At 66.7% G+C, this 57671-nt stretch carries 51 protein-coding genes (2 of these 51 running past the window's edge); 26 read left to right on the top strand and 25 right to left on the bottom strand.

Annotation, left to right across the window (positions count from 1 at the left end):
- The 3 genes from K8P10_RS01865 to K8P10_RS01855 form a co-directional block, all read right to left on the bottom strand.
- On the bottom strand, positions 1-13 hold the 5' end (the start) of the coding sequence (locus K8P10_RS01865; protein WP_224780116.1) for a glycosyltransferase family 4 protein. The gene continues 1217 nt to the left of window position 1, outside the view; 13 of the gene's 1230 nt are visible here — the first part of the coding sequence; the start codon lies at positions 11-13; the stop codon falls past the left edge of the window.
- 14 nt (positions 14-27) lie between these two features.
- Positions 28-1140 (bottom strand): DegT/DnrJ/EryC1/StrS aminotransferase family protein, encoded by a 1113-nt coding sequence (locus K8P10_RS01860; protein ID WP_224780115.1) that lies wholly within the window; start codon positions 1138-1140, stop codon positions 28-30.
- A gap of 118 nt (positions 1141-1258) precedes the next feature.
- A complete protein-coding gene (locus K8P10_RS01855; RefSeq protein WP_224780114.1) occupies positions 1259-2158 on the bottom strand; it encodes a hemagglutinin in 900 nt (299 codons plus the stop codon).
- A 104-nt stretch (positions 2159-2262) separates the two neighbouring features.
- On the opposite strand from K8P10_RS01855, the gene K8P10_RS01850 reads away from it, so the two are divergent.
- The 7 genes from K8P10_RS01850 to K8P10_RS15435 all read left to right on the top strand — a co-directional run bounded on the left by K8P10_RS01850 (position 2263) and on the right by K8P10_RS15435 (position 9218).
- Positions 2263-2967: a glycosyltransferase family 2 protein gene (locus K8P10_RS01850; protein ID WP_224780113.1), complete on the top strand. Its 705-nt coding sequence runs from the start codon at positions 2263-2265 to the stop codon at positions 2965-2967.
- Between the two features lie 8 nt (positions 2968-2975).
- Entirely contained in the window at positions 2976-3413 is a 438-nt protein-coding gene (locus K8P10_RS01845) for a DUF2304 domain-containing protein (protein WP_224780112.1), read from the top strand.
- Entirely contained in the window at positions 3413-5359 is a 1947-nt protein-coding gene (locus tag K8P10_RS01840) for a DUF6541 family protein (protein ID WP_224780111.1), read from the top strand. Before K8P10_RS01845 ends, K8P10_RS01840 begins: the two co-directional genes overlap by 1 nt.
- A gap of 106 nt (positions 5360-5465) precedes the next feature.
- A complete protein-coding gene (locus tag K8P10_RS01835; protein ID WP_224780110.1) occupies positions 5466-6449 on the top strand; it encodes a Gfo/Idh/MocA family protein in 984 nt (327 codons plus the stop codon).
- Positions 6450-6476: 27 nt separating this feature from the next.
- A complete protein-coding gene (locus K8P10_RS15420; protein WP_305069235.1) occupies positions 6477-7223 on the top strand; it encodes a DapH/DapD/GlmU-related protein in 747 nt (248 codons plus the stop codon).
- Positions 7220-8086, top strand: coding sequence for an ABC transporter permease (locus K8P10_RS01820; protein WP_224780109.1), 867 nt, complete (start codon positions 7220-7222; stop codon positions 8084-8086). Before K8P10_RS15420 ends, K8P10_RS01820 begins: the two co-directional genes overlap by 4 nt.
- A gap of 4 nt (positions 8087-8090) precedes the next feature.
- The gene (locus tag K8P10_RS15435) at positions 8091-9218 is read left to right on the top strand and encodes an ATP-binding cassette domain-containing protein (RefSeq protein ID WP_370631932.1); all 1128 of its coding nucleotides are present in this window, start codon (positions 8091-8093) and stop codon (positions 9216-9218) included.
- 3 nt (positions 9219-9221) lie between these two features.
- Here K8P10_RS15435 and K8P10_RS01810 read toward each other — a convergent pair whose 3' ends face one another.
- Positions 9222-12587, bottom strand: a complete 3366-nt coding sequence (locus tag K8P10_RS01810) for a CDP-glycerol glycerophosphotransferase family protein (RefSeq protein ID WP_224780108.1) — start codon at positions 12585-12587, stop codon at positions 9222-9224.
- 308 nt (positions 12588-12895) lie between these two features.
- Here K8P10_RS01810 and K8P10_RS01805 point away from each other — a divergent pair, with 308 nt between their 5' ends.
- The 3 genes from K8P10_RS01805 to K8P10_RS01795 are packed head-to-tail and all read left to right on the top strand — an operon-like array spanning position 12896 to position 16037.
- Positions 12896-13579, top strand: coding sequence for a 2-C-methyl-D-erythritol 4-phosphate cytidylyltransferase (locus K8P10_RS01805; protein ID WP_224780107.1), 684 nt, complete (start codon positions 12896-12898; stop codon positions 13577-13579).
- Entirely contained in the window at positions 13576-14283 is a 708-nt protein-coding gene (locus tag K8P10_RS01800) for an SDR family NAD(P)-dependent oxidoreductase (protein WP_224780106.1), read from the top strand. The genes K8P10_RS01805 and K8P10_RS01800 overlap by 4 nt, the downstream gene beginning before the upstream one ends.
- Before the next feature lie 35 nt (positions 14284-14318).
- Positions 14319-16037: a CDP-glycerol glycerophosphotransferase family protein gene (locus K8P10_RS01795; RefSeq protein WP_224780105.1), complete on the top strand. Its 1719-nt coding sequence runs from the start codon at positions 14319-14321 to the stop codon at positions 16035-16037.
- 84 nt (positions 16038-16121) lie between these two features.
- Here K8P10_RS01795 and K8P10_RS01790 read toward each other — a convergent pair whose 3' ends face one another.
- Both K8P10_RS01790 and K8P10_RS01785 read right to left on the bottom strand, forming a co-directional pair.
- A complete protein-coding gene (locus K8P10_RS01790; RefSeq protein ID WP_224780104.1) occupies positions 16122-16658 on the bottom strand; it encodes a hypothetical protein in 537 nt (178 codons plus the stop codon).
- Between the two features lie 4 nt (positions 16659-16662).
- Complete coding sequence (locus K8P10_RS01785) at positions 16663-18276, bottom strand: CDP-glycerol glycerophosphotransferase family protein (protein ID WP_224780103.1); 1614 nt, start codon at positions 18274-18276, stop codon at positions 16663-16665.
- Between the two features lie 164 nt (positions 18277-18440).
- Between K8P10_RS01785 and K8P10_RS01780 the strand changes: the two genes are divergently transcribed.
- Both K8P10_RS01780 and hemQ read left to right on the top strand, forming a co-directional pair.
- A complete protein-coding gene (locus K8P10_RS01780; RefSeq protein WP_224780102.1) occupies positions 18441-20102 on the top strand; it encodes a stealth family protein in 1662 nt (553 codons plus the stop codon).
- Positions 20103-20153: 51 nt separating this feature from the next.
- Positions 20154-20897 (top strand): hydrogen peroxide-dependent heme synthase, encoded by a 744-nt coding sequence (hemQ, locus tag K8P10_RS01775; RefSeq protein ID WP_370631931.1) that lies wholly within the window; start codon positions 20154-20156, stop codon positions 20895-20897.
- Positions 20898-20901: 4 nt separating this feature from the next.
- On the opposite strand, the gene K8P10_RS01770 is transcribed toward hemQ, so the two are convergent.
- Positions 20902-21741, bottom strand: coding sequence for a helix-turn-helix transcriptional regulator (locus K8P10_RS01770; protein ID WP_224780101.1), 840 nt, complete (start codon positions 21739-21741; stop codon positions 20902-20904).
- Positions 21742-21911: 170 nt separating this feature from the next.
- Between K8P10_RS01770 and K8P10_RS01765 the strand changes: the two genes are divergently transcribed.
- Both K8P10_RS01765 and K8P10_RS01760 read left to right on the top strand, forming a co-directional pair.
- Complete coding sequence (locus K8P10_RS01765) at positions 21912-22859, top strand: SDR family oxidoreductase (protein WP_224780100.1); 948 nt, start codon at positions 21912-21914, stop codon at positions 22857-22859.
- Positions 22860-22944: 85 nt separating this feature from the next.
- The gene (locus K8P10_RS01760; RefSeq protein ID WP_224780099.1) at positions 22945-23853 is read left to right on the top strand and encodes a cation diffusion facilitator family transporter; all 909 of its coding nucleotides are present in this window, start codon (positions 22945-22947) and stop codon (positions 23851-23853) included.
- 200 nt (positions 23854-24053) lie between these two features.
- On the opposite strand, the gene K8P10_RS01755 is transcribed toward K8P10_RS01760, so the two are convergent.
- Together K8P10_RS01755 and K8P10_RS01750 are read right to left on the bottom strand one after the other, a co-directional pair.
- On the bottom strand, positions 24054-26273 hold the full coding sequence (locus K8P10_RS01755; RefSeq protein ID WP_224780098.1) for an NADP-dependent isocitrate dehydrogenase: 2220 nt from the start codon (positions 26271-26273) through the stop codon (positions 24054-24056).
- Positions 26274-26384: 111 nt separating this feature from the next.
- Complete coding sequence (locus tag K8P10_RS01750; protein WP_224780097.1) at positions 26385-26705, bottom strand: hypothetical protein; 321 nt, start codon at positions 26703-26705, stop codon at positions 26385-26387.
- A 131-nt stretch (positions 26706-26836) separates the two neighbouring features.
- On the opposite strand from K8P10_RS01750, the gene K8P10_RS01745 reads away from it, so the two are divergent.
- Positions 26837-27319, top strand: a complete 483-nt coding sequence (locus tag K8P10_RS01745; protein ID WP_224780096.1) for a pyridoxamine 5'-phosphate oxidase family protein — start codon at positions 26837-26839, stop codon at positions 27317-27319.
- Between the two features lie 180 nt (positions 27320-27499).
- Here K8P10_RS01745 and K8P10_RS01740 read toward each other — a convergent pair whose 3' ends face one another.
- The gene (locus K8P10_RS01740; protein WP_224780095.1) at positions 27500-28342 is read right to left on the bottom strand and encodes a glycosyltransferase; all 843 of its coding nucleotides are present in this window, start codon (positions 28340-28342) and stop codon (positions 27500-27502) included.
- Complete coding sequence (locus tag K8P10_RS01735) at positions 28342-29328, bottom strand: glycosyltransferase family 2 protein (protein WP_224780094.1); 987 nt, start codon at positions 29326-29328, stop codon at positions 28342-28344. Before K8P10_RS01735 ends, K8P10_RS01740 begins: the two co-directional genes overlap by 1 nt.
- 95 nt (positions 29329-29423) lie before the next feature.
- Between K8P10_RS01735 and K8P10_RS01730 the strand changes: the two genes are divergently transcribed.
- From K8P10_RS01730 to K8P10_RS01720, 3 genes are all read left to right on the top strand, one after another.
- On the top strand, positions 29424-30716 hold the full coding sequence (locus K8P10_RS01730; RefSeq protein WP_224780093.1) for an MFS transporter: 1293 nt from the start codon (positions 29424-29426) through the stop codon (positions 30714-30716).
- 34 nt (positions 30717-30750) lie between these two features.
- On the top strand, positions 30751-31539 hold the full coding sequence (locus K8P10_RS01725) for an SDR family oxidoreductase (RefSeq protein ID WP_224780092.1): 789 nt from the start codon (positions 30751-30753) through the stop codon (positions 31537-31539).
- A 168-nt stretch (positions 31540-31707) separates the two neighbouring features.
- The gene (locus K8P10_RS01720) at positions 31708-33480 is read left to right on the top strand and encodes a thiamine pyrophosphate-binding protein (RefSeq protein ID WP_224780091.1); all 1773 of its coding nucleotides are present in this window, start codon (positions 31708-31710) and stop codon (positions 33478-33480) included.
- Between the two features lie 33 nt (positions 33481-33513).
- On the opposite strand, the gene K8P10_RS01715 is transcribed toward K8P10_RS01720, so the two are convergent.
- Both K8P10_RS01715 and K8P10_RS01710 read right to left on the bottom strand, forming a co-directional pair.
- The gene (locus tag K8P10_RS01715; RefSeq protein ID WP_224780090.1) at positions 33514-34953 is read right to left on the bottom strand and encodes a sodium:solute symporter; all 1440 of its coding nucleotides are present in this window, start codon (positions 34951-34953) and stop codon (positions 33514-33516) included.
- Between the two features lie 96 nt (positions 34954-35049).
- On the bottom strand, positions 35050-35904 hold the full coding sequence (locus K8P10_RS01710) for a MurR/RpiR family transcriptional regulator (RefSeq protein ID WP_224780089.1): 855 nt from the start codon (positions 35902-35904) through the stop codon (positions 35050-35052).
- A 90-nt stretch (positions 35905-35994) separates the two neighbouring features.
- Between K8P10_RS01710 and K8P10_RS01705 the strand changes: the two genes are divergently transcribed.
- Positions 35995-37215, top strand: a complete 1221-nt coding sequence (locus K8P10_RS01705; RefSeq protein ID WP_224780088.1) for an amidohydrolase family protein — start codon at positions 35995-35997, stop codon at positions 37213-37215.
- A gap of 6 nt (positions 37216-37221) precedes the next feature.
- Here the strand turns inward: K8P10_RS01705 and K8P10_RS01700 are convergent, their stop codons facing one another.
- From K8P10_RS01700 to K8P10_RS01680, 5 genes are all read right to left on the bottom strand, one after another.
- Positions 37222-38694, bottom strand: coding sequence for an MFS transporter (locus K8P10_RS01700; RefSeq protein WP_224780087.1), 1473 nt, complete (start codon positions 38692-38694; stop codon positions 37222-37224).
- Entirely contained in the window at positions 38694-38882 is a 189-nt protein-coding gene (locus tag K8P10_RS01695; protein ID WP_224780086.1) for a hypothetical protein, read from the bottom strand. The genes K8P10_RS01700 and K8P10_RS01695 overlap by 1 nt, the downstream gene beginning before the upstream one ends.
- Positions 38883-39054: 172 nt before the next feature.
- Positions 39055-40242: an acetyl-CoA C-acyltransferase gene (locus K8P10_RS01690; RefSeq protein ID WP_224780085.1), complete on the bottom strand. Its 1188-nt coding sequence runs from the start codon at positions 40240-40242 to the stop codon at positions 39055-39057.
- Positions 40239-40895 carry a 3-oxoacid CoA-transferase subunit B gene (locus K8P10_RS01685; RefSeq protein WP_224780084.1) on the bottom strand — a complete coding sequence of 219 codons (657 nt, stop codon included), beginning with the start codon at positions 40893-40895 and terminating at the stop codon, positions 40239-40241. The genes K8P10_RS01690 and K8P10_RS01685 overlap by 4 nt, the downstream gene beginning before the upstream one ends.
- A 2-nt stretch (positions 40896-40897) precedes the next feature.
- Positions 40898-41605 (bottom strand): CoA transferase subunit A, encoded by a 708-nt coding sequence (locus tag K8P10_RS01680; RefSeq protein ID WP_224780083.1) that lies wholly within the window; start codon positions 41603-41605, stop codon positions 40898-40900.
- 156 nt (positions 41606-41761) lie between these two features.
- Here K8P10_RS01680 and K8P10_RS01675 point away from each other — a divergent pair, with 156 nt between their 5' ends.
- Together K8P10_RS01675 and K8P10_RS01670 are read left to right on the top strand one after the other, a co-directional pair.
- A complete protein-coding gene (locus K8P10_RS01675) occupies positions 41762-42523 on the top strand; it encodes an IclR family transcriptional regulator (protein WP_224780082.1) in 762 nt (253 codons plus the stop codon).
- A gap of 299 nt (positions 42524-42822) precedes the next feature.
- A complete protein-coding gene (locus K8P10_RS01670) occupies positions 42823-43473 on the top strand; it encodes a hypothetical protein (protein WP_224780081.1) in 651 nt (216 codons plus the stop codon).
- 26 nt (positions 43474-43499) lie between these two features.
- On the opposite strand, the gene K8P10_RS01665 is transcribed toward K8P10_RS01670, so the two are convergent.
- From K8P10_RS01665 to K8P10_RS01645, 5 genes are all read right to left on the bottom strand, one after another.
- Positions 43500-44402, bottom strand: a complete 903-nt coding sequence (locus K8P10_RS01665; RefSeq protein ID WP_224780080.1) for a shikimate dehydrogenase — start codon at positions 44400-44402, stop codon at positions 43500-43502.
- The gene (locus K8P10_RS01660) at positions 44399-45256 is read right to left on the bottom strand and encodes a sugar phosphate isomerase/epimerase (protein WP_224780079.1); all 858 of its coding nucleotides are present in this window, start codon (positions 45254-45256) and stop codon (positions 44399-44401) included. Before K8P10_RS01660 ends, K8P10_RS01665 begins: the two co-directional genes overlap by 4 nt.
- Positions 45253-46341 (bottom strand): Gfo/Idh/MocA family protein, encoded by a 1089-nt coding sequence (locus K8P10_RS01655; RefSeq protein WP_224780078.1) that lies wholly within the window; start codon positions 46339-46341, stop codon positions 45253-45255. The genes K8P10_RS01660 and K8P10_RS01655 overlap by 4 nt, the downstream gene beginning before the upstream one ends.
- A gap of 47 nt (positions 46342-46388) precedes the next feature.
- A complete protein-coding gene (locus tag K8P10_RS01650) occupies positions 46389-47738 on the bottom strand; it encodes an MFS transporter (RefSeq protein ID WP_224780077.1) in 1350 nt (449 codons plus the stop codon).
- A gap of 272 nt (positions 47739-48010) precedes the next feature.
- Entirely contained in the window at positions 48011-48901 is an 891-nt protein-coding gene (locus tag K8P10_RS01645; RefSeq protein ID WP_224780076.1) for a LysR substrate-binding domain-containing protein, read from the bottom strand.
- 180 nt (positions 48902-49081) lie between these two features.
- On the opposite strand from K8P10_RS01645, the gene K8P10_RS01640 reads away from it, so the two are divergent.
- The 5 genes from K8P10_RS01640 to K8P10_RS01620 are packed head-to-tail and all read left to right on the top strand — an operon-like array spanning position 49082 to position 55782.
- A complete protein-coding gene (locus K8P10_RS01640) occupies positions 49082-50824 on the top strand; it encodes an FAD-dependent oxidoreductase (RefSeq protein ID WP_224780075.1) in 1743 nt (580 codons plus the stop codon).
- 41 nt (positions 50825-50865) lie between these two features.
- Positions 50866-51159 carry a YciI family protein gene (locus tag K8P10_RS01635; RefSeq protein WP_224780074.1) on the top strand — a complete coding sequence of 98 codons (294 nt, stop codon included), beginning with the start codon at positions 50866-50868 and terminating at the stop codon, positions 51157-51159.
- A gap of 11 nt (positions 51160-51170) precedes the next feature.
- Complete coding sequence (locus K8P10_RS01630; RefSeq protein WP_224780073.1) at positions 51171-52208, top strand: alcohol dehydrogenase catalytic domain-containing protein; 1038 nt, start codon at positions 51171-51173, stop codon at positions 52206-52208.
- Positions 52205-53914: an FAD-dependent oxidoreductase gene (locus tag K8P10_RS01625; RefSeq protein ID WP_224780072.1), complete on the top strand. Its 1710-nt coding sequence runs from the start codon at positions 52205-52207 to the stop codon at positions 53912-53914. The genes K8P10_RS01630 and K8P10_RS01625 overlap by 4 nt, the downstream gene beginning before the upstream one ends.
- Positions 53911-55782, top strand: a complete 1872-nt coding sequence (locus tag K8P10_RS01620) for an FAD-binding protein (protein WP_224780071.1) — start codon at positions 53911-53913, stop codon at positions 55780-55782. Before K8P10_RS01625 ends, K8P10_RS01620 begins: the two co-directional genes overlap by 4 nt.
- Positions 55783-55788: 6 nt before the next feature.
- Here the strand turns inward: K8P10_RS01620 and K8P10_RS01615 are convergent, their stop codons facing one another.
- Together K8P10_RS01615 and K8P10_RS01610 are read right to left on the bottom strand one after the other, a co-directional pair.
- Positions 55789-57111 (bottom strand): MFS transporter, encoded by a 1323-nt coding sequence (locus tag K8P10_RS01615; protein ID WP_224780070.1) that lies wholly within the window; start codon positions 57109-57111, stop codon positions 55789-55791.
- Positions 57108-57671 carry the 3' portion of a shikimate dehydrogenase gene (locus K8P10_RS01610; RefSeq protein WP_224780069.1) on the bottom strand. Its footprint extends 330 nt past the window's final position, so the window shows 564 of its 894 coding nt (coding positions 331-894); the start codon falls outside the window, past its right edge; its stop codon occupies positions 57108-57110. The genes K8P10_RS01615 and K8P10_RS01610 overlap by 4 nt, the downstream gene beginning before the upstream one ends.

Genomic DNA, 57671 nt, shown 5'->3' with positions numbered 1-57671 from the left:
TCGCGACGCGCACGCTCGCTGAACCCCCTACGCGCCCGCGCCGGCGACCGCGGTGACGGCGTCGACGATACGGTCGAGGTCCCCCTCGGTCAGTGAGGGGTGGACGGGCAGGGAGAGGACCTCGCTCGCCGCGCGCTCGGTCTCGGGCAGGTGGAGTTCAGGCGCGTACTTCGCGAGCGACGGAAGGCGGTGGTTCGGGATCGGGTAGTACACGCCGCTGCCGACGCCGTACTCGTCCTTGAGTGCATTGCGCATGCGCTCCCGTTCGTCGGCATCCACGCGGATCGTGTACTGGTGGTACACGTGCACGGCACCGTCTGCCACGCGCGGCACCGTCACTCCGGCTACACCGGAGAGCCCCTCAGTGATCGCTGCTGCGTTGTGCTGCCGCTGCTCCGTCCAACCGTTGACACGCGTGAGCTGAACGCGTCCGATGGCGGCGTGCACATCGGTCATGCGCGCGTTGAAGCCGACCACCTCGTTCTCGTACTGGGTCTCCATGCCCTGGTTGCGCAGGAGGCGGACGTTGCGCGCGATCTCGCCGTTCGCGCAAGAGACCATGCCTCCCTCGCCCGACGTCATGTTCTTGGTCGGGTACAGGCTGAACATCGCGAAGTCGCCGATCGTGCCGACGGGGCGACCGGCCCAGCTGGCGCCGTGCGCCTGTGCGGCATCCTCGTAGATCGCGAGACCGTGCTCCTGCGCGATGGCCTCGATCTGGTCGACGAGGAACGGGTGCCCGTAGAGGTGGACGGGCATGATGCCCTTCGTGTTCGGAGTGATCGCCGCCCGCACCGCCTCCGGATCGAGCGAGTAGTAGTCGGGCTCGATGTCCACGAATACGGGCGTCGCACCGGTCAGCGCGACCGAGTTCCCCGTCGCTGCGAACGTGAACGAGGGGACGATGACCTCGTCGCCGGGACCGACGCCGGCCGCGAGCAGCCCGAGGTGTTGTCCGCTCGTGCCGGAGTTGACCGCCACGGTCTCCCGACCCTGGACGAAGTGTGCGGCGAACTCCCGCTCGAACTCGGCGACTTCGGGGCCCTGCGCGATCATTCCGGAACGCAGCACGCGGTCGACCGCCTCGCGCTCGGCATCGCCGATGATGGGTTTCGCCGGGGGAATGAAGTCGGAGTTCATCGCGATGCGCGACCTTTCAGCTGTGCGGCACCCCTGAGGGTCTGACCCTCACAGAATACCTGCCCGGTCTCGTGACCAGGGCAAGCGCTCCCGAACCGCCCTGCGGAGCAGGGTGTCCCTACAGCTCGCGACCCACGTAGTGCTTGGGAGGATTGGGGTTCCGGTGCGGATCACCGAACCAGGTTTTGTAGAAGTTGAAGAAGTTGCGGTTGCCGTATGACGAACAGGAATTTCCGGTACCCCAACCGGCGTCGAGCGCGGCCTGGTTCGGACGATAGGGCGTGTAGATGTAGAGCGCAGCAGTCGCCCAGTTCTCGATACGGACGGTCGACGTGCCGCACGAGGTGTTCGGGTGCCACTGAATCTGGTTGTTCTGACCCTGCTTGTAGCGGTAGTTATTGGGGTGGGCTCGGTAGACCTTGAACTGCCACGCCGCACGGTACACCTGCTGGTAGAACCCGGTCTGGGACGGATCGCAGTTCGCAGTACCGCCTGGTCCGCTGTCGGGGCAGGCGTATCCCATAGCGACATCGAACTGACGAACCGTCGGCCACGTATCGGTGACGAGGCTCTGCTCCTTCTCGAGCATCACGAGGAGCACCTCCTGGCTGATCCCGCAGGCCTGTCCGACCTTTGCGATGATCTGCGAGGCGCTCTCCTTCCGGCCGTTATAGGCCTTGCAGTAGGCGTTCGCCGGACGGCTCTTCGTCGTCATCTCGAAGTTGCGCAGACACTTCGAGGCGATCGTGGTGTTGCCCCACTTCGATCCGGCTTTCCGCCCCGAGTCGCCGATGGTGCAGCGCGGCACGCGCTGCTCGAGGAACTTCTGCACCTCGGGCTGCGTCATCGCGCCACCGTTGTAGAAGTTGGCGTCAGAGATGATGTTGCCTGGCTTGAACCCCGTGACGGGGGCCGCCTCGGCAGAGTCAGCGGTCGCGGGAACGATCACGGTCGTCGCGAGCACCAAAGCCCCGACGACGAGGGCAGCGAAGCGGGTCCAGGTCTGAGGCCTCTTCACGCGTCGTCCCCCGCACATCATCGATTCGCGCCGTTCCAGAGGCTGTGGGTTCAGCACTCCGCTACCCCAGGTTACCCCACACAGCGATCTGCAAGAATAGGGGCATGACGTACGTCTCCCCCGCTTCGCTCGCAACGGGCTCGGGGCACCCCGACACCTGGGTGGTGATTCCGCTCTACAACGAGGCCACCGTCATCGGCGATGTCGTGCGTGAACTCGCCCCGGTCTTCGGCAACGTGGTGTGCATCGATGACGGGTCCCGGGACGGATCCGGCACTATCGCTCGTGCAGCCGGAGCCCACATCGTCTCGCATCCGATCAACCTCGGGCAGGGCGCTGCGCTGCAGACCGGATTCGAGTACGCACTCGAGCGGGGCGCGGAGTACGTCGTGACGTTCGATGCAGATGGGCAGCATCGCGTGGTCGACGCACTGGCGATGCTCCGGCGCGCTCGCGATGAGGATCTCGCGATCGTCTTCGGCTCCCGATTCCTCGACGACCGCACCAAACCCGGGATCCTGAAAAAGATCGTACTGAAGACCGCCGTGTGGGTCACCAACATCACCACGCGCACGAAGCTCACCGACGCGCACAACGGCCTCCGGGTGATCCGCAGAGACGCGCTGAGTCGCATCAAGCTCAAGCAGGATCGCATGGCGCACGGCACCGAGATCGTCGTCCGCCTGGGACGCACTGGACTCCCCTACGCCGAGGAACCGGTCGAGGTCATTTACACCGATTACTCCAAGGCGAAGGGCCAGTCGCTGCTCAACTCCGTGAACATTCTGATCGATCTCCTGATCCGGTAGGCGGCACCATGTTCCTGATCCAGTTCATCCTCATCGTCGGCGTCGTGATCGCAACGACCGCCGCCGTCCGCTTCCTCCCCGGCGACCGATCCCTCGCACTGAAGCGCATCATCGCGCTACTCTTCGTCGTCGCCGCGGTACTCGCCATCATCTTCCCCGATGCGCTCACGACGATCGCGAACTTCGTCGGCGTCGGTCGCGGCGCCGACCTCCTCCTCTACATCCTCGTCGTCATGGTGCTGCTCTTCGCTGTGGCAACCGTGCGGGCGAAGGCGCGGAGCGACGCGAGAGTCACCGACCTCGCGCGCGCCGTCGCCCTGCTCGAAGCCCGCCTCTCGGAGCGCGTGGAGCGCGCTGAACGCAGCAGCGCACCCGGCCGAGATTCCTCGACACCTGGTGACGTCGGCCCGGATCCCAACGGCACGGAACAGGACTCGCGCCCGTGATGAGCTGGGTCGCGCTCGCTCCGCCTCTGCTCGCGACGCTCGCCCTGCTCGCCCTGCTGGGTGCTCCCGTGTCCCTCGCACTGCGGCTGCGAGGCTACGCCTCGCTCGTCGTCGGCATCGCAGCGGCCTTCGCAGTGCTGGCTCTCTCACCGATCCTCGCGTCGATTCTCGGCATTCCGTGGAGCCCGATCCCCCCGATCGCGGTGAGCTTCGCGCTCGCGCTCATCCTGCTCCCGCTCCGACGGTGGGTGGGAACGCGCTGGCAGCGCCCGTCGCGTCCGCATCGGCTGCGGGTGCCGCTCGGCTCCGCCGCTCTCGGCGGCGCGGCGATCGCGGTCGCGCTCGTCATGAGCATGAAGTCCGCGGATGCGATCTCCCAGACGTACGACGCGAACTTCCATCTCAACGCGGTGCGCCAGATCCTCGACCTCGGCGGTGCGGCGCCGTACGACCTCGACCTCGCCGCACCCGGACAGTCCGTGTTCTACCCGGCGCTCTGGCACGGTCTCGTCGCGCTCGTCGTCCAGCTCTCCGGAGCATCGATCCCGCTGGCCACGAATGCGGTCCTCTTCGTCGTCTGCGCGGTCGTCTGGCCCATCGGGGCCGTCGCACTCGGGCGCGCCGTCGCAGGGCCGAACGCGCGCGCCACGCTCGCCTCTGGCATTGTCGCGGCTGCGTTCCCCAGCTTCCCCCTGGCGCTCGCGGGCTACGGCGTGCTCTACCCGAACCTCCTGTCGACGGCGCTGATCCCGTTCATGCTCGTCGCGGTGCTCCAGCTCCTGAACCTGGGACGAGCGAGATGGAGCGACCCGTTGCCTCCGGGCACCAGGTGGCTCCTGCTGCTCGGAACGCTGGGTGCTGCGTCACTCGCGCACCCCAACGCCCTGCACGTCTCCCTGCTCTGGTGCGCGTTCCCCGTGCTCGCCGCGGTACTGCGTGCGGTTCGGCGCCGCCCGGCACGTCCGCTCGCCATCGCCGGGGCGCTGAGTGGGGCACTGCTGTTCATCGTGGCCATCGCCGTCGCCTGGTACATCGGACGCACCGGCGACAACCCGTGGGAGGGCAGCCGTGGTCCCATTGGAGCCGCGATCGATGCGCTCGGCAGCACCCCGCGCCTCGAGGGGCACGCGTGGCCCGTCACCCTCCTGATCCTCATCGGGGCGGTGTTGGCCTGGCAGCGCCGCCGCCTGCGGTGGGCGCTGGGCAGCGCGGCGATCCTCGCGCTCTTCTTCATCGTGGCCTACGGCTTCCCGGAGAGCGCCTGGCGCACGCTCCTCTTGAACCCCTGGTACAACGACTCCTGGCGCCTCGCGTCCCTCATCTCGATCGGTGCCCTGCCGCTCGCGGTCCTCGGCGCCACAGCGCTCCTCGCGATCGGCTGGATCGGAGTGCGCCGAGTGCTCGCCGCGACAGGAACCCCGCCTCGACGCCGAAGGACCCTGATCGTCGCCGCAGCCGCTGGAGCGGCGTTCCTTCTCGCGGCGACGCAGGGCGCCGGAGCATACGCCGGGGTGCAGTACGTCAGCACCAAGTACGTGGCGGGCGAAGACTCGCAGCTCCTCAGCCCCGACGAGCGCGCGCTCATCGAACGCCTCTCCGATCATGTTCCGGAAGGCGAGACGCTCGCGAACAACCCGTGGAACGGTGGCGCGCTGGCATACGCGCTCGCCGACTATCCGGTGCTCGTGCCGCACACGGGCGGCACGTACGACCCGCGGATCACCGAGATGACGAGCACGCTCGAGACCGGCGACTCGCAGGCGTGCACCATCGCCGACGAGCTCGATGTCTCCTACGTGCTCGACTTCGGCACCCGCTACGTGTTCAAGAACACCCCGAGAGCCGAACCTTTCGAGGGCATCACCGACGTTGAGGACTCCCCCGTGCTGACCGAGGTCGACCGCGAAGGAGATGCGGTGCTCTACGAGATCACCGGCTGTCCCTGAGCCCGCGATAGGGTGCCTGAGAGCATTGCGAGACACTCTGAGACGCCGAGGAATACACTAGAACTGGTTCCCTGACCACGACTGCGCAAGCGGTGAGGATGAATACATGAGCATCAAGTACGGTCTGATCGGCCTCGGCATGATGGGGCGTCACCATGCCCGTTTACTGCGCGAGGTGGACGGTATCGACCTGATCGCCGTGGCGGATGCCATGGGTGATCCTCACGGAGTGGCCGGCGACACCCCCCTACTGGACTCGGTGCACGGCCTCATCGAAGCCGGCGTCGAAGCCGCAGTCGTCGCGGTTCCCACCAAGTTCCACGAAGAGGTCGGCCTCGCTCTCGCCGAAGCGGGCGTGCACACGCTCATCGAGAAGCCGGTCGCGCACTCGCTCGAAGCGGCGACCCGCCTGGTCGACGCGTTCGATACGGCGGACCGCGTTGCTGCGGTCGGCCACGTGGAGCGGTTCAACCCGGCGCTCATGAGCCTCCGGGGCCGTATCGAGAACGGTGACCTGGGTGATGTGTACCAGATCCAGACGCGCCGGCAGGGGCCGTTCCCGGTTCGGATCGCGGACGTCGGCGTGGTGAAGGACCTCGGCAGCCACGACATCGATCTCACCGCCTGGCTCGCGCAGTCCTCCTACACCTCCGTAGCCGCCCAGACCGCCTTCCGCAGCGGTCGCGAGCACGAAGACATGGTCGCGATCACCGGCAAGCTCGCCAACGGCACAATGGTGAACCACATCGTCAACTGGCTGACCCCGTTCAAGGAGCGGCTGACCGTCGTCACCGGCGAGCGAGGCGCATACATCGCCGACACGCTCACCGCGGACCTCTCCTTCTTCGAGAACGGCACGACCGAGGGCACGTGGGATGCGATGACCGCGTTCCGCGGCGTGAGCGAAGGGACCATCACGCGGTTCGCGCTCGACAAGCGCGAACCGCTCAGAAGTGAGCACGAAGCCTTCCGCGACGCGACCCTGGGCGTGCGGAACGAAGCGGTCACCCTCCGCGAGGGGCTGGAGACGCTGCGCGTCGCCGAGTCGGCGATCGAATCGGCCGCAACGGGTGAGACAGTCCACCTCTAACGAGCACAGGACGAAGAACGGATACGCGTGGAAGACAGTTCACACATCAGCTCGATGGCGTTCATCGGCGAAGGTGTTGAGATCGGCGAAGACGTCGCGATCGGGCCTGGTGCCGTCATTCTCGGGCCCTGCGTGATCGAGGACGGGGTCTGGATCGGCCCTGGTGCCCAGATCGGGGCCCCGCCTGAGATGTCGACTCTCCCGCAGAACCCGGCGTGGGCGGGAGACCTGCAGCACGCCGGCGTGCGGGTGCGTGCGGGAGCCGTGATCCGCGAGGGAGCGGTCATCCACCAGGGGACCTATCGCGAAACCACCGTCGGCGCTCGGAGCTGGGTACTGAATCGCGCGTACCTCGCGCACGACGTGCTTCTCGGCGACGACGCGACCGTCTCAGCGGGCGTCAGCATCGGTGGACACTGCATCATCGGCGACCGGGTGAACATCGGCATGAACGCCGTCGTCCATCAGCGGCGGTTTATCGGTGCCGGAGCCATGGTCGGCATGGGCACCCCTGTCACTCGCGACGTGCCTCCCTTCGCGAAGGTCTACGGTACTCCCCCGCGGCTCGCCGGAGTGAATCGCATCGGCGCGAGTCGGTCCGGCCACTCGGATGCCGCGATCGATGCGCTGGCATCCGCGTACGCCTCGGGTGATCTCCTCACCGGGGCCGCGCCGCGTTCCGGCGCGCTCGCGGAGCTCGAGGACGCACTCGTGCCCTGGCGCACCACCGAGGGGCTCCGCCCCGTGAGCGTGAATGAGGAGCTTCGACCGTGAGCACGCACTCCGCCCTGACCGATCCGGAGTATTCGACCCCCGGGCAGAGCAAGGGCCTCTTCAGCCTGATCCGGCAGCGCTACCTCCTGTCCCTCCTCCTCCGGAAGGGCACGGCGACCCGCTACTACGGATCCGCGCTCGGCTGGGTCTGGTCGTACGTGAAGCCCGGCGCCCAGTTCCTCATGTACTACCTCGTGATCGGGGTGATTCTCGGCGCTGACCGTGGCATCTACCTCTTCCCGATCTACCTGTTCTCAGGCATCGTGGCGGTCAACCTCTTCAGCGAAGTGCTGCGCAACACGACCAGCGCACTGATCGACAACAAGTCGCTCATCAAGAAGATCTACATGCCCCGAGAACTCTTCCCCGTCGCGGCCGTCGGGGTGGGCTTCATCCACTTCCTCCCGCAGGCGCTGCTGCTGCTCGTCGTCGCGCTCATCTTCGGCTGGACGATCGGCTGGCTGCAAGTGGTCGGTTTTCTCGTCGGCGTCGTCCTGATCCTGACCTTCGCGCTGGGCCTGGGACTGTTCTTCGGAGCGATCAACGTCGCATTCCGAGATGCCAAGAACATCGTCGACATCATCCTGATGTTCTCGACCTGGGCGTCGCCGGTGCTGTACTCCTGGAGCATGGTCGCCGAACGCGCACCCGACTGGCTGTACCACATCTACATGGTCAACCCGATGACCTCTGCGGTCGAGCTCTTTCACGATGCGTTCTGGCTCCCGCTGTCGCCGAATGCCGCGCGCCCCGAAGAACTGTTCACCAACGTGCTGATCAGCTTCGGCATCGCGATCTTCACACTCGTCATCGGTCAGCTCGTCTTCCGAAAGATGGAGGGTTCCTTTGCCCAGCGACTCTAGTGCCGTGATCGATCCGGAGGAGAAGCCCGCGATCGTATTCCACGACGTGTGCAAAAGCTTCAAGATCAACCACACCCAGTCATTCAAGGAGACGTTCATCGCCTCCCTGAAGCGCAAGGAGCTCTCGACGCATTTCAACGCTGTGGACGAGGTCTCCTTCGAGGTGCCCCGCGGTCAGTCGGTGGCGCTCATGGGCCGCAACGGTTCAGGTAAGTCGACGACGCTGAAACTCCTGTCCGGAGTTCTCCGGCCCGACTCCGGCTGGGTGCGCACCCGTGGTCGCACCGCCGGCCTCATCGAAGTCGGCGCCGGATTCCACCCTGACCTCACCGGGCGCGAGAACGTCTACCTCAATGCCGCGATTCTCGGCATGAGCAAGGAGGAGACCGAGGACCGTTTTCACCAGATCCTCGAGTTCTCCGAGATCGGCGACTTCATCGACACCGAAGTGAAACGCTACTCGTCTGGCATGTACGCGCGGCTCGGATTCTCGGTCGCCGTGCACACCGAGTTCGAGACGCTGCTCGTCGACGAGGTGCTCTCCGTCGGCGACGCGCAGTTCCGGCTGAAGTGCGAGCAGCGCATGCTCGAGCTTCGCGAGCAGGGCAAGACGATGTTCATCGTCAGTCACGCCGCCGGTCAGCTCAAGAAGCTCTGCGATCGCGGAATCGTGCTGGAGAAGGGACGCGTCGTCTTCGACGGCCCGATCGACGAAGCCGTGCTCGCTCTGAATCCGCCGAAAAGCCCTGACCTCCCGTTCGAGGTGCCTGGCGCGATCGGCGAAGTCTACTTCCAGAAGCCTGCTCGATATGGTGAGCCCACGGGCCAGCAGATCGAAATCACGGAGAATGGAGGCGGCACCTATCAAGAGTTTGAGAAGGGCGTGATCACCTCCTACACCGATGAGAGCGGCGATCCGGTCACCCTCGGTCTCACGCGCGGCATTTTTCTCGCCGCGTATCGGAAGCGCGGAGGCCCCGGCGGAGACTGGGGTTTCATCGCAGGCGCAACAGCGGGAGACATCGCCGAGGACGAGCCGAGAACCATGCCGTTCAGCAACGGTCTGGCGACGTACACGATCGACAACGGGATGAGTTTCGCTCCCGGAGCGGTCCGAGATGACGCGGCCTAATCGTCACTGACCGAGGATGAGACGCTCCACCACTCGAGCGGACGCGCTTCCGTCATCAGCGGGGTTGAAACGCCGCACGAACTCCTGCCTCGCCTGCCGATCGATCGCCCCCTCGAGGGCATCTGAGACCGATTCCCACAGCGCCTGCTCCGAGGTCACCACGGGGCCGGGCACTTCCGATTCGTAATCGAGGTAGAACCCCCTCAAACGGTCTCGATACTGCTCGAGATCGTATGCGTAGAAGACGATCGGACGCTCGAGCACCGCCGCGTCGAAGAAGACTGACGAGTAGTCGGTCACCAGAACATCCGAGATGAGGAGCAGATCCTGGATCTCGTCGTACGCCGAGACATCGCGAATACGACCCTGCAGCTCCTGCGGGATCTCGATCCCTCGAGAGATCAGGGTGTGCAAGCGGAGGAGCAGGATGGTGTCGTCGGGAGTCGACTGCACGAAGCGATCGAAGTCCATCGGAAGATCGAAGGTGAAGCGCCCGCGTGTACTGAACTGATCGTCTCGGAACGTCGGAGCGTAGAGCACGACGCGCTGCTCTTCGGAAATGAGCATCGCCCGCCGAATCTCGGCCGCCCGCGCATCTCGATCGGCGGAAACCAGCGGATCGTTCCGTGGGTACCCGAGCTCGACGACGGTTCCGTCATAGCGAAAAGCGGAGCGGAACGCCGCAGTGGCATACGCGCTCGGTGACAGCAGATGCGTCCATTGCTCAGTCGCCGCTGTCACGCGATCCAGATAGCCCTCGTCACGGCCGAAGACCTGTGCGAGATCATGCTGCATCTTTTTCAACGGGGTGCCGTGCCAGGTCTGAATGTATGTGGTCTTCGGGGGACGCTGCAGATAGTGCGGCGCGTTCTGGTTGAACACCCACGTTTCAGCGCGGGCGAGATTCCAGAAGTAGCCGGGGGACAGCCTCGTGACCGCTGACGTACCGGGATCAGAGAAGCGGTGGGGCCTGTCGAGCACCCAGACTTTAGGCGAATCGGGCGAGCGCCGAGAGAGCTCTTCGTAAATGTATCTCGGCGAGTCGCTGTACTGCTTCCCGACGTGCGACTCGAAAACGACCAGACCCCGTTTCCGCGGCAGACGGCTCACGACTCGATACATCGCTTTCATGGAGGGATAGTAGAGGCCACTTCGCCGATACCATTTGAATGCGACGGAGCGCGCTTCGACGAGCCCCGGGCGCGTGTAGTGCCGCCGGGAGACGGAGGTCGCGGAGATCGCTTCGTACACGCGGCGGCTGTGATCGGTATCGCGATGTGCGAGGAACTTGTGAGAACGATCGCGAAGCGCTTCTGGCTGGACGAAGCCCGCGGCGGCGAGTTCATCCAGACGGGCCGTGACTTGGAGTTCACCGAAACAGACGTAGCCGGGAAGCTCGGCGTCGAGATTGATATGCGACCCGTACTTGCCGATGAAGCGGGTGCGGTCGAACTGGAAGTAGATCACCGGTCGCTCTTGGAAGCTGAAGTCGAACCCGACCGACGAGTAGTCGGTGATCATGCATGCGCTGCGCATCATCAGCGACTGCACGTCCTCTTCGCCCTGGTACACAACCCGTACGTGAGCACCCTCGAACAGATGACTGTATCGCTGCATATTGGGGTGCAGGCACAACGTCACCGTGAGCCCGCGCTGCTGCAGCACACGAGTGAACGCCTCAGAGGTGAGGAGACCGTGCCAGCGCTTGAAATACTCGGTGTCGGTGAAGTCCTCTGCAGAGCGAAGCCAGTCCCGCCAGGTCGGCATCACCAGAACCGTCCCGGGCTCGGCAGAGGATCCCGGAGCAAGCAACCGGTCGAACCGTGGGAGCCCGGTGACGACGACCTCGTCTTCGTCGTAGCCGAAGTCCGAGACGATATAGCTCTTCTCGTACTCCGAAGACGTGATGAAGAGATCGGTAGCGAACCCAGGAACGTCCTTGCCGTAGTTCGGCACCATCCACTTCGTGCCCATCACGCCGTGCTGCAGGAAGACTCTCGTGCCGCGCAAGTGCTTGACGTAATCAGGGTTCTGCGTCGGATACAGATAGTCGACGTGGTGAGTGCCCACGAACTTATCGGCGGCAAGCGCGAGTTCGAAGTGTTCACGAGAGCCATGCTCGATGACGTGGTCAAAGTACCCGAGATTCTTGCGCTCGGGTGAGTCCTTCTGCAGAACATAGTAGGCATCGATCTCAGGATGGTGCTCGCGCATCCAACGGTAAAAATGCATCCCGTTGTCTTGAGCCTTATACGGGAGTTCTCCGATGATCCAAATCGGTCTGTCGCGCTGTCTGACGCGCTTCGCCCTCCGCGCCATCGCGCCTGAAGGATCGAGCAGTGGCGAGATCTCTGTGGGGAAATACTCGACTCGAGCGGAGAGCGCTTTCGCTTTGAACGTGAAGTACGGCAGGATCGTCAGCACTCCACCCGCGGACTGCGCCGTCGACTCGGTGTGGAACAGTCGTGCGAGGAACGGGACACGCGTCAGTCGTGCATCGATCTGCTCACCGGACCGCGAATCCCGGAGACGCAAGTAGGCGTCGAAGTTATCGCGAAGCACCAGCTCGTCCCACCGGGCAGGATCGAAGACGACCTCTGCCGTAAACAGGTAAGTCTTGCGGCCGGCGTCGTGCAGAGTCCACATCTCATCGAGCTGGAGAGTGGCGGGGCCGAGGAACTCGCTCCCCGTTGCATGCGCCTTCCAGACGAACTCGGCTGCGTCGATACCGCCGGTCAGCACACCGATGCGACCCGCAACGGTGATACGACTACTCTGCACATCGATTGAATCGGCGTAGGCGGCGACTCGCGTCGCCTCCGGCTCCCCCACCGCGAAAATCAAGCTGTTGAAGCGATTTCCCCGAATTTCAGCGACACCTACCTCGCTCGGAAGCCGGTGATTCTCGGAGAGGGAGAGTTCAGCAGAATTGCCCGCCCAGCAGATCCAGTCGCAGAGATCCTCAGACCCTCCGGCCGCTCTGATGATCGCGCTGGCGCGCTTCGCCGGGACGATCCACCCGTCATGGATGTAGCCGCGGAGATACGATGAGTCCGCCGCTGAGCTCGAGGGTCCGAACACCCAAGCGATCTGCAGAATGAGGGTGGGGAACTCAACGGCATCGTCCACTTCGTCGCCCGTTCGTGCGGCTTCCGCTTCAGCGTCAGCAGCGAGATGTCGTCGCGCCGTCCGATACATCTCCTCGATCTCGGTCAGCGAGACGCTCGCACATGCACGCTGTGAGCCGTTCTCCCCGATTCTCGATTCGACATCGAAGCGCCCGAGCACGCGATCCCGCCACCCCACGACGAGTCCGATCGGAAACGCTTCACTGAATTCTTGTTCGAGTTCGAACTGGTTGCCGCTCACACGCGCAGCCGCCGAAGGAGATACTCCTGCCCGCACACTCCGTCTGACCTGGTTGCGACGCTCCCGCGCGATCGAGAAGCGTCCGATGGCTCTATTGAGTCGTGGCAATGAGGAATCCGGTCGTAAATAGGGGATGAACGGTTTACGACCTTTAGGTTAGCTCCACTCCGCTGAGGAGGACGTGATTTGCCCGTACTGAGAAATAATCACCAGTCGATCACAATTGCGTATCTCGATTGATCGTTGTCCTGCACTTTGGTTACTGTTCACAGAGGTCCGATAAGCAAACCAAAGGTGTAACTTCTCGCATGTATTCCCTCCTCCTGCTCAACGGCGGCATCGGTAGCCGCGTCGGTGCTGGGCAACCCAAGCAGTTCTTGAAGGTGAAGGGGATTCCACTGTTGGTCTACCCCCTTACGGTCGCTGACCGGATCCCGGAGATCGCCGAGATCGTGATGAACTTTCCCGCTGGTCAGCTCGATGCCGTCCAGAAGCTCGTCGCCGACTACGCGATCGAGACTCCGGTGACCTACGTCGAGGCCGGAGCAACTCGGCACGAGTCCGTTGCGGCACTCGTGCCGCACGCAACGTACGAGCAGGTCCTCGTCCACGAGGCGGCTCGACCGCTGGCGAGTGCTCAGGACTTCCGGCGCCTGATCGACTCCGAGCACCGCAACGTCTCGCTGATGCACCCCATCCCATTCACGGTCGCCCCGGTCGACCCCGAGGCGCACACCGTGACGGGCTCTCTCGATCGGAGCAGACTGCGCAACGTTCAGCTTCCGCAGAAGTTCGCTAAGGATGACCTCGCCACCGCTCACGCGGCAGCGGCCGAACGACACGAGACGTTTACCGAGGACGCGACGCTCGTCGCCACGCAGGGGTATCCGGTTCACTTCGTCGACGGATCCGACATCAATCTGAAGGTGACCACCCCGGTGGACGTCCGTCTCGCGGCGTTCCTCATGCACGACGGCGAGGAGGAAGAATGAGCAAGACTGCGCTGATCACCGGGGCTTCGCGCGGCATCGGCCGCGAAACTGCGAAGCGGCTCCTGCAGAGTCCCGAGGTCTCTACCATCGTCGTAGCGGCACGGCCGTCCTCGGCGTACGAAGCGACCCTCGAAGAGTTGCGCTCAGAAGCCGAGCAGCTCGGCAAGCAGGTGGTCGACCTCACCGTCGACGTCGGAGATCGCAGTGCACTCCAGGAGGCGCTCAAGCCTCTCGGCGAGCGCGTCGGCAATATCGACATACTCGTGAACAATGCGGGCTACACGAACCCCGTTCCGGTACACCAGATCGAGTTCGAGGACTTCGAACGCACCATGTCAGTGAACCTGTACGGCCCATTCACGCTGATCCAGGACCTCCTCCATCAGGGGAACAGTTTCGACCTCATCGTGAACATCGCGTCGACCGCTGGCATCAAGGGACGTTCCGGGTGGCTCACGTACTCGGCGTCGAAGGCCGCCCTCATCAACATGAGCGACGTCCTGCGCGAAGAACTCGCGATCTTCGGCACTCGGGTCGTCAGCATTTCTCCTGGACGGACAGCGACCGACCTCCGAAAGGTCCTCGCTCCCGACGAGGATCCGGCGACGATCATGCAGCCGGACAGCGTTGCGGAAGTGATCGGCATGCTCGCGTCTCCGGTCGGCCAGTACATCGACTCGGAGAACCTCGTTGTCCGACAGTAGGCCGCTCGCGACCGTTCCATTCGGAGAGGACCAGCATGCTCCGCACTAAAGTTCCCGGAGCCGTCATCGCGCTGTCAGCGGTGCTCGGGAGCGTCGCCCTCCTGGCAGGGTTCCTGTGGACAGGGCTCGCCGTCTGGGTACTCGGGTACGGCCTCCTTCTCGTCCGTCAGATCAGGGAGATCAGGTACCGGCGTTGGCGCAATCACGCCGTAACGCAGGTGGCGACACGCATCTCGTTCACCTTCGGTATCGCAGGTCCCCTCATCTACGGCGATGCGAACGGCGCGCTCTTCGCATGGTTGGCGTTGAGCGTGACGGTGTTCCTCATCAGGTTCTCGCGTGGAATCCTCGAAATCTCACGCAGCCTCCCCTTCGACGTGATCAACCTCCCGGGCGCGGACCTCCCCCAGCCCCACCCCAGGACGCTCACGGCACTGATGCTCACGCTGCTCGCGCTTCCTGCCCTGCTGATGGCGTTTGCGGTCGCCCAACTCCACGGCGTGGCGCTGGCCGTGTGCGCCGCTGCCGTGGCGATCATCGCACTCGTCGCGCTCATTCAGGCCCTCCGCCGGCGTCGGGCCGGCGACCGCTTGTTCGCAGAGTTGCAGAGTCGTCTCGAGAGCTACGATCCCACGTTCATCCTGTACTGGGTCGCGCCGGTCAACAGCGCCTACCAGATCAAGATGTGGCTCCCGTTCCTCGAGCGTCTGGGAGAGCGCTTCATCGTGGTGGTCCGCAATGCCGGGAGTCTTCCCGAGGCGATCGCAGCAGTTCCCAACCACCCGATCGTCTTCGCGCGGACGCTCAGTTCGATCGACAATATCCTGCCTGCCACCGTCTCGACGGTGTTCTACGTGAACAATGCCGACCGCAATGCGCATATGGTGCGATACAACCATCTCACGCACATCCAGCTCCTCCACGGAGACAGCGAGAAAGCCTCGAGCTACAACCCGGTCACCGCTATGTACGACCGCATTTACGTCGCCGGGCAGGCAGGGATCGACCGCTATGCGGACAACAACGTGAGAATCCCAGAGGACAAGTTCGCCATCGTCGGCAGGCCGCAGGTCGAGGACGTCATCCGTGATGACTCTCCCATCGGCGAGAAAGACCGTCCGACGGTGCTTTACGCGCCGACCTGGCGCGGGTACTTCAACGATTCGACCTACAGCTCGCTGCTCATGATCGAGCCCCTCCTCGACAGGCTGATCGAGCGCGGATCTCGAATCGTTTTCCGTCCGCACCCGTACAGCCGCCAGGATGGGGCGCTCTCGGCCGCCATCGATCGCATCCACGACCGGCTCCGCGCGGATAATGAGAGTAGCGATACCGGTCACCTGTTCGGGTTCGCCGCGGAGACAGAGATGACGGTGAACGACTGCTTCAACATCAGCGATGCGATGCTTGCCGACGTCTCGAGTGTGGTGTCGGACTACCTGTACTCGGGGAAGCCGTTGGGACTGATGACGGGCGCCTCTTCACCTGAGGAGCTGATTCGGGAGCTTCCGCTCGCACGGTCCGCATACATCTTCCCCGGTACCGACGAGACGGTCTGGGATGAGCAGCTGGCCGCGATGCTCGGCAACGATCCTCTCGCTGATATGCGTCGAGAAATGCGCCGCCACTATCTCGGGGATCTTCCCGCCGACGGCTACGCGGACGTCTTCGTGCGCACCGCGAAAGAGGATCTCGCACGCGCCGAGGAGCGGCATCGCGCACAGGGCTTCACCTTCGCGGCAGGACAGGACTAACCGCTGACCGACCCGCCCCAGCCCGACGGCTCGACGACCATCCGGCAGTTGAGCGCCGTGGCGACGTCACGCATCCACCCCAAGTCAGGTCTCCGTTGACGCGTCACGGTCTCGGAGCATCCACGCATCTGCGCGCAGCGCCTTCGCGCTCGTGATCTCCCAGCCGGCGAGCACCGAGGCACCCGCGGCCACCGAGATGAGCGCGGACAGCATGCTCGGGGCCCCCGCCCCCGCGCTCCCGGACACCATCGTGATCCCCGCGAGGTCCGTGAGCATCAGGGTGACGTAGCCGATGAGCAACCCGAGCGCAGCGAAGCAGACACGATGAACTGAACGACGACGTGTGCTTCGAAGCGCGCGTCCGAGCAGATAGGCGAGCGCACTCCCATAGGTGACGTACACGAACCCTGCGATCGCACCGGCGAGCAGCATGACGTATGGCACGATGGCAAACTCGGTCCTGCCGGGCGTAGCGCTCTCACCCGCGAAACTGGACGAACCGATGAACGTGACCCACGGCAGCGCCACGATGAAGATGCCGATGGCCCAGACACCGCCGCGGAGGAACTCGGCACCGGTGAACGCCATCGGCCGCTGCGGCGAGCGCGGCGACCGCATCACGCCATCACTCGTCAAGCAGCACCCGGCGGAGCTCGGCCTGGATCCGGTCCAGGTTGCGACCGTCGTCGAACTCGTTGATGAGCGCGTACTGGCGCTCGTGCTCGGCCGTGCGGAAGGCGGCGAGGTCGATCACTCCATCCCGCGAGAGTCCCGTCGCAGCGATGGCCCGCAGGCCCGTGGCATCGAACGTGCGGTACCCGACGTACTCCTCCGGCGCCGGGATCAGCGGTCCCGTCCTCGCTTCGTATGCCGACAGGTCAGGCTGGAAGAACAACACGGCGGCCCCGCGGTAGAACGCGTTGTAGGCGATCGACGAATAGTCGGTGATGAGCAGCTTGGTGTCGTGCAGAGCGTCCGCGACCGAGCCGGCCCACAGGTCCGCGGCCAGCGAGGTCGAAGCGAGTTGCTCGGCGACCTTCGGGTGCGGCACGAGTCGGATCCGGGCGTCTCGCGAGACGCTTCGGATCGCGTCGACGGCCTCGGTCATCACCCGCGCATAGGTCGTCTCCGAGAAGTCCTCGACCGCCTCGTCCTCGGCTCGCCACGTGGGCATGATCGTGACCACGTCAGCAGTCCCGGGGCCGATGGTTCCTGGTTGCAGCAGCCCGAACTGTCCGAGCCCCGTGATGAGGACCTGGTCGGGCGTCAGCCCGAGATCCCGAACGATCACGTCGCGCTCCTTCGCGCTGCTCGCCACGATGTACGCCGCTTCCCCCTCGCGTCCGCGGGCGAAGGGCGACCGCGACAGGTTCTTGAGGTAGATGATGCCGTGCTGCAGGAAGACGTACGGGGTGGTGTAGATCCGCCGCCGCAACCAGCCATTGTTCGACCGGAGGAGACTGAGATGGGTCGGGATCTCGGTGCCGACATAGGTATCGGCACGGTAGATCGCCCAGTAGTATCGCCAGCTGTACTTCCGCAGCGTGCGGGGGTGACGTGCCGTCCGGGCGTAGTCGGGGCTCGACGCATCGATGACGAAGTAGGTGTCGGGCGCGTGCCGCTGGAACTCGGTGAACAGCTCGAAGGCGCCCTCGTCGGCGTGGGCGGCGAACTTCTCGTAGAACACGGTCACCCGGCGCCGGCTGGTGCCTCGCGCTACGGCGGTCGCGAGGAAGAGCAGCGCCGAGACGAGCCAGGACTCGCGCAACCGGAAGCGGAGCGTGCGCTCCCGCGGCACCATCGGCCTGCGCACGAACACCAGCAGGTCCTTCGCCGTGCGACGCAGGTGCTCCGCAGAGCCGCCGCGGAACCGCGGGGACACCGGTGCGTAGTTGAGTCGGGGGTGCTGCTCGGGGCGCCGTCGCGGATACCTGACACCGAGGCGCTTCCGACCGCTCTCCTGCTCGATAGTGAATCGCACGCGGTGATTGACTTCACCCTCGTTGCCCTCGGGCAAAGGCAGCCGCAGGAGATGGAAGCAGCGGAGCAGCGCCAGCGGAGACTTCGGCTGGCGCGAGGCGACGGGAACGTCGATCCGCTGCGGACGGCCCGAATCGCCGACAGCCACCGTGATCTTCGCGGGCCGGCCGGACCGCTTACGGTGGTCGTAGGCGTACAGCAGCACCCACAGGCGGTCCCCGATCAGCCGCGCCCACAGCGCGCGGTGCCGAAGAGTCATACGCACCCGCTTCCGATGTCGGTTCTCGGACGGGGTCGCGCACTCCGCGACCCGGGTTCCCTGCCCACTACTCTAGTCGGCTGCCCTTGAGGTTCAGGGGAGCTCGGCGTGAGATGCTGGAATGCAAGGCCAGCTGTGAGACTCGACCGAAGGACGCCGAACCGATGCCCGTGAACACCCCCTCGCGCAGCCTGCTCCTCAGCGTGCTGCGGCGCGGCCCCTTCACCGTGGTGAAGGATCCTGCCGAGCGGTTGCGGCGGCGCGCCCTGAGTGCGCGGTTCCGATCGACCGTCGCCGGCGACGCCGATCTTGGGATCGTCTACGCCTACGAGCGGGTCTGGCTCGCGAGGCGCGCCCCCGGCATCACCCAGCACGACGCCAGGCGGCGCAACTTCGCGAACACCGTCGCTCTCTTGCGCGAGCACGACGTCCCCTTCTTCGCCGTACCCAACGCCACCCGAACCGACGCCACCATCGCCGTCGAACAGGAGCACTGGCAGCGCTTCGCCGACGCCGTGGGCACGGAGGCCTCGGGTGATGACGGCACCCTGCACCTCGGCATCGAGACCGTAAACCCCTCGGGCAAGAAGCGGCGCTCCGTCGTGCGGGCAGACTCGTCAGCGGCACGCCGAGCGCTCCAGGAGCAGAGCACCATCGAACTCTTCGAGTTCTTCATCGACCCCGACCATGTGCGCCGCATGGGACGCGCGGAGGCGACCGTCGTCGAACGCTGGGGCCGCGCCGAGGACGGCTCCCTCGAAACCGCGGCGAAGAACACCCGCACGGCATCCATCGACCCGTCGGCGATGACCCCGGCGACCACAGAACTCCACGGCGTGGAGGTGCCGACTTTCGCGCCGCTCGACCGCCCGACGGTCTTCGAGACGCGGGAACCCGTCGACGTCGTCTTCCTGTGGGTCGACGGAGCGGACGCCGAGTGGAGCGCCAGGCGCGACCGCGTGATCGAGGAGCTCACCGGCGTCGCACCTGCAGACAGCATCGATCCCTCACGCTTCCGCGACAACGGTGAACTCAAGTACTCGATGCGTTCGGTGTTCCAGCACTGCGACTGGGTGCGCAACATCATCCTCGTGACCGACGGGCAGACGCCGAGCTGGCTCGACACGTCCCATCCGCGGATCCGCATGGTGGATCATCGGGAGCTGTTCGGCGACGCCGGCGCACTTCCCACATACAACTCGCACGCGATCGCCGGCCGTCTGCACCACATCGATGGCCTCTCCGACCGCTACCTGATCTTCAACGACGACGTCTTCATCGGGCACGACATCCCGGCGAACCAGTTCTTCGAGCCGAACGGCGTCGCCCGGTTCTTCCTCTCCAAGTCGACGCTGCCGGTCGCATCCGAATTCGATCTCACCCATGAGTCCGCTCGCCGCAACGCGGTCGACCTCCTCGAGCGCGAATACGGAGTCACGGCGACGCGGATCTTCTACCACACGCCGATCCCGCAGCTCCGTCATCTACTGCTTGAACTCGAGAACGAGTTCCCCGAGGTCTTCACCTCGACGTGGTCGCATCAGCTCCGCTCCCCCGACGACACCGAGATCAACGGGTGGCTGCACCACTACTTCGGTTACGTGCGCAAGCAGACGATGCCCGGCGACATTCTCTACAACTACTTCGACCTCAGCGACCCCGAGTTCATGCCGCGTCTCGCCGCGCAGCTGAAGTCGCGCAAGGCCGCAACCTTCTGCATCAACGACAACCCGGACGCCACCGCCGAGAACATCGCCTACCTCAGGGACTGGCTCGAGACGTACTTCCCGACCCCGGCCCCCTGGGAACTCGCTAGCCGACCCTGACCACCGCCACATGAACTTGCGCTACCGCGCGCATGAGAGGACGATTGACGTATGAGTAGTGACGCCCGCCACGAGGCCGCAGAATCCGCTTCCGTCGACGCTGCAGCAGCCCCCGAAGCCGCAGCTGACGCCTTCACCATGTTCGCGGTCTTCCGCACCAGCTCGAGCCACGCTGAGATCTTCGACGGCCGCGACGTGCCCGGCATCGTGGAAGAGCTTGAGGATGTTGTCCGCCTCATCGGCGACGAGGGCGTGGTCATGCGCGGCATCTACGACGTCAGCGGCATGCGTCACGACGCCGACCTCATGTTCTGGCTCCACGGCTCGTCCGCTGAGGACCTGCAGTGGGCGCTCCGCCAGCTGCGCCGCACCGCGCTCGTGAAGCCGCTCATCCGCACGTGGAGCGCTGTCGGAGTGCACCGCGAGGCCGAGTTCAACCGCTCGCACGTGCCCGGTTTCGTCCGCGGCATCGAAGCGAAGCAGTGGCTCGCCGTCTACCCGTTCGTCCGGTCGACCGACTGGTACCTCATCGACCCGGCAGAGCGAGGCCGCATGCTCGCCGAGCACGGTCGCGAGGGTGCTCAGTACACCGGAGTAGTGGCGAACACCGTCGCCGCCTTCGCGCTCGGCGACTACGAGTGGCTCCTGCCGATGGAAGCGGACGATCTCACGGAGCTCGTCGACATGATGCGCGCGCTCCGCGCCGTCGACGCGCGCCTGCACGTCAAGGAGGAGGTGCCGTTCTTCACCGGGCGTCGCATCCTCCCCGCCGAGGCCATCGAGGTGCTGCAGTAACCGTTCACACGACCGTTGGGGCGCTGATCACCGAGAGCAGCTGCAGCTTCTCCGCGCTCTCGCTGCCGGGTTCCGCGGTGTAGACGAGGAGGGAGTGCGACGACTCCGGATCGTGCAGGATCTGGCAGTCGAGTTCCAACTTCCCGACCTCGGGGTGCAGGTACCGCTTCCCCGTGCGCGGCACGATGCCGACCTCGTGCTGTTCCCAGAGCGCGCGGAACTCCTCGCTCCGCTGGAGCAGCCGATCCGCCAGTCCCGCCGCGCGGCTCTGCGGACCGCGGAGCGCCAGCACGCGGCGCAAGCCCGACGCGTACATGCGGGAGAGGAACGTGTGATCCTCGGCGGGGTGGATGTCTCGCACTCCCGGCAGCGTGAACCACCGGTACCCGATGCTGCGCTCGGGTCCTGCGTACCGCGAAAGATCACCGACGAGGGCGACGCCGAGCGGTGTCTGCCTGAGACTCTCCCCGAGCTCTGTGACGATCTCGGCCGGGGTGTCGCCGAGGCGATCGAAGATGCGCATCATGCCGGGACTCACGTGGTCTCCGCCTCCGGATCGAGCCGGGGGCTCGTGCCCGGCCAGGCGGAACAGGTGGTCGCGCTCCGCGAGCGATAACCGCAGCCCCTGGGCGATCGCAGCGATCATCTGCTCAGACGGGTGAGGCCCGCGCTCCCGCTCCAGCCGCGTGTAGTAGTCCGTCGACATGTGGCAGAGAGCCGCCACCTCTTCACGGCGGAGCCCGCGCGTACGGCGACGCTGGCCCCGCGGGAGCCCGACGTCCTCCGGCTGCAGCGCATCGCGGCGCTTCCGGAGGAAACCTGCGAGTGCGGCACGATCGATCATGCCGCTATTCTCGCGCACCGTCGTGTGGGTATCCGGGGATCGGCGATCCCTGGATACCCCGCTCCGTCCACGCGAGACTGACAGCACGACGCCAGACAACCGCACGGCGCCGCACAACAGCGCTCCGCGCAGCACCCGCACCCGCCCCGCCCCGCCCCGAGGGAGACCCCATGAACCCGAGACCCGTCCCCACCGATCCGAGCACCATTGACGCGTCGGCATTCAGGGACCGACGCGTCGTCGTCACCGGTGCCAGCGATGGCATGGGCGTCGAGATCGCGTCCGTACTCGCCGGGTCGGGCGCGGAGGTGATCCTCCCGGTCCGCAACCCCGAGAAGGGCGCGCGTGCCGTCGCGCACCTCCAATCCCTGCACCCCGATGCCCGGGTCTCGCTCCGCAGTCTCGATCTTTCATCGCTCGCTTCGGTTGCGAGATTCACCGCTGACCTCGTCGTCGAGGGCGTTCCGGTCGGCCTGCTCATCAACAACGCCGGTGTCATGACGCCGCCGGAACGTCAGACCACAGCCGACGGGTTCGAGCTGCAGTTCGGCACCAACCATCTCGGGCACTTCGCGCTGACGGCGCAGCTCATGCCGCTCCTGCGGGCTGGGCGGGGGCGAGTCACCACGCAGACGAGCATCGCCGCGCAGCGGGGCACCATCAACTGGGAGGATCCGCAGTGGGAGCACCGTTACGACGGGATGGCGGCCTACCGCCAGTCGAAGATCGCATGCGGACTCTTCGGTCTCGAACTCAACCGGCGGAGCGCCCGGGCAGGATGGGGCATCACCAGCAACATCTCGCACCCCGGCGTGGCACCCACAAACCTGCTGCGGGCGCGGCCCGAACTCGGACGGAGCACTGACACCGGCGGAGCCCGCATGATCCGCGCACTCTCGGCACGCGGCATCCTGTTCGGAACCGTCGCGAGTGCCGGCCTCCCCGCACTCCTCGCGGCCACATCTCCCGCCGACGGCGGCTTCTTCGGCCCCCAGGGCATCGGCGGGGTCGGCGGGCACCCGGGCGAGCTGCGCCCCTGGAAGCCGCTCCGAAGCGCGGACGATGCCGCTCGTGTGTGGGAGCTCTCGGAGCAGCTGACCGGCGTGCGTTTCACGTGACACACGGGACCACCGGTCCTCTACGCTGGAGAGCAGCAACGCGACGACCGTCGCACTCACCGCACCCGAGCCCCACAGGAGTCCCGTGCGCACCGAGCAGAACGTTCTCCGCCTCTCATTCGTCGGCATTCTGATCTTCGCCGTCGTCGCCATCGTCTTCGGCCTCATCGCCGGTTCGTCGGCGATCCTCTTCGACGGCGTCTTCTCCGGGGTCGACGCACTGATGTCCCTCGCCTCGATCTGGGTCGCGGGACTCGTGGCGAGATCCGCGTCGAACACCTTCTCCGAGCGGACGCGTCGCCGCTTCGGGTGGGGCTTCTGGCACCTCGAACCCATCCTGCTCGCCGTGAACGCCGTCCTCATGATGAGCATCGCCGGGTACGCGGCGGTGCAGAGCGTGCAATCGATCCTCGATGGCGGGCGCGAAGTCGAATTCGGGCCGGCCATGATCTACGCCGTGATCATCCTCGCGCTCACCATCACGCTCACCATCGTGGAATACCGCGCGAACCGGCACATCGGGTCCGCCCTGATCGCGATGGACGTGAAAGGGTGGATCATGAGCGGCGGCATCACCGCCGCGCTCCTCATCGCGTTCGCCATCGGCTCCGTGCTCGACGGCACCGATGCCGAGTGGTTCGCGCCGTACGTCGACCCGACGGTACTGCTCATCGTCGCAATCGTGCTGGTCCCGGTGCCGATCGGGATCCTGCGCTCCGCACTCGCCGACCTGCTCATGGTGACTCCGCAGGATCTCCAGCGGGAAGCCGAGGAGCACGCACACCGGCTCGTCGAGGAGAACGGGTTCGACGCGGCCGAGGTGTACACCGCCAAGATGGGGCGGAGTCGCGAAGTGCAGATCTTCATCCGCGTCCCCCGCGGCGCCGAACCTCGGGCGCTCGAGGAGTGGGACGACCTCCGAGCGCCCATCGTCGAGGCGCTGCGCGGAGACGACCCGAACCGCTTCGTGACGGTCACGTTCTCGACGCGCTGAGCGGTGCCGCGCGTGTGGGGCAGCCCGTCGCGCCGACACATGGCCCTCGCGAAAGCACATCTCCCTTCCCTCACATTCCGTGTGCCTTCGTGAGGAAGATGTGCCGCCGTGGGTGGACGGGGATGAGTGGCCGGGGCCCACGCGGGCGCATGCAAAAAAGGGGGCGACCGCAGCCACCCCCTTTTTCGTCACGCTGCTGATTACACGAGCGCGTCGATCACCTCGTTGAGCGATGCCGACGGCCGCATGACGGCGGTCACGAGCTCGGGGTTCGGGCGGTAGTAGCCTCCGATGTCAGCGGGCGAGCCCTGCACCGCGATGAGTTCATCGACGATGGTCTGCTCGCGCGACGTCAGCTGCTCGGCCACCGAGGCGAACTTTTCAGCGAGTTCGGCATCCTCGGTCTGCTGAGCGAGTTCCTGTGCCCAGTATAGGGCGAGGTAGAAGTGGCTGCCGCGGTTGTCGAGCGAGCCGAGCTTGCGACCCGGCGAGCGATCCTCCTCCAGGAAGGTGCCCGTTGCACGATCGAGGGCGTCTGCGAGCACCTGAGCCTTCGCGTTACCGGTCGACTGAGCGAGGTGCTCGAGCGATGCCGCGAGGGCGAAGAATTCGCCCAGCGAATCCCAGCGCAGGTAGTTCTGCTCGACGAGCTGCTGCACGTGCTTCGGAGCCGATCCGCCCGCACCCGTCTCGAACAGGCCGCCACCGGCGAGCAGCGGGACGATGGAGAGCATCTTGGCGCTCGTGCCCACCTCGAGGATCGGGAAGAGGTCAGTGAGGTAGTCGCGCAGCACGTTGCCGGTCACCGAGATGGTGTCCTCGCCGCGGCGGATCCGCTCGAGCGAGTAGCGCGTCGCCTCGGCGGGCGCGAGGATCTTGATCGTGAGACCCTCGGTGTCGTGATCACCGAGGTACTGCTCGACCTTGGTGATGAGCTGCGCGTCGTGCGCACGCTCGGCGTCGAGCCAGAACACGGCGGGCGATCCGGTTGCCCTGGCCCGCGTCACGGCGAGCTTCACCCAGTCACGAATGGGGATGTCCTTCGCCTGGGTGGCGCGCCAGATGTCGCCGGGCTCGACCGTGTGCTCGAGCAGCACGTCGCCCGCCCGGTTGGTGACCTGTACGCGGCCGGCCGATTCGATTTCGAAGGTCTTGTCGTGGCTGCCGTACTCCTCGGCCTTCTGAGCCATGAGACCGACGTTCGGCACCGTGCCGATGGTGGCGGGGTCGAGCGGACCGTTCGCCTTCACATCGTCGATGACCGCCTGGTAGACGCCCGCGTACGACGAGTCGGGGATCACTGCGAGCGTGTCGTCTTCGCCGCCGTCGTAACCCCACATCTTGCCGCCGTTGCGGACGAGCGCCGGCATCGAAGCGTCGACGATGACGTCGGAGGGCACGTGCAGGTTCGTGATGCCCTTGTCGCTGTTCACGTAGGACAGGCGCGGGCCGTGCTCGAGGTCGGCAGCGATCTCGTCGGCGATGACCTGCCCACCGGGGACGGCGTCGAGGCCCGAGAGGATCGAGCCGAGACCGTTGTCGGGGGTGAGCCCGGCGGCGGCGAGCGAGTCGCCGTGCTTCGCGAATACGTCGGAGAAGAAGGTCTTCACCGCGTGACCGAAGATGATGGGGTCGCTGACCTTCATCATCGTCGCCTTGAGGTGCAGCGAGTAGAGCAGGTCGTCGGCCTTGGCCTGCTCGATCGTCTCCGCGAGGAACGCGTCGAGCGCCGCAGCGGACAGGAACGTCGCGTCGACGACCTCACCCGCGAGCACCTTGACCTCGGCCTTCAGCACCGTCTCGGTGCCGTCGGCTGCCACGTGCGTGATGGTCAGCACGTCGTCCTCGGGAATGAGCGTGGACTGCTCGTTGGAGAAGAAGTCGTCGTGCCCCATGGTGGCCACTCGCGTCTTCGAGCCCTCACCGAAGGGCTTGTTCACGTGGGGGTGCTTGCGCGCGTAGTTCTTCACGGCCTGGGGCGCACGTCGATCGCTGTTGCCCTCGCGCAGAACCGGGTTCACGGCGGAGCCCTTGATGCGGTCGTAGCGCGCCCGGACATCCTGCTCTTCGAGGCTCTTCGGCTCATCGGGGAAGTCGGGAATGTCGTAGCCCTGGGACTGCAGCTCGGCGATCGCGGCCTTCAGCTGCGGGATCGAAGCCGAGATGTTCGGCAGCTTGATGATGTTGGCCTCGGGCTCAGTGGCGAGCGCCCCGAGCTCGGCGAGGGCATCGCCCACGATCTGCTCGGTCTCCAGCCGCTGGGGGAACGCAGCGAGGATGCGGCCCGAGAGCGAGATGTCACGGGTCTCGACGGCGACGCCGGCTGCTCCGGTGAATGCCTCGACGATCGGCAGGAACGAGGCAGTCGCCAGAGCGGGTGCCTCGTCGGTGTGAGTGTAGACAATCGTGGAGTCCGTCACGTCTCGTAATCTCCCAAGGGTGTTGGCGGCGGGGTCAATGCGCGGAGAACCGCGGCTCCCAGTCTACAGCCTTTTGAGATTTTATCTTGACGTCGAGATAAATGGACCTCGTTACAGGTCGCGGAACTTCTCCCGGCCCACCCACTCCCGACCGGCGTCCCCACCCCAGGCGTCCCACGCCACCCTGCCGGGCGAGGGGTATCCGGCATCGCCTCGGTGAAACCCTTCCGCATCCCGGTCGACCTCGTGTCGCGCGAAGTACTGCTGCATCTTCTTGATGTCCGCGTCAGGAACGGAGCGGCGTTCTGCAAGCTGATGCGCCCGCTGTTCACCGGTATCGGTGAAGCCTTTCCCCGCCCGCCCATCGGCGATCCACTCGACGGCGCGTTGCGCGGCCCTGACAACATGCTGCGGAGGTTCATGTCCTGACATGGGGGCATTCTGCCAGTCCGGGAGCCCACTGTCACGGGGTGTTCCCCTCAGGCTTGGCGTCGCTAGGCTCGCCACACCGGCTGCGGGCGCGTTCCAAGCGCCACCGTAGCACCGAAACGAGGAGGCATCAGATGAGCACGGCAGAAGAACTCACCCAGGAGAAGGTCGTCGAGATCATGCGCGATGAGCGCTTCGTCATGTTGTCCACCGCGACGAAGACCGGCAAGATCGTCTCCCATCCGATGACCCCGCAGGAGGTCACGGATGACGCGGCGGTCTGGTTCTTCATCGGTCTCCAGGGCGACCAGGCCGACGCGATCCGCGAGAACCCGGAAGTGAACCTCGCGTTTGCCGAGACCGGCTCCTGGCTCTCCGTCGCGGGGCGGGCCGAGTTCGTCGAGGACCGCGCCAAGGTCGACGAGCTGTGGGACGGCCAGGTCGACGCGTACTTCTCCGGCAAGGACGATCCGAACCTCGGCCTGCTGCGGGTGACCGGCGAGTCCGCCCAGTACTGGGGTGTGCCGGGAAACAAGGCCGTCGCCGCAGTCAAGATGCTGGCATCCAAGGTGCGCGGCACCGACGGGCCGGGTGTCTCAGGCACCACCGAGCTCTAACCCGCGCCCCGCGCGGGCAGTGCCCGGCGGCCGCGCCCGGCGGCCGCGACGTCGAGATCGCAGAAAGTCGCCCTTCGAAGCCACCGAAGGGCGACTTTTCGCATTCTCGGCGCAGGAGGGCGGGCATGGTGCAGCGGGCGAGGCGAGCACGAGGCACCGCTCGAGCCCCGCACCCCCTCCCTACTTGTCGCCGGGGAGGCCTCCGCCGATGAACCGCCGGAACAGCACGCGCTTCACCCCGGCCGGCATGAGGCGATAAACGCCCTTCACGACGACATTGCGCACGTACTGCCCGCGCGTGATGAACCCGATGCGCAGCATCGCACGCTGCAGGCGCCACTCGGTGCGCGCCTCCTCCAGGCCGCCGCGACGCTCGAACGCGCCGGACCCGACGCGGTACTTCAGCAGCGGATCCGCGATGTTCTCGGTGCGCGCTCCCGAGGCGATCATCCGGATGCCGAGCCAGTAGTCCTCCATCTTGCCGAACGGCTCGTACCCCCCGATCGCCTCGACCGCGGCACGTCGGTACATCATCGTCGGGTGGTTGAACGGGTTGTGGGTGCGCGCGTGGTCCCGAATGCGGTCCGAGCCGACCGGCGGAACCCGGCGCGCACCGAGCACGTCGGGATCCCGCTCGAACTCGACCATGCCGGTACCGACGAGGTCGGCGCCTGCGGCGATCAGCTCCCATTGCCGTTCGAAGCGGTCGGCGACGGAGACATCGTCCGCGTCCATCCGCGCGATCACCGGGTACCGGCACGCGGCAAGACCGGCGTTCAGCGCTCCGGTGAGCCCGACGTTGCGGGTCAGCCGCACCACCTCCACCGGCACCGGGCTTTCGGCGACGAGCCTGTCCAGTTCTGCGGTCAGCGGATCGCCCACCGGGCCATCCTGCACGATGATCACTTCGGCCGGCGGCAGCGCCTGCCCTCCGACCGAGCTGTCGAACGCGAGCCGCACGTGCTCAGCGGTGTCGCCCGCGTACACGGGGAGGAGCAGGGAGAACTCCCGATCCTCCGACATCAGCCGACCCGCGCGTGCTCGCGCGCGGTAAGGCGCTCGAGCTCGACCATGACGTCGATCGGCACGCCGGTATTGCGCAGCACATCCTTCGTGGGTCGCGGCTTCGCCCCCCAGGCGTCGGCCCATCCGCGGCGCAGGCAATCCAGCAGCTGCCCCCGGTGCTTCGCGGCGAGGAGGGTGCGCACCCACCGTCTGGCGGTTGCACCGATGTAGAGCACCTTCTCCCACCCGTGCAGCGCGTCGCTGCAGCGGAAGACCCACACCTTGTTGCGCACCTCGTAGTAGAAGCGCGGGCCGGGGTCCTGGTCGCTCGACCCGCGGATCTTCGTCTTGTGGGTGACCACCGATTCAGGGACGAACAGTCCTCGGGCACCGCGCAGCAGACGAGCCGAGTACTCGAAATCATCGTTCCAGAGGAAGTAGTCGGCGAGCGGAAGGCCGACCTCGCGTACGCGCGCGGCACGGAGGAACGCCGAGACGAAGGAGATCGATCGGATCTCCATGCCGCCCGTACGCTCCGCACGCTGCCGCTCGGCGGCCGACGCACGGATCTTCGCCTTGGGAGTGTTCATCGGGTGGTCCTGACCATCCGTCCAGAGGACGCGCGACCCCATGACGGCGAGCGCGTCGCGCCCCGATGCGCGGTAGCGATCGTGGGCGGCGAGCGCCGCTTCGAGTGCGCCCGTCGTCGGCACGGTGTCATCGTCCATGACCCACACCCAGTCAGTTTCGGGATCGGCGACCGCCGCCGCGATGCCGACCGCAAACCCGCCGGCACCACCCGTGTTCTTGTCGAGACGGATGTTCCGGCCGTCGGTCCCCCAGGCGTCGAGCAGCTCCTCCACCACGGCATCCGTGCCGTCGTCCGAGGCGTTGTCGACCACGATCAGCCGGTCGGGACGCCGGGTCTGCGCGGCGAGCGCTTCGAGCGATTCGCGCAGCAGCTCTTTCCGGTTGTACGCCACCAGCACCGCGGTTACACGCATTCAGGCACTCCTCTCAACGCCGTTCGGCGGTCACCCCAGTGTAGGCCAGGCCCCCGACACGACCCCTGCGCGCTTCGGGTGTAGATTCGGTATCGATGACATCTCAGGCGCCCGCGGCGGCGCCTCGCTCGTGGGTTCTGATGTTCGTCGCGGTGTGTCTCGTCGCCGCGAACATGCGGATGACCATCACCGGCGTGGGCCCGCTCCTCGACGACATCGCCGCTGACCGCGGCGTGAGCGCGGCTGCGCTCGGCGCCCTCGCTTCGGTCCCGCTCGTAGTCTGGGGCATCACGTCTCCGCTCGTGCACGGTCTCGGGTCGCGTCTCGGAATTTCCCGCGCCGTCACCATCTCCCTGATCGCTCTCGCGCTCGGCACGCTGTGGCGGTCGTTCCCCGGCAGTCCCGTGAACCTCTGGGCGGGCACGGCACTGATCGGCGCGTCGCTCGCGGTCGGCAACGTACTGCTCCCCGCCGTGATCAAGCGCGACTTCGGCAACCGCGTGCCGCTCGTGATGGGCGTCTACACGGCGATGCTCGGCGGGATCGGCGCGGTCGGGGCCGGCATCGTCGTTCCGATCGCCCACTTCGACCCGGGGTCGGGCGACCTCGCGCCGTGGGGCGTGGGCACGGAGCTGGGGTGGCGGGTCGCGCTCCTCTGCACGGCACTCGCTGTGCCGCCGGCGATCCTGGTCTGGGTGATCGCGAACGCACCGCGACGTCGCATCGAGTCCGTCACGGGGGCGGCGGATCCTGGCGCGCTCGACGCAGCACTCGCTCCCGCAACGGCGACCGCTCCCCGGCGGGGCTCGGCTGGCCGCCGCATCTGGCGCGATCCGCTGGCGTGGCTGGTGGCGCTGTACATGGGAGCGCAGTCTGGCGCGTTCTACATGATCTCCACGTGGCTATCGCCGATCGGCATCTCGCATGGGCGCACCCCCATCGTCGCGGGCATCGACACGATGCTCTACCAAGTGATCGGCGTAGCCGGATCGCTGCTGTTGCCCGCTCTCTTCCGGGGTCGTCTCCGCCGCTGGATCCCCGCACTCATACCGGTGTGCGTCGCGATCGCCGCAACGGGCATCGTGCTGTTCCCCACCGGCATGCCGGTCTGGATCTGTCTCGGCGGACTCGCCTCGGGTGCGTCGCTCAGCACGGCGATCACGCTCATGGCGGTGCGAGCGCGTGACCATGAGGGCGCGAGCGCGCTGTCGGGCATGGCGCAGTCGATCGGGTACACGCTCGCCGCGGTCGGCCCGTTCACCTTCGGGGCACTGCACGATCTGAGCGACACCTGGACCGTTCCGCTGGTGCTGCTGCTCGGCGCGCTCGGCGCCCAGTTCGCGACGGGGTTGGCGGTCGGGCGCGAGCGGTACGTGCTCGAGGATTGAGGTGCCGCACGGGTCAAGCTGGAAGACTGCCCCCATGTCATTCACCGCACTCGTCACCGGCGCCTCGGCCGGACTCGGCGAAGAGATCGCCCGCCAGCTCGCCGCACTCCGCGTCGACCTCGTGCTCGTCGCGCGCACCGAGCGCCGCCTCGACGCCATCGCCATGCAGTTGCGACGCGAGCACGGCGTGACCGTCGAGGTCCTCGCTGCCGACCTCGCGGACGCGGACGATCTCGACCGCGTGGCCGCCCGCCTGCAGACTGAAGAAGCGCCCGTCGACATCCTCGTCAACAACGCAGGCTTCGGGGTGCTCGACCCGTTCGAGCGCAGTGATGTCGAAGCCGAGCGCCGACTGCACGAGGTCCTCTCCTGGGCACCGCTCCGACTGTCTCACGCCGCGATTCCCGGCATGCTCACGCGGGGTCGGGGCTGGATCCTGAACGTGGCGAGCGTCGCCGCCTTCACCCCGACGGGAAGCTACGGTGCGGCGAAGGCGTCTGTGGTGTCGCTCTCCCGGTCGCTGAACGCGCGATATGCGTCGTCTGGTGTGCACGTCACAGCGCTCTGCCCAGGCCTGCTGCAGACCGAGTTCCACGAGCGAATGGGACCGCACCTGCCCGCACTCTCACCGCTCGCGTTCGCCGACACCAGACGCGTCGCGCGGGAGGGATTGCGCGCCGTCTACCGGGGGAAGCCGGTGGTGAGCGCCGATTGGCGCTACCGTCTCTCGCGTCCGCTGACCTGGATCCTGCCCGACCGGGTGCTCGAGCGCATCTCCGCCGCGGGCGACCACGCACCGATCGCCCGGGAAAAATCGGCGTAGTCGCGGCGCAACGGCTGGCATATACTCGAATCGTCCAGCTCGGTCGCCTCAGGGAGCCCGGCCGACAAGGCGCTCGAAAAAGGGGTGCTGCTGCCACGACGCATCCGCGTCGGCGAGACATACACAGAAACCGTTCTGTTCTGTACCCGTCTCACCGAAGGACCAGCGATGCTCCGCACCACCACACCGACCGTTGCGCGCGCTCTCGCACGCGCGCTCTCTTCCGCAGCCGACCAGTGCTTCGGCCTCATGGGCAACGGCAACGCTCACCTCATCGACGCGCTGCTCGGGGAGGGCGTCGCCTACACCGCCGTCCGCCACGAGGCCGGCACCGTCGCAGCTGCGGACGCATACACCCGAGTCTCCGGCAGGATCGCCATCGCGACCACTACGTACGGCGCGGGGTTCACCAACGCGCTGACCGCACTCGCAGAGGCCGCGCAGGCGCGCACACCGCTCCTCCTGGTCGTGGGCGACGTGCCGACGACCGGCAGTCGTCCCTGGGATATCGACCAGGATCGCATCGCCGCCGGTCTCGGCGTCCCGACCTTCCGCGTCTCCGCGGACACCGTTGCCGACACCGTCGCCGAGGCGGTGACCGTCGCCCAGGGGAGCCGCCGTCCCGTCGTCATCGGGATCCCCTACGATCTTCCGACCTCGCCCGCCTTCGAGGCCTCCCCCGCTTCCCCGGCTTCCCCCACCTTGCGAGTGAACGAAGTTGGTTCTGATTCGAGCGACAATGAGCCAATTGTGTTCACTCGGCACCGCGGCGCGAAGCACGAGCACGAGCGGGCCGAGCCCGACGAGATCGCCGAGGCGGCCGCGCTTCTCGCAGGCGCCGAACGCCCGCTGATTCTCGCGGGGCACGGCGCCGCCCTCTCCTCCCCCACCATCGGCGACGACCTCGAGACGCTCGCTGCGCTGCTCGGCGCCCCGACCGCGACCACCGCTCTCGCGCGCGGCCTCTTCCCGCGACAGGAATTCGATCTCGGGGTCACGGGAGGGTTCGGCAGCGACGAGGCCATGCGCGTCATCGCCGACGCCGACACCGTACTCGTGGTCGGCGCGAGCCTGAACCAGTTCACCATGCGCTTCGGTGAACTCTTCGGCCCGGGCACATCGGTGATCCGGATCGACATCGACGCGGTCGACCCGCCGCGCACCGCATATGACATCGACCTCTCCCCGCTCCACGGCGACGCCGCGGAGACGGTGCGCGGGCTCATCGCAGCCGTCACAGGCATCGGGCGTCCGAGCAGCGGATGGCGGGAGCAGCTCGCTGAATCGCAGGCGTTCGCCGTGCTGCGCGCCCCAGCGGACGGATTCGCCGAGCATCTCGACGGCGTGTGCTCAGACGGCCGGCTCGACCCGCGATGCGTCGCCGCACGCATCGGAGCGCTCCTCCCCGCACGGTCGCACGTCACGACCGACGGCGGACACTTCCTCGGCTGGGCAAACATGTACTGGCCGGTGTCATCACCCGAGCGCCTCATCATGGTCGGCACCGCCTATCAGACCATCGGGCTCGGGTTCCCGACTGTGGCTGGCGTCGCCGCCGCGGCCCCTGATTCGACGATCGTCCTGAGCACGGGAGACGGCGGAGGACTCATGGCGCTCGCCGATCTCGAAACCGCGATACGCACAGCGGAGAGCTGCGTGATCGTGGTCTGGAACGACGGAGCTTACGGGGCGGAAGTCCACCTGTACGGGAAGATGGGCCTCGACGAAGGTCCGATGCTCATCCCCGATACGGACTTCGCCGGGGTCGCGACGGCGCTCGGGGCGACCGGAGTCAGGGTCACCTCGATCGAAGACCTCGACGCCCTCGCCGGGTGGACGTCGGATGGCGCCCGGGGCACGATCCTGCTCGACTGCCGGATCTCGCGCTCGGTCGTGGCCCCGTACCAGCGCGAGATCCAGCGGGTGAACGGCGTCGCCTGAGCGGCGTCGCTTCAGCGGATTCGCTGCAGCGGATCAGACGCGTGCCGTCTCCGTCGCAGCGGTGTCGCCCTCCGGAACTGGAGCGCGGCGCGGCGTGAGGAGCGACACGATCACCAGTGAGATCACCGCGACCGGGAGCGCGACCACCACCGAGGCCACCTGGTCGCCGGGCCCGAAGACCTCCCAGCCGATGGTGGTGAGTCCCGCTGCGATCATCGAGACGATCGCGCCCGCGGCGGTCGCCCGCTTCCAGAAGAGCGCCGCGATCACGACGGGCGTGATGGCGGCACCGTACATCGTGTAGGCGTACATCTGCAGGGCGAGCAGCGTCGGGAAGAACTGCACCATCACGTACCCGAGGATCGCGATCACTGCGACGCCCACACGACTGACGAGGAGCTCACGGCGCTCCGCACCCGGCCGTTCGCGTCGAGCCGTCCCCGGCCGGAACACGAGGTCGTAGACGATGTTCCCCGAGCACGTGAGCAAGTAGGAGGAACCGGTGGTGACGATGATCGCCAGGGCGGCGGTCAGGATCACGGCGCCGATGATGGCGGGCGTGAACTCCCCCGCGGCGAGACCCAGGATCGCCATGTCGGGATCCGATCCGGGGTTCACGATCGTGGCGCCTGAGGCGAGGAGGATGATCGGAGCGACGACCAGTGCGGTGCCGAAGAAGAAGACGAGGATCGCCTTGAACGCAGTGGCGGGATCCTTCGCGGCGCCGATGCGCTGATGCATGTTCTGGTCCCCGAGGACCAGCAGGAACAGCGGCAGGAAGTAGCCGAGGATCTGGACCGGGTTCAGAGTTCCGGTGAGTGTCTTGAAGGCGGGATCGAGCTGGTTCACGTATCCGCCGACACCCCCGATGTCGTTGACGAAGACCCAGACGAGCGCTGCACCGAGTCCCAGCACGACCAGGATGGACGACAGGAAGTCCGTCCATGCGACCGACTTCAGCCCGCCCGAGAGGGCGAGGAACCCGATCAGGATCAGCGCAACGATCGTTCCCTGCACTTCGCTGAGCGGAGTGATGAGGCTGAAGATGTACCCCGCACCGGTGAACTGGTATGCGGCGATGCCGATGAACGCTACGAGCACGACGACGGTACCGATCACGCTCGTCGCCGGCCCGAATCGGGCGCGGAACAGCTCGGGCACCGTGTTGAACGAGTTGGTGCGAATCCGGCGCGACATGAGCGCGAGGAAGATGATCCCGACAAAGGTCCCCATGAAGAAAAAGATTCCTGGCAGCGGGCCGTTGCTGAAGACGAAGCTCGCCCCGCCGATGATGGAGCCGGAGCCGACGAAGGTGGCGAGGAGCGTACCGCCGAGCACGAATGTCGGGAGCGAGCGACCGGCCATGATGAAGTCGCTGCCATCCTGCATCGACTTCTTACGCGAGAACCAGGCGGCTACGACGATCATCAGGATGATGTAGCACACGAGAACGACAATGTTGGTCGTGGACATGAATATTCCTCAGGAAGGGGACAGGGTCGAGCCCAGTATGTCTTCAACGAGTCCAATATGCAAAGATTTTTGCACGACAGCTGCGGTCGGCGCGGTTCAGTCTCCAGAAACGATGCCGAGCTCGCCCCAGAGCTCGTCGGCCTCCCGCAGACTGCGCTCGGTGCGATCGCGGTCGAGGTCGGCGAGCGCGTTGAGCACCGCCTGCACGGCCGATACCGCCGGGATGGACGACGGCAGATACCTCGCCCCTTCGCTCGGCACCGTGAGGACCACGTCCGCGAGTCCCACCGCCGGGGTCGTACGGTCGGCGAACGCAACGATCGGCACCCGTCTGGCATGCGCGAACTTGGCGAGTCTCGGGACGATCGCTGCAGTCTTCCAGATGTTGAAGATGATCAGCGTGTCCTCCGGCCCGAGCTTGCGCACCGCATTCATCTGGGTGGACGCCGAACCGTAGGGCAGCTCGAAATCGTAGCCCAGCAGCTGCGCGTTGTGCGCGAGCACGTTCGCCGGAGCCAGATACGTCCCGGTCGCCAGCACGACCGTTCGCCGGGAAGCCGCCAGCCGCTCCGCTGCTGCGGCAACCCGCTCCTCGTCGAGCGACTCCGCGAGGGACTGGAGTGCCCGCACGTCCTGCTGCACGGAGAACCGCGGTCCGCTCTCGGCACCGACTGCGGGAGCCGGGGCGAGCACGGTGTCCGCCCCGAGCTGCGCGAGATAGTGCCCGCGGTAGTCGAGGATGAAGTCGGGCCAGCCGCGAAACCCGAGGAACTGCGCGGCCCTGGTGACCGTGGCGATGTTCACCTCCGCGAGCTCGGACATCGCCTGCACCGTCGAGAACGCCGCGACCTGCGGGTTCCTCCTGAGCACCTCGATGATTCGGGATGTGGCCTGCGGCACACGGCGCTCGGCGACGAGACCGTCGATCCAGCGGGAGAGATCATCAGTCATGTTTTGCAAAGTCCTTTGCAATTGCTTACCGTGGTCAAGTGAACGCCGACGGACGGCACCCGTGTCGGCGCAGGAGCGAAAGGCGAAGCAGTGAAACTCGAGGCCCCCACGTCAGCGATCACCAACGTCCGGATTCTCGATCCGGAGACCGAACGCATCTCCGAGCCGACGACGATCCGCATGTCCGGCGATCATATCGCGTCGGTCGGCGGCGACGCGGACGCTGACGCGCTCGATGCCGCAGGCCGGATTGCGATGCCAGGACTCATCGACTGCCACGTGCACGTTCTCGCCAACACCCCCGATCTCGGGAGTCTCGGTGACGAGTCGCCCGCCTATCTCACCGCCTGCGCTATCAACACCATGCAGGGCGCGCTGCGGCGGGGGTTCACGACGCTTCGCGACGCGGGAGGGGCCGACTTCGGCCTGGCCAGGGCCGCCGCCGAGGGGCTGTTCGTCGCACCGCGTCTGTTCTTCGGCGGGAAGTCTCTCTCCCAGACCGGGGGTCACGCCGACATGCGGGCCCCGGGGTCGACGGTCATGGACAATCATCAGTGCTGCCCGCACATCGGCATGGTCTGCGACGGCGTCGACGAGGTCAGGCGCGGCGCCAGGCAGCAGTTCCGCACGGGTGCCGACCACCTCAAACTCATGCTGTCGGGCGGCGTCGCATCCCCCACTGACCGCGTCGACTCCACCCAGTTCTCCGACGAGGAGATCCGCGCCGCCGTCGAAGAGGCCGAGGCCGCGAACCGCTACGTCCTCGGCCACGCCTACACCGCGCGTGCCATCAACCGGGGGCTGCGGCTCGGTGTCCGCTCCATCGAGCACGGGAACCTCCTCGACGAGGAAACGGTCAGCCTCTTCGTCGAGCACGATGCCTTCCTCGTCCCGACGCTCGTGACCTACCAGCGACTCAAGGCCGACGGTGCTCGGCTCGGGCTGCCCGAAGCCAGCCAGCAGAAAGTGGATGACGTGCTGGGGGCGGGGCTCGCGGCGCTGCGCCTCGCCGACGAGGGCGGCGTGAACATCGCCTACGGGTCCGACCTGCTCGGAGAGATGTGGCACCATCAGAGCCGCGAGTTCGAGATCCGAGCGCAGGTGCAATCGGCCGGCGCGATCCTGCGCGGGGCGACGACCGTTGCCGCGCGTCTGCTGCAGGCGGAAGGCGAGCTCGGGGTCATCGCCGAGGGCGCACGCGCCGACCTGTTGCTGCTGGAATCGAACCCCCTCGAGGACGTGACCGTTCTCGCACGCCCGGAGGAGAGCATTCACCGTGTGATCAGTCGAGGATCAGCGGTCGCTCCCTGACCTCGCCTACGGGGTCGGGTCCTTCGGGACCTCGGCCTCGGCGGTCAGCGGCTCGGCGATGTCTTCGAGCTGGGCCCCCTCGGCTTTCACGCCGAGCACCAGCTCGGCGATACCGCCGATCGCCATGACTGCCGCGCTGATGAAGAACCCGAGCGCGACAAGGCCGACATCTCCCGATTCGATGAAGCGGCCGAACAGCAGCGGCCCGATGATCCCGCCCAGCGCTGTGCCGACGGCGTAGAAGAAGGCGATTGCCAGGGCCCTGGTCTCCATCGGGAAGATCTCGCTCACCGTGAGGTAGGCCGAACTCGCCCCGGCTGAGGCGAGGAAGAAGCACGCCATCAGCACCGCGAGGAACGCCCACTCGTTGTCACTGTGCATGAGGATGAACGCGAGCAACACCGCGATGACAGCGGACCCGAGGTAGCTGATCGCGATCATCGGCTTCCGTCCGACGGTGTCGAACAGCCTCCCGAGGAGCACCGGCCCCAGAAAATTCGACACGGCCCAGAACACGAGGAAGACCGGCACGATACCCGCCGCGACACCGAAGTAGGAATTCATGAGCGTGCCGAGGTTGAACGTGATCCCGTTATACAGGAATGCCTGCCCGACGAACAGCGCCAGCCCGAGGACCGCCCGCTTCGGGTACTTCTGGAACGCGACCTTCGCGATCTCGGTGAACGGGATCGCGTGCCGCTGCCGGATCGTGAGCGTCCGGTCATCATCGACGGGCTCGAGGGCATCCGTTCCCGATTCCTCCTCGACTTCGCGTTCGATGGAGTCCACAATCGCCTCGGCCTCCTCCTCCCGCCCGTGGATGAAGAGCCACCTCGGACTCTCGGGCACGTGCCTCCGCACGATGAAGATGAGCAGCCCGAGCACCGCTCCGATGCCGAAGGCGATGCGCCAGCCGAGATCCTTCGCGAAGAGATTCTCGTCGAGGAGCAGGATGACGAGTCCGGACCCGAGCGCCGCCCCCAACCAGTACGAACCGTTGATGATGAGGTCGACGCGGCCGCGAACCCGTGCGGGGATGAGTTCGTCGATCGCCGAGTTGATCGCAGCGTACTCACCGCCGATGCCCGCGCCCGTGACGAATCGGGCGATGTAGAAGTACCACGGGGAGAACGCGAACGCCGTCGCGACGGTGGCGAGCACGTAGATCACGAGCGTGAGGATGAACAGTTTCTTCCGGCCGAACCGGTCGGTGAGCTGGCCGAAGAAGAGCGCACCCACGCACGCGCCGAGCACGTAGATGGCCGCGGCGATCCCGATCTGGCCGGCGCCCAGTTCGATGCCACTGCCATCCTCGGTCAACCGTGCCGCAACGCTGCCCACGATGGTGACTTCGAGGCCGTCGAGGATCCAGACCGCCCCGAGGCCGATGACCACCCGCCAGTGGAAGCGGGTCCAGGGCAACCGGTCGAGTCGTGCCGGCACCTGCGTACGGATCGTGCCCAGTTCGCTGCGCGGCATCATCGGCCTCCTGCACCCCTGGCGAGGCGCCACAGGCGCAGCGGCAGGAGTCCGAGCAGCGGCGCACGGCGCCCCATCGACTCGCGACCGTCCCGATCGAACGCCGCAGCGTAGCGTTCCGCTTGCTCGGGCGAGACGTAGGTCTTACTCCCGCCGGCGCCGCAGCTTCGATCGCACTCCCACCTCATCGTCCGGTCCTCGGCTCGAAACCGGAACCGATGCCCCACCCATCGACACGCCATCATGGCGGTGACGGTACGCCTCGCCACCGGTTTAGGCACACCCCTTGCCGAACCCGCGAGAGAGGATTACGCTTTCACCGCTCCACGAGTGCTCATCCGGAACCGCTGATCCGGTGCCTCAGAGCGCACGCAGGATCACTGCGCTGCCCTGGCCTCCTCCTCCGCAGATTCCGGCAGCACCGAGCGTTCCCGGTCCCGCCTGCGCAAGTCTGCGCGCGAGCGTCCCGACGATGCGCGCCCCCGAGGCGCCGATCGGGTGCCCGAGAGCGATGGCGCCGCCGCCCGGATTGACGATTTCAGGATCCAGGCCCAGTTCGCGCGCCGACTGCACCCCGACAGCCGCGAACGCCTCGTTGATCTCCACGACGGCGAGCTCTCCCGCCGACGCAGCGTCGTCGGTCTTCACCAGCGCCGCATCGATCGCCCGGGCGGGTTGCGCGTGGAGGTGCGTGTCGGGTCCGGCGACGAATGCGGTTGCCTCGACGCTGGCCATCGGCGTGAGCTCGAGTCGCTCCGCTGCGGTCGCGCTGATGAGCACGAGTGCTGCCGCACCGTCGGTGATCTGCGAGGCATTGCCCGCGGTGATCGTGCCGTCCTGCGCGAACGATGGGCGCAGCGCGGCGAGCGACTCGGGTGTCGTGTCGGGGCGCACCCCGTCGTCATCAGCGATCACCGTGTCCCCGCGACGTGAAGTGAGCGTGATCGGCTCGATCTCGCCCGCGCGGAACTCCGCAGCCTCAGCTGCACGTCGATGCGAAGCCGCTGCGAAGGCGTCCTGCTCTGCTCGCGTGAGACCGAGTGGCCCATTGCCCTGTTCGGTGAGCACACCCATCGCGGCGCGATCGAACGCGTCGGAGAGCCCGTCATGCTCGACGGTGTCGCGCAGCTCGGAGGATCCGAACTTCGTTCCCCCGCGGATCTGCGCGACATGCGGAGCGAGCGTCATCGATTCCTGGCCGACAGCGACGACGACGTCCGCCTCACCGGCACGGATCAGCCGCGCGGCCTGCGCCACCGCCTCCATACCCGACAGGCACACCGCGTTGAGGGTGATGGCCGGCACGGTGAGCGGCACGCCCGCGCCCACGGCAGTCTGTCTGGCCGGGTTCTGACCGGCACCGGCCTGCAGCACCTGGCCGGCAATCACCTGATCGACCTCATCGGGCGCGATTCCCGCCCTGCGCAGAGCCGCCCCCGCCGCGTGAGCCCCGAGCGCGGTCGCCGGAAGCGCCGCCAGCTGTCCGGTGAACTTCGCGAACGGCGTCCGAGCGTATCCCGCGATCAGCACCGCATCACCCGCGCTCACGAGAGCACCTCCGACCCCTCATCCAGATCGACGGAGAAGCTCGCACCGGTGCACGCGCGGATCTCGTCCACCTCATGTCCCGGTGCGAGGCGCCTCAGCACGAGCGCGTGATTGATCACATCGAACACGGCGCGGTCGGTGATGATCCGATCGACCACACCGACACCCGTGAGCGGAAGGTCGCACTCGGCGACGATCTTCGGCGTGCCATCCTTGGCGACGTGATCGGTGATGATGATGACGCGGGGAGCTCCGGCGACGAGATCCATGGCCCCGCCCATGCCTTTGACGAGCTTCCCCGGAATCGTCCAGTTCGCGAGGTCGCCGTTGCCCGCGACCTGCAGCGCCCCGAGGATCGCGGTCTGCACATGACCTCCGCGGATCATGGCGAATGACGTGGCGGAGTCGAAGATACTCGCGCCGTCAGCAAGGGTCACCGTCTGCTTGCCCGCGTTGATGAGGTCGGCGTCCTCCTCGCCGTCGAGGGGAAACGCCCCCATCCCGAGAATGCCGTTCTCGCTCTGGAGCTGGACGCTGACCCCATCGGGCAGGTGATTCGCCACGAGCGTCGGGATCCCGATGCCGAGATTCACGTACTGCCCGTCCTCGAGCTCCGCCGCGGCCAGCGCGGCCATCTCATCGCGATTCCACATGGTCACGCCCCTTTCCGCTCGCGCACTGTGCGCTGCTCGATGTCCTTCACCGGGTCCTCGACGACGACCGTGCGCTGCACGAAGACCCCCGGAGTATCGATGCGCTCCGGGTCGAGGTAGCCCTCACGGAGGTGCTCTACCTCGGCGACCGTCACCCGCCCAGACATCGCCGCGAGCGGATTGAAGTTCCGAGCGGTGAGGCGGTAGCGAAGATTACCCTCTGCGTCGCCCTCATATGCTCGCACGAGTGCCAGGTCGGCGACGATGCCTCGCTCCAGGATGGCCCGCTGTCCGTCGAACTCGGCCACGGGCTTGCCCTCGGCGATCGGGGTGCCGACGCCCGTCGGTGTGTAGAAGGCGGGTATCCCCGAGCCACCTGCCCTGAGACGCTCGGCGAGGGTGCCCTGGGGGACGAACTCCACCTCGAGCGTGCCGTCGAGGTACTGGGATGCGAAGAGCTTGTTCTCACCGACGTACGATGCGAGCACGCGAGAGACCTGCGCGTTCTCAAGCAGTACGCCGAGGCCCTTGCCGTCGACGCCCATGTTGTTCGACACGATGGTGAGGTCCTTCACCCCCGTCTCGCGGAGCGCGCGAATGAGGTTCGTCGGGATACCGCAGAGCCCGAATCCGCCCACCGCCACCGTCATCCCGTCGCGCACGACTTCGGCGAGCGCGTCGACTGCGCTGTCTCGGAGTTTCGTGGCCACCCTCGGCCTCCTTCTCATCGTCAATGATGCTGTACGACGTCCACCATGCGGTCGAGCATCGATCTTCCTCTGACCCTAACTTGACAGGGTTTGCAGAAGCCGCTCGGATCGAAATCTGCTCACACCTCGGGCAGAAGCAGTAGTATCGTCCACAATATGGACACTGGAACTCAGGTCGTGAGCAAGATCGGGGCAGTACTCAGAACACTGAGCGCATCGATGCCCGAGGGCGCCGGGACGACGACCGTGGCCGGTGCGTCCGGGATCACCCGACCGACGGCTCATCGCCTGCTGACCGCACTGGCGGCAGAAGGATTCGTGGACCGGGATCAGGGGACCGGCCGGTGGCTACTCGGGCCCGAGCTCTACCTCATGGGTTCCGTCGCCGCGGACCGCTACGACATCACGGACATCGCGCGCGAACACCTGCAGGCCCTCGCGGCGGCGACCGGTGAGAGCGCATTCCTCTCCGCCCGTCGAGGCGATGAGACCGTGTGCCTCTCGCGACGCGACGGCAGCTTCCCGATTCGGTCCTTCGTCCTCTACGAAGGCAAGCGGTTTCCGCTCGGAGTGGCGTCCGCGGGCGCAGCAGTGCTCGCCTTCGAATCAGACGACTGGATCGACCGGTATCTCGACCGCGCATCACTCGAGGCGGAGCACGGAGCCGCGCACACCCCCGCTGCAGTGCGGGCCCGGATCGCGGAGACGCGTCAACTCGGCTACGCCGTGAACCCCGGTCTGATCGTAGAGGGGAGCTGGGGGCTCGGCGCAGCGGTGTTCGACCCGGCGGGCAAGCCGGCCTGGGCGCTCAGTCTCACGGGCATCGAGTCACGGTTCACCCCTGCGCGTCGCAGCGAGCTCGGCCGGCTTCTCCTCCAGCACGCGCACCAACTCACCGAGCGTCTGCGAGGGCGGTAAGCGGACTCCCCTTCGTCCCCAGACCTCGCTTCCGGCCACTCACCCGCGGGTTTTCCACAGATTCACCATTACGCACCCCACGAGACGTGTCAACCACTATCGTGGTGTTCAGAACGAGGCCGATTTTATGTGGCTCAGCCTGTGGGCCCCGCCATGCTGACCGAAATGAGGGATACCGATGACCCCAGACGACTGGATCACGTTCGCAACGCTCCTGACCCCAATCCTCCTCTTCCCGTGCCTCCGGTCACAGTTGCACTCGCTCGAACTCAAGGTGATCAGCAGGAGAGGATGACCGCATGAACTCGCTCACCGGATCGATCGACACGCTGGCTGGCGTATCGACCTTCATCACTCTCGTCGTCGGCGTTCTCTCGATCTTCGTTTTCTACTTCCGAGGAAAGAAGGCCGTGAAGCAGCACGTGTCGAAACAAGTCGGTGAGCTCTCACTGCAGATCTCAATGGGAGACCAGGTTCTCGGCGAGCGCATCGCCTCCACGGAGAAGGTGCTCGAGACCGCCACCCAAGATCTCGGCGGCAGAATCGACACCGTCGAACGCAACCTCAACACCAAGATCGACACCGTCGAACACAACCTCAACACCAAGATCGACACCGTCGAACACAACCTCAACACCAAGATCGACACCGTCGAACACAACCTCAACACCAAGATCGACACCGTCGAACACAACCTCAACACCAAGATCGACACCGTCGAACACAACCTCAACACCAAGATCGACACCGTCGAACACAACCTTCGCGACAAGATTGCTACCGAAACCACCGCTCTCGGCGACAGGATCGACCACATGAACCAACATCTACAGATCCTCGACCACCGAGTATTCGCTCTCGGCACACGCTGGGGCGCCTGGAGCGAGGGGCCCGACGCGAACAGGAAACCCCAGCAGACCATCCCGGAGCGGCGTCAGACCGACTCATAGGGCACGGAAGCGATCCACCCCCGCATTCACCCGCGCGTGGCCTCCAAGAACACCTCGTACATCGCATCGCGGTCTGCCTGCCGGCCGGTGAACATCCCGAACGAAGCGACCGCCTGGCCAACCACCATCCGGCCACCCCCGAACACCCTGCACCCCAGAGCCTCAGCCGCGCGCACGAGGGTCGTCTGCAGCGGACGGTACACGACATCGCCGACCCAGAGTCGCGAATGCAGTGCACCGACATCGACCGGACTCGCATCCGACACTCCAGTCATACCGATCGGGGTGCTATTCACGAGACCGTCCGCCAGCCGGACGGCCTCCGGCGCTTCATCGAGTCGCAGCGCCACCATGCGCGACCGATCGAACTGTGCGGAAAGTCGATCGATGAGCGCGGAGACGCGCTCCCGATCGACATCCGCGATCGACAGACGCTCGGCCCCCGCCTGCAGAAGCGAGTACGCCGTGGCCGCCCCGGCGCCGCCCGCCCCCAACTGCACCACGTGCCCCATGCGGGTCGGTGCGCTCTCGGTGCGAATGGACGCCAGCGCCTCACTGAAACCGAGGTGATCGGTGTTCATGCCGATCGCCTGTCCCTCCCGGAACACCACCGTGTTCACGGCGCCGAGCAGTTCGGCATCGGGAGTGAGCTCGTCGAGCGCCGGGAAGATCGCTTGCTTCGCGGGGTGCGTGACGTTCAGCCCGTTGAAGCTCATGCGTTGCGCCTCACTCACGAGAGCGGCCCAGTCGGGTTCTGCGACCCCCATCTGCTCCGAGTCGAGCAGGCGATAGAGGAGCGGGAGTCCCTGCCGCTGCGCCTCGCTCTCCTGCAGGAGGGGCGACATGGACCCGCCGATGTTCTCTCCCAGCAGACCGAGCAGCCAGCTCTGCGCATGCGCGCTCCTGGGCCGGTCTTCCTGAGCGGTCATGCGTCGGCCACGATTCCGGCCGCATGCACCATTGATCTCGCGCGTTCGAGGAGGTACCGTGCGTACCCGACCGCGCCGAGCTGCTCGAACAGTGGCGCATTCGGCACCTCGACACTGATCGGCAGGCCCGAGGGCACCGCGCGAATCAGGTCGAGGAGCGGCAGCTCCCCGTCCCCCGGAGGGAGTCTGAAGGCACGCGACTCCACCTTGCGCGGCTCCCCGTCGGCGGTCATGCCGCGCGGCAGCGGTCCTGAGATCTCGAACTCCTGCGGAGTCTCGAGCGGGGCGTCGCACAGCTGGAGCACGGGGACCAGGGCCGGATCGAGTGTGGCCACGTCAGCCGGCGAGTCACCGCCACGGCGAAGGTGCAGCGGGTCGACCAGCACGGCGGCACCGGCCGCATCGGCAATCTGCGCGGCCACGGAGATCGTGTGCACGGCGTTGTAGCTGATCGGTTCGAGCGTCGGAAGGATCCCGAACGATGCCGCATCGGCCACGAGCTCGGCAAGCGTGTCGATGATGCGGTGCTCGTCGGGGTCCTGACCCGCGAGGCTCAGCGTCGTCGCGCCGAACGCCGCACCCGCCTCGAGCATCGGCAGCCAAGCCTCACGCCCGGTGGCTCCATCGAGAGAGAGGAACTCGATGTCGCGCACCGCGACACCGGTGTCTGCCATCGCGGCACGAACAGCCGTGGACATCGCCGAACTCGGCCGCATGTCGGCGATCGACTCTGTCGGCGTCGCACCGCGCACCCGCACTCCGACGAAGTCGAACCCCGCCTCGGCCGCCACGCGGATCAACTCATCGGGTTCCAATCCCAGCAAACTGAGATGTGCGAGACCGAATTCCGTCATGCTGAATCCTCCTGGTTCGGTGCCTCCAGCCGCACGGGCTCACCCGAGGCCGCGGAAGCGTACATTGCCGCCATGGTGCGGAGCGAGCGCAGCGCATCCGCTCCGGTCACCGCAGGTTCCTTGCCCGCGCGGACCGCCTCCACGAACTCCGTGATCTGCAGTGTGTGAAACGGGGTGAGCGCGGCGTGGACGTCGCTGAGCTCCGCGTCAGGGAGCACTCGCGTCGGGAAATCGTATCGGGCGTCCCCGGGAACGGTCCACACGTCGGTGATGGCCTCCTGCCCTTCGGGATACTCGAGCAGACCCACGGTCGCACCGTTCCGACCGGTCATGGCGATCCGCTCTCCGTGACCTGGAGAGAGAGCCGTCGAGGCGGTGAACTGCGCGATCGCGCCGTTTGTGAATCGCAGTGTCGCCGCCAGGGTGTCCTCGACCTCGATCACGTCCCCGTGGACGAAGCGATCGGAGGCCGCCATCACCCACTCGACCTCGCCGAGGTACCACTGGAGCAGGTCGAGATAGTGGATCGCCTGGGTCATGACGACGCCGCCCCCGCTCGACCAGTCTCCGCGCCAGGGAGCGTCGGTGTAGTAGCTCCGATCACGGTGCAGCAGGACTTCGACCCTGGCGAGCATCGGCTCGCCCACAGTGCCGTCGTCGAGCGCTGCACGGATCCGCTGTGCGGCAGGCCAGAACCGGCGCTGGAACACCGTCCCGAAGGTGACCCCCGCCGAGCGACAGGCGCTCACCATGCGTTCGGCGGCGGCCACCTCCGCCGCGAGCGGCTTTTCGCAGAGCACGTGAGCGCCCGCGGCCGCGGCCTCGATCACGGCCTCCTCGTGGACCTGGTGCGGTGTGCAGACGCTCACGACGTCCACGCCAAAGGCGAGCATCTCGCCGAGGCTGTCGAATACGCTCGCGACCCCGTGCCGAGCGGCGAAGTCGCGAGCGCGATCCGGATCGACGTCGGTGCACCCGGTGAGTACAACACCCGGCTGAGAGCCGAATGCGGCCGCATGGTTTCCGGCGATCGCGCCGCAGCCGACGATGCCGACTCGAAGCGGGGTGTCGCATGCTGCGCTCATGGGATGCTCATCCTCTCCGTTCGGACAGTGCTCGTGATCTTCAGACCTCAGGCGGCGGACTTGAGGCCGAGCTTCGCCGTCGGAACGCGGAAGGTCTCGCGGCTCAGCACGGCGCAGAGACCGGAGATCGCCACGCACACGGCGGAGAAGAGCGCCACGCCCAGCCAGTTGCCGGACTCACCCGAGATCGACTGCGCGATGGCGGGAGTGAACCCCGCGACCAGCAGACCGAGCATCAGGCTGACCGCCATGCCGCTGTAGCGGACCTGGGGCGGGAACTGCTCCGGGAAGTACGCGGGGTACACGCCATTGCTCATGGAGTACGCACCGGCGATGAGCAGGATGCCCAGCACCCAGATGAGTACCGTATCCCCCGGCCCGCCGGCGTTGAGCGCCCAGAGGAACGCGAAGATCAGGACCACCTGGCCGACCGCGCCGGTCACGAAGATCGGCTTGCGCCCGATTTTGTCGGAGAGGTGGGCCCACATGGGGATCGCGGCGACGGCGATGAGGTTCGCCACGCTGATGAGGAGCAGCATCTCTCCGCGGTCGATCCCGGAGATCTCGACGCCGTACGCCAGCGTGAAGACGTTTACCATCGTGTTGACCATGGTGAAGAGGCTCATGCCGGTCACCAGCGCGAACGCCTTCGGGTGATTGCGGAGCACCTCGAACATCGGCACCTTGACGACCAGGTTGTTGCTCTTCGTCTCTTCGAAGACCTCGGGCTCATCGAGCGTGCGACGGAGCAGCAGGGCGACGGTGGTGACCACGATGCTCAGGAGGAACGGGATGCGCCACCCCCAACTCATCTGAGCCTCCTGCGGCAGCATGGCGATCGGGATGAAGACTGCGGAGGACATGACGATACCGAAGGTCACACCCGCGAGCGTCCAACTGGCGAAGAATCCACGACGGTGGTCGGGCGCGTGCTCCATGGAGAGCGAAGCCGAACCGGGGGACTCGCCGCCGGCCGAAAGTCCCTGCGCGAGACGGAGCACGACGATGATGATCGGAGCCCAGATGCCGATCTGCTCATAGGTGGGGATCACACCGATGATGAAGGTGGAGACGCCCATCAGCACGAGCGTCGCGATCAGCACCTTCTTGCGGCCGATCACGTCTCCGAGCCAGCCCCACATGATCGCGCCGAGCGGACGAGTGACATAGGCGACGCCGATCGTGGCAAGGGCGAACAGCTGCCCGCCGGTACCGGCGTCGGGGAAGAAGAGTTCGCGAATGTACAGCGCCGCCGCGGTGGCGAAGATGAAGAAGTCGTAATACTCGAGCGCGCTTCCCGCGAAGCCCGAGATGGCGGCGTTGCGGGCATTCTTCCGCCGCTTCTCGGTCATCGGCACGGGGCCCTCATTGGGCAGCGTGATCTTCGGCTCTGACATGGTGTTCCTTACTCAGTCGAGCAGACCGGATCGCACGTCGTTGTGTGCTCCGCCGGTCGCTACGTTGCGGTGAAAACGTCGGCGTGTTCCCGGGCGAAATTGACCGGTCTCAGCGCGTCCTGTGCCGATTCAACGTGACGAAGATCTGATTGTCCAGCCGCAATTCCACGGTTGGTGAGTTACCGACCCCGCCGATTTCGCGAAACTTCCCCGAAACCATGCGCTTTACGAAAGCTTTTTCGCATAGCGGCTCTCAGCTAATCGTTACATTTCTACCCGGGGAACGCCTCTTCCAGCACGCGAATGGCCGCCGAGAGCCGATCGGACTCGCGGTCGCGTTTCCAGACTATGGCGTGCACGAACTCGACTGGATCCCCCGCGAGGTCGAGCCACGCGACGTGCGGCGGAAGCACCGGCAGGACTTCGCTCGTCATCATCGTGACCCCCACCTCGGCCGAGACAAGCCCCAGAACGAGGAACGGATCACTCACCACCTGGGCGATCACCGGCGCGAACCCCGCCGCCTGGCACACCTGGACGACCAGCGCCGAAAGGGACGACGTTCCGTCCATGGGGTTCATGACGAACGGTTCATCCCGGAGTTCACCGATTGCGACGCGCTCACGGCCGGCCAGGCTGTGCTCGGAAGAGACCACCACCCCCAGCTGACGCCTGGCGAGTACGCGATAGGCGAGGTCGGGATCGGGTTCACCGAGAAGCCCGACGAACGCGAGATCGAGCTTTCCACCGCGCACCATGCGCATCCCGTCGTAGGTACGCACCCCGCCCTGCAGCGCCAGCTCGATACTCGGGTAGTCGCGGCGGAGCGACCGCGCCAGGAGCGGCAGGGTCTCATGGTTATGCATGCCGGAGAACCCGATGCTCAGGCGACCACTGACGGACCCTCCGGCGCTGCGGGCGGCGTCGGCTGCCGACCGCACATCGTCGAGGACGCGGTAGGCGTGCGGCAGAAGCGCTTCTCCCGCCGGAGTCAGCGTGACCGAACGCGTGCTGCGCACGAACAATGGCTCGCCGAGTTCAGCCTCGAGTCGGCGAATCGTCTGGCTGAGCGGCGACTGCGCGACGTGCAGGCGCTCAGCTGCCCGCCCGAAGTGCAGTTCCTCCGCCACCGCGGTGAAGGCCTCCAGCCACTTGGTCTCCATTGCGCCCCCTCGCCGAGCGTTGCAGGTCGCTCGCTCGCCGCCATCTTGATTAAGTTTGATTCTCGCTCAGTGTATGACGAATTGTTCATGAATCTCACTCAACGCTTGCGCCTGGACCGCACGCCGCCGACGATGAGTGAGGGAGCCCCCAGAACCGTGGGCCAGCGCGAAGGAGCACAGATGTCAGACCGACCCAGCGACGAAACATTCGATGTGATCGTCATCGGTTCAGGGGCGGGCGGACTGTCTACCGCGGTCACCGCGGCCCATCAGGGACTCGACGTTCTGGTGCTCGAGCGGGACCGTCTCTGCGGCGGCGCCACATCGCGGTCGGGCGGCTGGATGTGGGCCCCGCGCACCGAGTTCGCCCTCGCCGACGGAGTCGACGAATCGCTCGAGAGCGTGAAGACCTACCTGCGGGCGGCCGTCGGCGAGCACTACGACGAAGCACGCACCGACGCCTTCCTGCGGGCCGCTCCGGAGATGGTGTCCTTCTTCGAGCATCAGACCGCGCTCCAGTTCGTGCCAGGGTCGAAGATCTGCGACATCTACGGTGACCTCCCGGGCGCGGGAACCGGCCATCGATCGGTCGGCCCGAAGCCGGTCAACGGTCGCATCTTCTCGCGAGAGCTTCGCCGCATCATGGCACCGCAGTACTGGGAGACATCGTTCCTCGGGATGGGGATCATGGCCGGACCGGATCTCGCGGGGTTTCTCGCAGCGTCGAAATTCAGACTGAGCGGATGGATCCACTCGGCGAAGCGCGTGGCCCGTTACGCCTTCGACCTCCTGACGACCGGTCGCGGCATGCACTTCGTCAACGGCGTGGCGTTGACCGCGCGTTTGATGCAGTCGGCGGTGGATCGCGGAGTGGACATCCGCGTGCGCCACAACGCCGTGCAGCTCACCTGCGACGCAGCCGGACGCGTCACGGGCGTGGTGACGGAAACACCCCGAGGTACGCGACGCTTCACCGCACGCCGCGGAGTCGTGATCGCGAGCGGAGGGTTCTCCGCGAACCCGTCGATGCGACGCACGCTCTTCCCGCACAACCGGTCCGCCGACGACCACTGGACGCTCGCACCGCAGACCGCGGATGGCTCGGGGATCGAACTCGGCGAGTCCGTCGGCGGCGTCTTCGACGCGAGCGGAGCAGCCGCAGCAGCCTGGTGTCCGGTTTCGCTGGTGCCGTACCGCAGCGGGCGCACCGGTGTATTCCCGCACATCATGGATCGCGCGAAGCCCGGGTCGATTGGTGTGCGTCGCGACGGTACGCGCTTCGCCAATGAGGCCAACGGGTACTGGGACTACGTCGACGGGTTGAACGCGGCGACTCCCGACGGGGAAGTCGCCGAGGCCTGGCAGATCGCCGACGCGCGCTTCATCGCGCGCTACCCGCTGGGCTTCGCGATGCCGCGCCCGGTGCCGAAGTCTCCGCATCTCAGGTCCGGCTACCTGATCTCGGCACCGACGCTGACCGAGCTCGCCGACCGCTGCGGTATCGATGCCTCTCAACTCGTCGCCACCGTCGAGGCGTTCAACCGGAACGCGCGACAGGGTCAGGATCCGGACTTCGGACGCGGGTCCACGCCGTTCAATCGATACGGTGGCGACCCCGAGGTGCAGCCGAACCCTACCCTGGCTCCCATCGAGCACGGTCCCTTCTATGCGGTCCGCGTGGTGCAGGGATCGTTCGGGACCTTCGCAGGCCTCCGGACCGATGATCGGGCCCGCCTGCTCGACACCGACGGATCTGCAATCCCCGGCGTCTACGCCGTCGGAGTCGACCAGAAGAACCTTTTCGGCGGCCGCTATCCGGCGGGCGGCATCAACATCGGGCCGGCGATGACCTTCGGCTACCTCGCCGGTCTCGATCTCGCGGCGACCGAAGCACCTGCATCAGGATCCGCACCGGCAGCCTGACCACTCCCTCGGCCCCAGCACCACCCCTTCGAAAGGACCCCATGTCACTCTTCGCTGTCTCCTATCGCTACCTGCCAGGCACCGACGCAGGGCGGAACGAGCATCGCCCGGCTCACCTTGACTTTCTGCAGACCCTGTTCGACGACGGTCGCCTCGTCGTCAGCGGCCCGACCGAATCCGATGAACCCGGTGCACTGCTCATCATCCGTGGCGAGTCCGTTGATGCAGTCGATGCGCTCATGGCGGACGACCCGTTCGCAGCGCACGGGTTCGTCGAACGCACCGTGCGTGGCTGGACGCCCAAGTTCGGTGCCGTGCGGCTCGCCGCGGCCTGAAGGAGACACTGATGCGCGCGATACGCACCACGGCCCGCGAAACGCTCGAGTATGTCGACGTTCCCACTCCGGCGCTCGGTCCAGGCGAAGCGATCGTGCAGATCGCGCACGTCGCACTCTGCGGCACCGACCTGCACATCTGGGAGGACGACTACGCATCCGAGCTCCCGCTCGTGCAGGGGCACGAACTCTCGGGGACGGTCGTCGCCGTCGCCGACGATGTCTTCACGCTCACCATCGGTGATGCCGTGGCCATCGACCCGCTCATCAGTTGCGGCGAGTGCCGCGCGTGCCGCCGAGGTCGCTCGAACGTCTGCCCGAGGCTGACGGTGCTCGGATGCTACACGGACGGGGGCCTGGTCGAGCGGATCGCCGTGTCCGCCGATCGGCTCCACCGGGTACCCGACGACGTGCCGCTCGATCTCGCGGCGGTCGCTGAACCGGCCTCGATCGCACTCCAGGCCGTGTCCAGAGGTCGAGCTTCAGCCGATGACGTCGTGCTCGTGCTGGGAGCTGGGCCCATCGGTCTGCTCGCCACCCTCGCCCTCGTCGATCTCGGAGCGACGGTCGTGGTCGCCGATGTCGTCGCCGATCGACTCGAACTCGCTCGAACGTTCGGTGCGGCGAAAACCGTGCTCGTCGATGCCGCGGAGACGTTCCCGGGTCATGCGGGATCGATCACGCTCCGCGAGCTCACCGAGGGCGAGGGCCCTGACGTCGTCATCGAAGCAACGGGGGTGCCGGTATCACTCGAGAACGCCCTCCGTACCGTGGGGGCCGGAGGACGCGTCGTGCAGGTCGGCATCTCGACCAGGCCCGCCGCCTTCCCACTGAATCTCCTGGCGTTCACGGAGGTCGACCTCCTCGGGAGCCGGAACAGCACCGGGCTCATCCCTCGAGCGCTGCAGCTGATCGCCGCGTACCCCGCGCACGTTCGTGAGCTCATCACCCACCGCTTCCCCGCGCAGGACCTCGATCGGGCGTTCCGCACGATGCGCGACCGCGACCAGCGAGTGGGGAAGATCCTCATCGAGATGCCGGTGTCATGAGCGCCACGATCTCCCGACTCACCGGCACCGTCATCACCCCGGCGGCCCAGCTCCCTTCCCGGACCGATATCGCGGTCATGGGATCGGGCGCCGCGGGTCTCGTCGCCGCCGTTCGCGCCGCCGACTCAGGCGCCCGTGTCGTGGTGCTCGAGAAGGCGGACCTGCTCGGTGGCACGACTGCGATCGGTGGCGGGGTGATGTGGCTCCCCGCCACCCGATGCGCCGCCGAAGCCGGATACTCGGATTCCCCCGCCGCTGCCGCTGCCTACTTGAGGGCGGCGACGGGCGGGCGGCTCGGAGGCGAGGAGATCGAGACGTACCTTGGCGGTGCGACCCGCGTCGCCGACTATCTGCTCGAGCACACACGAGTCTCGCTCAAGCCGCTCGCGCGCCCGGACTACCGATCCGACTGGCCCGGAGCGACGCGGGGCGGACGCAGCCTCGACAACGAGCCCTTCGACGTCTCGGTCGTGCCAGGGCTCGGTGAGGCGATCCGGCCGTCGTCGTACTTCCCGCCTCTCTCCATGGCCGAGCGGGACGCTCTCGACGGTCGGGCACCGGATCCGGGGCTCCTCGCAGAGCGACGGGCCACGGGCGTCCGCACCATGGGCGGCGCCCTGGTCGCGAGTCTCGTCGCGACGGCTCTCGACCGCGGCGTCCTGTTCTCGACGGGATCGCGCGTGACAGGGCTCGAGCGACTCGACGGACCAGGAGACGACGAGTGGACCATCACGCTCGGCGGCAGTACGCACCGGATCGCGGCGACCTCGGTCGTCATCGCCTCCGGTGGATTCGAGTGGGATCCCGAACTGCAGCGAGCGTTTCTCCCGCACCCCGTCACGCCGATCTCCGCCCCGTCGAACACCGGGGACGGGCTCCGGCTCGGCCTCCGCGCGGGCGCAGCAGTCTCCGAGATGACCACATTCTGGGGCGTTCCCGTCATCACCCCGCCGGACAAGCGGGTCGATGGCCTCCCCTCCGGCCGGATGGGCAATGTCGAGATGACGCTGCCGGGGTCGATCACCGTCAATCAGGACGGACGCCGGTTCGTCAATGAGGCCCTCAATTACCACGATGCGAGTCGCGTGTTCGGCTCGATCGACCCACACCGGTTGACGCCCTCCGGCGATTCTGCGTGGCTTGTGTGCGACAACCGCTATCGCGAGCGCTATCCCATCGCCGGAATCGCGGCTGACGAGGATGTGAGCTGGATCGTCACGGCTCCCACCCTCACCGAACTCGCCGACCGGATCGGAGTCGATTCGGTCGGCCTCGCCTCACAGGTGGCACAGTTCAACGCGGATGCGCGGGCGGGTGCCGACCGTCAATTCTCGCGGGGATCCACTCCGCAGGATCGCTTCCTCGGCGACGACGCCGTCACCCCGAACCCCTGTCTCGCGCCCATCGACGCTCCACCGTTTTCGGCCGTGCGGATCCACGGCGGCACCCTCGGCACGAGCGGCGGCCTCGCCGTCGATGCTCGTGGCCGAGTGCTCGACCACGACGGTGAACCGATTCCAGGGCTCTTCGCCGCCGGAAACGCTGCAGCGACGATGTTCCGCGGCGCCTACCCCGGCGGCGGCGCCACGCTCGGCTCCGCCGTGGTCCGCGCGTTCGCCGTCGGGGAGGATCTCGCCAAGCGCCACCGTCACCTCCGAACCGCGCCGACTGCGCCAGACCTCGCCTCAGAGGAGGCTCCACGATGAATACCCGCTGCTCGCCGAAGATCCCACTCGCCACCGAGATCCCCTTCGCATCAGGAGAGCTTCCGCCCGGCCTCTCCGACGGCGACCGGCTCGACGTGCTCGTCGTCGGCGCTGGCGGCGCCGGCCTTTCCGCGGCGGTGTTCGCGACGGTAGCCGGCCTCAGCACGGCGATCGTGGAGCGGAGCTCCGTGGTGGGCGGCACAACGGCGTTCACGGCGGGAACCACTTGGGTCCCTGGCACCCGGCATGCCGCCGATGTCGGCGCGAACGACTCCCGTGACGACGTCTCTCGGTTTCTCGACGCCGCAGTAGGGCCCCACGCGCCCCGGGGGTTACGCGACGCGTTCATCGACCTCGGCCCCGAGGCGATAGCGGTGATGGAACGCGGCTCCTCGATCGCCTACCGCGCACGCCAAATCCACCCCGACTACCTCACGCAGCTCCCCGGCGCCCGCCTCGCGGGTCGGGCACTCGAGCCGCACCCGTTCGACGGGCGCGCACTCGGCGAACGGCTCGCGCTCGTACGGCCTCCGACTCCCGAATTCACCGTGTTCGGAGGGATGTCTCTCGAGCGCGATGACATCGGGCACCTCCTGGGCGCGCATCCCACCGATGAGTCGCGCGCGCATCTCCTCGCGCTCAGGCGCGCCTACCGAGACGCCGTCAATGAGCACGGACGCGATACTCGCCGGACCATGGGGAACGCGCTCGTCGCCGGACTGCTCCACACGCTCGATGAGCGCGCAGCTCCCGTGCTCACCCGCAGCGAGGTGCGTGCCGTGGTTCGCGACAACGACGGGTTGCTCGTCACGATCGCGGTCGGTATCGACGACCCCGAAACAGGCGGATCAGGCGAGATCGCGGCCGGCGCCGATCCGGACCTCATCACGATCACCGCACGTCAGGTCATCTTCGCGACGGGAGGGTTCAACCGGCACCCCGAGCGCCGCGCCGACCTCCTGCCCGGCCACCCGGACGAGTGGTGCCCCGGAGCTCCCGGACACACCGGGCAGGCACACGACCTGCTCGACGGCCTCGGGGGACACTACGGGCGCCGCGCGTTCTCACACGTCTACTATGCGCCGGTCTCGCGCCGGCGTCGGGCCGACGGCTCTTGGGCGGTCTTCCCCCACTTCGTCATGGACCGCGCGAAACCGCGCATGGTCGTCGTCGATCAGCACGGCCATCGGTACGTGAACGAGGCGACGAGCTACCACCTGTTCGGCGCCGAGATGGTGATGCACGACCACGAGGATCCCGGCACGGCGACTCCCTCGTATCTCATCACCGACGCCGAGGGGATGCGCCGGTACGGTCTCGGCGTCGTGCACCCGTTCGCGCGTCAGCGTACGCTCGACGGTTTCGTCGACGAGGGCTACCTCCTCCGCGCGGACACCATAGCCGGTCTCGCCGATCAACTCGGCGTGCCATCCTCAGCGCTCGAGCGCACGGTGTTGCGGGCGAACGAGACGGCGGCTGCAGGAGAGGACCCCGACTTCCATCGCGGGTCGAACGCCTACCAGCGGTTCAACGGGGACTCGGGCGCGGAGTCGGGCCACCCGAACCTCGGACCCCTCGCGTCTGCGCCGTACTTCGCCGTCCGTCTCTATCCCGGCGACATCGGCGCCGCGACGGGCTACGTCACCGACGCGGCGGCCGCCGTGCTCGACGCCTCCGGCGAGCGGATCGACGGCATCTACGCCGTTGGCAACGACATGCAGTCAGTCATGGGCGGAACATATCCGGCTCCCGGTATCACGATCGGTCCCGGCCTCGTCTTCGCGTACGCCGCGATCCGCGACATCGCGGGCGCCCCGTTGCCGGGTGCGGACACGGTCGAGCCGTTGCCCGGGTGGGACGCCCGCTGACCCGGCCTACGCGACCACCTTCAACCCGAGCGTCTCGGTCGGCACGTCCTTCGTCTCCTTCGCCGTGAGCGCGGACAGGGTGACGACGATGCAGATGATGCCGGTGAAGATCGAGATCGGCACCCAGCCGCCCTCCTGTGCACCGCCGAACGCAGCAACGATGGAGGGTGCGAAGCCCGCCATGAGGAAGCCCAGCTGGGTGCCGATGGCCATTCCGGAGAATCGGACCCGTGCCGAGAACATCTCGCCGTAGAACGAAGGCCACACGGCGTTGGCGGCGGCGTAACCGCACGAGAACGTCAGCACGGCGAGCACGAACACGAGGAAGGTGTTGTCGCCCGTCATCGACAGCATGTAGAAGGGCATGAAGACCGCGGAGGAGATCGCTCCGTAAATGAAGACCGGCTTGCGTCCGATCCGGTCGGCGAGCATGGCGAAGAGCGGCTGTGTGCCGAGCGCCACGATGTTCGCCACGACGACGAGCCAGAGGGTGATGCTCTCGGCAAGCCCGACCGCCACACCGTACGCGATCGCCAGGTTGCCGAAGACCGTCGAGACGGCGGCGATGAACGCGCAGAGCACCACGCGCAGCACGTCACGCCAGTGGTCGCGCATCAGCGGGATCAGCGGGATCTTTGCGATCTCGCCCGACGCCTTCGCATCCTCGAACGTGGGTGTCTCGTGCAGCGTGCGGCGAATGTAGAACGTGACGATGACGACCACGGCGCTCAGCCAGAACGGAATGCGCCAGGCCCACTCGTACTTGAACGGATTGTCGTCGTCGAGCAGCGTCACCGGGAGGAAGGCGAACGCCGCCAGGATCTGTCCGCCCTGCGTGCCGGTCAGCGTCCACGAGGTGAAGAACGAGCGCCGGTTGTCCGGCGCGTGCTCGAGCGAGAGCGACGACGCGCCGGCCTGCTCGCCAGCCGCGGACAGCCCCTGCATCAGGCGGCAGAGCACGAGCAGCCCAGGGGCCAACCAGCCGATCTGCTCGAACGTGGGCAGGCAGCCGATGAGGAACGTCGCAATGCCCATGAGCACCAACGTGAACATGAGGACTCGCTGCCGGCCGATGCGGTCGCCGTAGTGGCCGAGGATCACGGCGCCGATCGGGCGGGCGATGTACGCGAAGCCGAAGGTCGCCAGCGACATGACGAGCGCCGCATCGTCGCCGCTCGGAAAGAAGATGTGCGGGAAGATGAGGGCAGCGGCTGTGCCGAAGATGAAGAAGTCGTAGTACTCGACGGCGCTGCCCATGAAACTGGCGAGCGCGGCTCTCACCGGTGTCTTGCGTGGTTCCAGGGAATCCGCGGTTCGGGTGTCGGTCATGATCGCTCCTTCGTGGGGTGCTGGGCCTCTTCGTCGTCGATGAGGCGCTGGAATTGCTGGTGCATGCGTTCGAGGTTCGGCTCGAGTCCGGTCACGAGACGAAACGTGTCCGCAGCCTGTCCGACGGCCATGCGACCGCCGTGCAGCGTGCGGCATCCGCGCTCGCGCGCCGCCGTGAGCAGGGCGGTGTCGAGGGGACGGTAGACGATGTCGGCGACCCACTGGGTCGGGAGCAGCAGCTCGGGGTCGAACGGTAGACCGGGGTGCTGGTGCATGCCGATGGGTGTGCACTGCACGACACCGTCGGCGCGTGCGAGCACGTCGGGCAGGTCGCCGGGGCCGCTCCCCCGCACCTGTGCACCGTGCCTCGCGGCGAGCTCCGCCGCCAGAGCGGTGGCACGTGCGGTATCGACGTCGATGATCGTGAGTTCCCCCGCGCCCAAGCGGAGAAGCGCATCCGCGACGGCGGATCCGGCACCACCCGCGCCCACCTGAACGACGCGCTCCACCGGTGCGCCCGGTAACCCCTCCCGCATGGCGCGCTCGAACCCTGTCGTGTC

This window comes from Leucobacter sp. Psy1 (assembly GCF_020096995.1).
Taxonomy (GTDB): domain Bacteria; phylum Actinomycetota; class Actinomycetes; order Actinomycetales; family Microbacteriaceae; genus Leucobacter.
This window is presented reverse-complemented; position numbering and strand designations above follow the sequence as displayed.

What these genes read in the sequence shown, in the direction of transcription:
- K8P10_RS01750 (WP_224780097.1), bottom strand. Translation starts at nt 26,705, where the DNA reads ATGTCAGGACATGAACCTCCGCAGCATGTTGTCAGGGCCGCGCAACGC.
- K8P10_RS01665 (WP_224780080.1), bottom strand. Translation starts at nt 44,402, where the DNA reads ATGACCGCTCAGGAAGACCGGCCCAGGAGCGCGCATGCGCAGAGCTGG.
- K8P10_RS01650 (WP_224780077.1), bottom strand. Translation starts at nt 47,738, where the DNA reads ATGTCAGAGCCGAAGATCACGCTGCCCAATGAGGGCCCCGTGCCGATG.
- K8P10_RS01845 (WP_224780112.1), top strand. Translation starts at nt 2,976, where the DNA reads ATGTTCCTGATCCAGTTCATCCTCATCGTCGGCGTCGTGATCGCAACG.
- K8P10_RS01675 (WP_224780082.1), top strand. Translation starts at nt 41,762, where the DNA reads ATGGACACTGGAACTCAGGTCGTGAGCAAGATCGGGGCAGTACTCAGA.
- K8P10_RS01685 (WP_224780084.1), bottom strand. Translation starts at nt 40,895, where the DNA reads ATGTGGAATCGCGATGAGATGGCCGCGCTGGCCGCGGCGGAGCTCGAG.
- K8P10_RS01635 (WP_224780074.1), top strand. Translation starts at nt 50,866, where the DNA reads ATGTCACTCTTCGCTGTCTCCTATCGCTACCTGCCAGGCACCGACGCA.
- K8P10_RS01710 (WP_224780089.1), bottom strand. Translation starts at nt 35,904, where the DNA reads ATGACTGATGATCTCTCCCGCTGGATCGACGGTCTCGTCGCCGAGCGC.
- K8P10_RS01625 (WP_224780072.1), top strand. Translation starts at nt 52,205, where the DNA reads ATGAGCGCCACGATCTCCCGACTCACCGGCACCGTCATCACCCCGGCG.
- K8P10_RS01735 (WP_224780094.1), bottom strand. Translation starts at nt 29,328, where the DNA reads ATGCGTGTAACCGCGGTGCTGGTGGCGTACAACCGGAAAGAGCTGCTG.
- K8P10_RS01725 (WP_224780092.1), top strand. Translation starts at nt 30,751, where the DNA reads ATGTCATTCACCGCACTCGTCACCGGCGCCTCGGCCGGACTCGGCGAA.
- K8P10_RS01670 (WP_224780081.1), top strand. Translation starts at nt 42,823, where the DNA reads ATGAACTCGCTCACCGGATCGATCGACACGCTGGCTGGCGTATCGACC.
- K8P10_RS01795 (WP_224780105.1), top strand. Translation starts at nt 14,319, where the DNA reads ATGCTCCGCACTAAAGTTCCCGGAGCCGTCATCGCGCTGTCAGCGGTG.
- K8P10_RS01620 (WP_224780071.1), top strand. Translation starts at nt 53,911, where the DNA reads ATGAATACCCGCTGCTCGCCGAAGATCCCACTCGCCACCGAGATCCCC.
- K8P10_RS01785 (WP_224780103.1), bottom strand. Translation starts at nt 18,276, where the DNA reads ATGACTCTTCGGCACCGCGCGCTGTGGGCGCGGCTGATCGGGGACCGC.
- K8P10_RS01860 (WP_224780115.1), bottom strand. Translation starts at nt 1,140, where the DNA reads ATGAACTCCGACTTCATTCCCCCGGCGAAACCCATCATCGGCGATGCC.
- K8P10_RS01745 (WP_224780096.1), top strand. Translation starts at nt 26,837, where the DNA reads ATGAGCACGGCAGAAGAACTCACCCAGGAGAAGGTCGTCGAGATCATG.
- K8P10_RS01800 (WP_224780106.1), top strand. Translation starts at nt 13,576, where the DNA reads ATGAGCAAGACTGCGCTGATCACCGGGGCTTCGCGCGGCATCGGCCGC.
- K8P10_RS01700 (WP_224780087.1), bottom strand. Translation starts at nt 38,694, where the DNA reads ATGCCGCGCAGCGAACTGGGCACGATCCGTACGCAGGTGCCGGCACGA.
- K8P10_RS01645 (WP_224780076.1), bottom strand. Translation starts at nt 48,901, where the DNA reads ATGGAGACCAAGTGGCTGGAGGCCTTCACCGCGGTGGCGGAGGAACTG.
- K8P10_RS01615 (WP_224780070.1), bottom strand. Translation starts at nt 57,111, where the DNA reads ATGACCGACACCCGAACCGCGGATTCCCTGGAACCACGCAAGACACCG.
- K8P10_RS01715 (WP_224780090.1), bottom strand. Translation starts at nt 34,953, where the DNA reads ATGTCCACGACCAACATTGTCGTTCTCGTGTGCTACATCATCCTGATG.
- K8P10_RS01740 (WP_224780095.1), bottom strand. Translation starts at nt 28,342, where the DNA reads ATGTCGGAGGATCGGGAGTTCTCCCTGCTCCTCCCCGTGTACGCGGGC.
- K8P10_RS01840 (WP_224780111.1), top strand. Translation starts at nt 3,413, where the DNA reads ATGAGCTGGGTCGCGCTCGCTCCGCCTCTGCTCGCGACGCTCGCCCTG.
- K8P10_RS01765 (WP_224780100.1), top strand. Translation starts at nt 21,912, where the DNA reads ATGAACCCGAGACCCGTCCCCACCGATCCGAGCACCATTGACGCGTCG.
- K8P10_RS01805 (WP_224780107.1), top strand. Translation starts at nt 12,896, where the DNA reads ATGTATTCCCTCCTCCTGCTCAACGGCGGCATCGGTAGCCGCGTCGGT.
- K8P10_RS01835 (WP_224780110.1), top strand. Translation starts at nt 5,466, where the DNA reads ATGAGCATCAAGTACGGTCTGATCGGCCTCGGCATGATGGGGCGTCAC.
- K8P10_RS01695 (WP_224780086.1), bottom strand. Translation starts at nt 38,882, where the DNA reads ATGAGGTGGGAGTGCGATCGAAGCTGCGGCGCCGGCGGGAGTAAGACC.
- K8P10_RS01660 (WP_224780079.1), bottom strand. Translation starts at nt 45,256, where the DNA reads ATGACGGAATTCGGTCTCGCACATCTCAGTTTGCTGGGATTGGAACCC.
- K8P10_RS01850 (WP_224780113.1), top strand. Translation starts at nt 2,263, where the DNA reads ATGACGTACGTCTCCCCCGCTTCGCTCGCAACGGGCTCGGGGCACCCC.
- K8P10_RS01730 (WP_224780093.1), top strand. Translation starts at nt 29,424, where the DNA reads ATGACATCTCAGGCGCCCGCGGCGGCGCCTCGCTCGTGGGTTCTGATG.
- K8P10_RS01640 (WP_224780075.1), top strand. Translation starts at nt 49,082, where the DNA reads ATGTCAGACCGACCCAGCGACGAAACATTCGATGTGATCGTCATCGGT.
- K8P10_RS01780 (WP_224780102.1), top strand. Translation starts at nt 18,441, where the DNA reads ATGCCCGTGAACACCCCCTCGCGCAGCCTGCTCCTCAGCGTGCTGCGG.
- K8P10_RS01630 (WP_224780073.1), top strand. Translation starts at nt 51,171, where the DNA reads ATGCGCGCGATACGCACCACGGCCCGCGAAACGCTCGAGTATGTCGAC.
- K8P10_RS01770 (WP_224780101.1), bottom strand. Translation starts at nt 21,741, where the DNA reads ATGATCGATCGTGCCGCACTCGCAGGTTTCCTCCGGAAGCGCCGCGAT.
- K8P10_RS01655 (WP_224780078.1), bottom strand. Translation starts at nt 46,341, where the DNA reads ATGAGCGCAGCATGCGACACCCCGCTTCGAGTCGGCATCGTCGGCTGC.
- K8P10_RS01720 (WP_224780091.1), top strand. Translation starts at nt 31,708, where the DNA reads ATGCTCCGCACCACCACACCGACCGTTGCGCGCGCTCTCGCACGCGCG.
- hemQ (WP_370631931.1), top strand. Translation starts at nt 20,154, where the DNA reads ATGAGTAGTGACGCCCGCCACGAGGCCGCAGAATCCGCTTCCGTCGAC.